60 protein-coding genes and 1 pseudogene are annotated in these 55,628 nt (G+C 60.0%); 21 read left to right on the top strand and 40 right to left on the bottom strand.

Going from position 1 to position 55,628, the window contains the following annotated elements; all coding sequences use genetic code 11:
• Nucleotides 1–77 precede the first annotated feature (77 nt).
• Nucleotides 78–2,690 (bottom strand): heavy metal translocating P-type ATPase, encoded by a 2,613-nt coding sequence (locus A9995_RS15210; RefSeq protein WP_067614559.1) that lies wholly within the window; start codon nt 2,688–2,690, stop codon nt 78–80.
• Nucleotides 2,691–2,841: 151 nt separating this feature from the next.
• Between A9995_RS15210 and A9995_RS15205 the strand changes: the two genes are divergently transcribed.
• Nucleotides 2,842–3,042: a heavy-metal-associated domain-containing protein gene (locus A9995_RS15205; RefSeq protein ID WP_067614557.1), complete on the top strand. Its 201-nt coding sequence runs from the start codon at nt 2,842–2,844 to the stop codon at nt 3,040–3,042.
• A 46-nt stretch (nt 3,043–3,088) separates the two neighbouring features.
• Here the strand turns inward: A9995_RS15205 and A9995_RS15200 are convergent, their stop codons facing one another.
• Entirely contained in the window at nt 3,089–4,135 is a 1,047-nt protein-coding gene (locus A9995_RS15200; protein ID WP_082992795.1) for a DMT family transporter, read from the bottom strand.
• 160 nt (nt 4,136–4,295) lie between these two features.
• Between A9995_RS15200 and A9995_RS15195 the strand changes: the two genes are divergently transcribed.
• Entirely contained in the window at nt 4,296–5,225 is a 930-nt protein-coding gene (locus A9995_RS15195; RefSeq protein ID WP_067614553.1) for a LysR family transcriptional regulator, read from the top strand.
• On the opposite strand, the gene A9995_RS15190 is transcribed toward A9995_RS15195, so the two are convergent.
• From A9995_RS15190 to trbB, 11 genes are read right to left on the bottom strand one after another with little or no spacing between them, the layout of a single operon-like run.
• On the bottom strand, nt 5,222–5,464 hold the full coding sequence (locus A9995_RS15190; protein WP_067614551.1) for a DUF2274 domain-containing protein: 243 nt from the start codon (nt 5,462–5,464) through the stop codon (nt 5,222–5,224). The two genes, A9995_RS15195 and A9995_RS15190, sit on opposite strands and share 4 nt — an antisense overlap.
• Nucleotides 5,464–6,663 carry a TrbI/VirB10 family protein gene (locus A9995_RS15185; protein ID WP_067614549.1) on the bottom strand — a complete coding sequence of 400 codons (1,200 nt, stop codon included), beginning with the start codon at nt 6,661–6,663 and terminating at the stop codon, nt 5,464–5,466. The genes A9995_RS15190 and A9995_RS15185 overlap by 1 nt, the downstream gene beginning before the upstream one ends.
• Nucleotides 6,653–7,639, bottom strand: coding sequence for a P-type conjugative transfer protein TrbG (gene trbG, locus A9995_RS15180; RefSeq protein ID WP_067614547.1), 987 nt, complete (start codon nt 7,637–7,639; stop codon nt 6,653–6,655). Before trbG ends, A9995_RS15185 begins: the two co-directional genes overlap by 11 nt.
• Nucleotides 7,636–8,319 carry a conjugal transfer protein TrbF gene (gene trbF, locus A9995_RS15175; protein ID WP_067614545.1) on the bottom strand — a complete coding sequence of 228 codons (684 nt, stop codon included), beginning with the start codon at nt 8,317–8,319 and terminating at the stop codon, nt 7,636–7,638. Before trbF ends, trbG begins: the two co-directional genes overlap by 4 nt.
• Nucleotides 8,319–9,635, bottom strand: a complete 1,317-nt coding sequence (gene trbL, locus A9995_RS15170) for a P-type conjugative transfer protein TrbL (protein WP_067614543.1) — start codon at nt 9,633–9,635, stop codon at nt 8,319–8,321. Before trbL ends, trbF begins: the two co-directional genes overlap by 1 nt.
• 3 nt (nt 9,636–9,638) lie before the next feature.
• The gene (trbK-alt, locus tag A9995_RS15165) at nt 9,639–9,920 is read right to left on the bottom strand and encodes a putative entry exclusion protein TrbK-alt (RefSeq protein ID WP_067614541.1); all 282 of its coding nucleotides are present in this window, start codon (nt 9,918–9,920) and stop codon (nt 9,639–9,641) included.
• A gap of 2 nt (nt 9,921–9,922) precedes the next feature.
• On the bottom strand, nt 9,923–10,687 hold the full coding sequence (gene trbJ, locus A9995_RS15160; protein WP_067614539.1) for a P-type conjugative transfer protein TrbJ: 765 nt from the start codon (nt 10,685–10,687) through the stop codon (nt 9,923–9,925).
• Nucleotides 10,684–13,206, bottom strand: a complete 2,523-nt coding sequence (gene trbE, locus A9995_RS15155; RefSeq protein WP_082992794.1) for a conjugal transfer protein TrbE — start codon at nt 13,204–13,206, stop codon at nt 10,684–10,686. Before trbE ends, trbJ begins: the two co-directional genes overlap by 4 nt.
• Before the next feature lie 7 nt (nt 13,207–13,213).
• Nucleotides 13,214–13,483 carry a VirB3 family type IV secretion system protein gene (locus A9995_RS15150; protein ID WP_067614537.1) on the bottom strand — a complete coding sequence of 90 codons (270 nt, stop codon included), beginning with the start codon at nt 13,481–13,483 and terminating at the stop codon, nt 13,214–13,216.
• Nucleotides 13,483–13,815 (bottom strand): TrbC/VirB2 family protein, encoded by a 333-nt coding sequence (locus A9995_RS15145; RefSeq protein ID WP_067614535.1) that lies wholly within the window; start codon nt 13,813–13,815, stop codon nt 13,483–13,485. Before A9995_RS15145 ends, A9995_RS15150 begins: the two co-directional genes overlap by 1 nt.
• Nucleotides 13,808–14,794 (bottom strand): P-type conjugative transfer ATPase TrbB, encoded by a 987-nt coding sequence (gene trbB, locus A9995_RS15140; protein WP_067614533.1) that lies wholly within the window; start codon nt 14,792–14,794, stop codon nt 13,808–13,810. The genes A9995_RS15145 and trbB overlap by 8 nt, the downstream gene beginning before the upstream one ends.
• A 293-nt stretch (nt 14,795–15,087) precedes the next feature.
• Here trbB and A9995_RS15135 point away from each other — a divergent pair, with 293 nt between their 5' ends.
• Complete coding sequence (locus A9995_RS15135) at nt 15,088–15,996, top strand: site-specific integrase (protein ID WP_067614530.1); 909 nt, start codon at nt 15,088–15,090, stop codon at nt 15,994–15,996.
• Between the two features lie 6 nt (nt 15,997–16,002).
• Nucleotides 16,003–17,196, top strand: coding sequence for an IS91 family transposase (locus tag A9995_RS15130; RefSeq protein ID WP_067614528.1), 1,194 nt, complete (start codon nt 16,003–16,005; stop codon nt 17,194–17,196).
• A 516-nt stretch (nt 17,197–17,712) separates the two neighbouring features.
• On the opposite strand, the gene A9995_RS16250 is transcribed toward A9995_RS15130, so the two are convergent.
• Entirely contained in the window at nt 17,713–18,348 is a 636-nt protein-coding gene (locus tag A9995_RS16250; RefSeq protein ID WP_082992793.1) for a TetR/AcrR family transcriptional regulator, read from the bottom strand.
• Between the two features lie 35 nt (nt 18,349–18,383).
• Between A9995_RS16250 and A9995_RS17135 the strand changes: the two genes are divergently transcribed.
• Genes A9995_RS17135 through A9995_RS15110 form a run of 4 tightly spaced genes read left to right on the top strand, consistent with a single transcriptional unit; the run spans nt 18,384 to nt 20,405 of the window.
• The gene (locus A9995_RS17135) at nt 18,384–18,782 is read left to right on the top strand and encodes a hypothetical protein (RefSeq protein WP_168157424.1); all 399 of its coding nucleotides are present in this window, start codon (nt 18,384–18,386) and stop codon (nt 18,780–18,782) included.
• Nucleotides 18,783–18,835: 53 nt separating this feature from the next.
• Nucleotides 18,836–19,465 (top strand): GNAT family N-acetyltransferase, encoded by a 630-nt coding sequence (locus tag A9995_RS17130; RefSeq protein WP_168157423.1) that lies wholly within the window; start codon nt 18,836–18,838, stop codon nt 19,463–19,465.
• The gene (locus tag A9995_RS15115; RefSeq protein WP_067614523.1) at nt 19,462–20,037 is read left to right on the top strand and encodes an NnrU family protein; all 576 of its coding nucleotides are present in this window, start codon (nt 19,462–19,464) and stop codon (nt 20,035–20,037) included. The genes A9995_RS17130 and A9995_RS15115 overlap by 4 nt, the downstream gene beginning before the upstream one ends.
• Nucleotides 19,938–20,405: a DUF6463 family protein gene (locus A9995_RS15110; RefSeq protein WP_369815864.1), complete on the top strand. Its 468-nt coding sequence runs from the start codon at nt 19,938–19,940 to the stop codon at nt 20,403–20,405. The genes A9995_RS15115 and A9995_RS15110 overlap by 100 nt, the downstream gene beginning before the upstream one ends.
• 123 nt (nt 20,406–20,528) lie before the next feature.
• Here the strand turns inward: A9995_RS15110 and A9995_RS17570 are convergent, their stop codons facing one another.
• Nucleotides 20,529–20,930 carry a helix-turn-helix domain-containing protein gene (locus A9995_RS17570; RefSeq protein WP_199797284.1) on the bottom strand — a complete coding sequence of 134 codons (402 nt, stop codon included), beginning with the start codon at nt 20,928–20,930 and terminating at the stop codon, nt 20,529–20,531.
• A gap of 124 nt (nt 20,931–21,054) precedes the next feature.
• On the opposite strand from A9995_RS17570, the gene A9995_RS15100 reads away from it, so the two are divergent.
• Both A9995_RS15100 and A9995_RS16240 read left to right on the top strand, forming a co-directional pair.
• Nucleotides 21,055–21,696: an NAD(P)H-dependent oxidoreductase gene (locus A9995_RS15100; protein WP_067614519.1), complete on the top strand. Its 642-nt coding sequence runs from the start codon at nt 21,055–21,057 to the stop codon at nt 21,694–21,696.
• Nucleotides 21,697–21,754: 58 nt separating this feature from the next.
• On the top strand, nt 21,755–22,618 hold the full coding sequence (locus A9995_RS16240; RefSeq protein WP_082992790.1) for a cytochrome b: 864 nt from the start codon (nt 21,755–21,757) through the stop codon (nt 22,616–22,618).
• 363 nt (nt 22,619–22,981) lie between these two features.
• Here the strand turns inward: A9995_RS16240 and A9995_RS15090 are convergent, their stop codons facing one another.
• From A9995_RS15090 to A9995_RS15080, 3 genes and pseudogenes are all read right to left on the bottom strand, one after another.
• Nucleotides 22,982–23,353: a YciI family protein gene (locus tag A9995_RS15090; protein ID WP_067614515.1), complete on the bottom strand. Its 372-nt coding sequence runs from the start codon at nt 23,351–23,353 to the stop codon at nt 22,982–22,984.
• A 52-nt stretch (nt 23,354–23,405) separates the two neighbouring features.
• Nucleotides 23,406–23,876: pseudogene (locus A9995_RS15085) on the bottom strand (VOC family protein).
• Nucleotides 23,876–24,226 carry a DUF1428 domain-containing protein gene (locus A9995_RS15080; protein ID WP_067614513.1) on the bottom strand — a complete coding sequence of 117 codons (351 nt, stop codon included), beginning with the start codon at nt 24,224–24,226 and terminating at the stop codon, nt 23,876–23,878. Before A9995_RS15080 ends, A9995_RS15085 begins: the two are co-directional and overlap by 1 nt.
• A gap of 94 nt (nt 24,227–24,320) precedes the next feature.
• Between A9995_RS15080 and A9995_RS15075 the strand changes: the two genes are divergently transcribed.
• Nucleotides 24,321–25,004 (top strand): helix-turn-helix domain-containing protein, encoded by a 684-nt coding sequence (locus A9995_RS15075; protein ID WP_067614511.1) that lies wholly within the window; start codon nt 24,321–24,323, stop codon nt 25,002–25,004.
• Between the two features lie 324 nt (nt 25,005–25,328).
• Here the strand turns inward: A9995_RS15075 and A9995_RS15070 are convergent, their stop codons facing one another.
• A complete protein-coding gene (locus tag A9995_RS15070) occupies nt 25,329–25,823 on the bottom strand; it encodes a helix-turn-helix domain-containing protein (protein ID WP_067614509.1) in 495 nt (164 codons plus the stop codon).
• Between the two features lie 81 nt (nt 25,824–25,904).
• On the opposite strand from A9995_RS15070, the gene A9995_RS15065 reads away from it, so the two are divergent.
• The 4 genes from A9995_RS15065 to A9995_RS15050 are packed head-to-tail and all read left to right on the top strand — an operon-like array spanning nt 25,905 to nt 28,234.
• Nucleotides 25,905–26,462, top strand: a complete 558-nt coding sequence (locus A9995_RS15065; RefSeq protein ID WP_168157422.1) for a tautomerase family protein — start codon at nt 25,905–25,907, stop codon at nt 26,460–26,462.
• A 13-nt stretch (nt 26,463–26,475) separates the two neighbouring features.
• Entirely contained in the window at nt 26,476–27,057 is a 582-nt protein-coding gene (locus A9995_RS15060) for a 2-hydroxychromene-2-carboxylate isomerase (RefSeq protein WP_067614505.1), read from the top strand.
• Entirely contained in the window at nt 27,054–27,758 is a 705-nt protein-coding gene (locus A9995_RS15055) for an SDR family NAD(P)-dependent oxidoreductase (RefSeq protein WP_067614503.1), read from the top strand. The genes A9995_RS15060 and A9995_RS15055 overlap by 4 nt, the downstream gene beginning before the upstream one ends.
• A gap of 50 nt (nt 27,759–27,808) precedes the next feature.
• Complete coding sequence (locus A9995_RS15050; RefSeq protein WP_168157421.1) at nt 27,809–28,234, top strand: PaaI family thioesterase; 426 nt, start codon at nt 27,809–27,811, stop codon at nt 28,232–28,234.
• A 328-nt stretch (nt 28,235–28,562) separates the two neighbouring features.
• Here the strand turns inward: A9995_RS15050 and A9995_RS15045 are convergent, their stop codons facing one another.
• The 21 genes from A9995_RS15045 to A9995_RS14945 all read right to left on the bottom strand — a co-directional run bounded on the left by A9995_RS15045 (nt 28,563) and on the right by A9995_RS14945 (nt 46,492).
• Entirely contained in the window at nt 28,563–28,982 is a 420-nt protein-coding gene (locus A9995_RS15045) for a CopG family transcriptional regulator (RefSeq protein WP_067614501.1), read from the bottom strand.
• Between the two features lie 10 nt (nt 28,983–28,992).
• Nucleotides 28,993–30,975 (bottom strand): conjugal transfer protein TraG, encoded by a 1,983-nt coding sequence (locus tag A9995_RS15040; protein ID WP_067614499.1) that lies wholly within the window; start codon nt 30,973–30,975, stop codon nt 28,993–28,995.
• Nucleotides 30,976–30,992: 17 nt separating this feature from the next.
• Nucleotides 30,993–32,732: a VirD2 family relaxase/mobilization nuclease gene (locus A9995_RS15035; RefSeq protein WP_067614497.1), complete on the bottom strand. Its 1,740-nt coding sequence runs from the start codon at nt 32,730–32,732 to the stop codon at nt 30,993–30,995.
• A 244-nt stretch (nt 32,733–32,976) separates the two neighbouring features.
• Nucleotides 32,977–33,714 (bottom strand): lytic transglycosylase domain-containing protein, encoded by a 738-nt coding sequence (locus A9995_RS15030; protein WP_369815863.1) that lies wholly within the window; start codon nt 33,712–33,714, stop codon nt 32,977–32,979.
• A 13-nt stretch (nt 33,715–33,727) separates the two neighbouring features.
• Nucleotides 33,728–34,078: a DUF736 domain-containing protein gene (locus tag A9995_RS15025; protein ID WP_067614493.1), complete on the bottom strand. Its 351-nt coding sequence runs from the start codon at nt 34,076–34,078 to the stop codon at nt 33,728–33,730.
• Nucleotides 34,079–34,136: 58 nt separating this feature from the next.
• Nucleotides 34,137–34,682: a S26 family signal peptidase gene (locus tag A9995_RS15020; RefSeq protein ID WP_067614491.1), complete on the bottom strand. Its 546-nt coding sequence runs from the start codon at nt 34,680–34,682 to the stop codon at nt 34,137–34,139.
• On the bottom strand, nt 34,679–35,143 hold the full coding sequence (locus tag A9995_RS15015) for a DUF2840 domain-containing protein (RefSeq protein ID WP_067614489.1): 465 nt from the start codon (nt 35,141–35,143) through the stop codon (nt 34,679–34,681). The genes A9995_RS15020 and A9995_RS15015 overlap by 4 nt, the downstream gene beginning before the upstream one ends.
• A gap of 53 nt (nt 35,144–35,196) precedes the next feature.
• A complete protein-coding gene (locus tag A9995_RS15010) occupies nt 35,197–35,451 on the bottom strand; it encodes a hypothetical protein (protein WP_067614487.1) in 255 nt (84 codons plus the stop codon).
• Nucleotides 35,448–36,086: a ParA family partition ATPase gene (parA, locus tag A9995_RS15005; protein WP_067614485.1), complete on the bottom strand. Its 639-nt coding sequence runs from the start codon at nt 36,084–36,086 to the stop codon at nt 35,448–35,450. Before parA ends, A9995_RS15010 begins: the two co-directional genes overlap by 4 nt.
• Entirely contained in the window at nt 36,083–37,207 is a 1,125-nt protein-coding gene (locus A9995_RS15000) for a replication initiator protein A (RefSeq protein WP_145917002.1), read from the bottom strand. Before A9995_RS15000 ends, parA begins: the two co-directional genes overlap by 4 nt.
• Nucleotides 37,208–37,227: 20 nt before the next feature.
• Nucleotides 37,228–37,509 (bottom strand): AlpA family transcriptional regulator, encoded by a 282-nt coding sequence (locus tag A9995_RS14995; RefSeq protein ID WP_067614565.1) that lies wholly within the window; start codon nt 37,507–37,509, stop codon nt 37,228–37,230.
• A gap of 177 nt (nt 37,510–37,686) precedes the next feature.
• Nucleotides 37,687–38,187: a DUF2285 domain-containing protein gene (locus tag A9995_RS14990; RefSeq protein WP_067614483.1), complete on the bottom strand. Its 501-nt coding sequence runs from the start codon at nt 38,185–38,187 to the stop codon at nt 37,687–37,689.
• Complete coding sequence (locus A9995_RS17260) at nt 38,129–38,536, bottom strand: transcriptional regulator domain-containing protein (protein WP_199797283.1); 408 nt, start codon at nt 38,534–38,536, stop codon at nt 38,129–38,131. The genes A9995_RS14990 and A9995_RS17260 overlap by 59 nt, the downstream gene beginning before the upstream one ends.
• A 30-nt stretch (nt 38,537–38,566) precedes the next feature.
• Nucleotides 38,567–38,836 (bottom strand): DNA -binding domain-containing protein, encoded by a 270-nt coding sequence (locus A9995_RS14980; protein WP_067614479.1) that lies wholly within the window; start codon nt 38,834–38,836, stop codon nt 38,567–38,569.
• A 126-nt stretch (nt 38,837–38,962) separates the two neighbouring features.
• Nucleotides 38,963–39,214, bottom strand: coding sequence for a helix-turn-helix transcriptional regulator (locus A9995_RS14975; protein ID WP_067614477.1), 252 nt, complete (start codon nt 39,212–39,214; stop codon nt 38,963–38,965).
• A 191-nt stretch (nt 39,215–39,405) separates the two neighbouring features.
• Nucleotides 39,406–39,729, bottom strand: a complete 324-nt coding sequence (locus A9995_RS14970; protein ID WP_067614475.1) for a DUF736 domain-containing protein — start codon at nt 39,727–39,729, stop codon at nt 39,406–39,408.
• Between the two features lie 585 nt (nt 39,730–40,314).
• Nucleotides 40,315–40,755, bottom strand: coding sequence for a hypothetical protein (locus tag A9995_RS14965; RefSeq protein WP_067614473.1), 441 nt, complete (start codon nt 40,753–40,755; stop codon nt 40,315–40,317).
• 156 nt (nt 40,756–40,911) lie between these two features.
• A complete protein-coding gene (locus A9995_RS14960) occupies nt 40,912–41,853 on the bottom strand; it encodes a DUF2493 domain-containing protein (protein ID WP_199797282.1) in 942 nt (313 codons plus the stop codon).
• Between the two features lie 299 nt (nt 41,854–42,152).
• On the bottom strand, nt 42,153–43,235 hold the full coding sequence (locus A9995_RS14955; RefSeq protein WP_067614469.1) for a toprim domain-containing protein: 1,083 nt from the start codon (nt 43,233–43,235) through the stop codon (nt 42,153–42,155).
• A 61-nt stretch (nt 43,236–43,296) separates the two neighbouring features.
• On the bottom strand, nt 43,297–45,390 hold the full coding sequence (locus A9995_RS14950; protein WP_067614467.1) for a ParB/RepB/Spo0J family partition protein: 2,094 nt from the start codon (nt 45,388–45,390) through the stop codon (nt 43,297–43,299).
• Nucleotides 45,391–45,538: 148 nt separating this feature from the next.
• Nucleotides 45,539–46,492 carry an ArdC family protein gene (locus A9995_RS14945; RefSeq protein WP_067614465.1) on the bottom strand — a complete coding sequence of 318 codons (954 nt, stop codon included), beginning with the start codon at nt 46,490–46,492 and terminating at the stop codon, nt 45,539–45,541.
• A gap of 632 nt (nt 46,493–47,124) precedes the next feature.
• Here A9995_RS14945 and A9995_RS14940 point away from each other — a divergent pair.
• From A9995_RS14940 to A9995_RS14915, 6 genes are all read left to right on the top strand, one after another.
• Nucleotides 47,125–47,511, top strand: a complete 387-nt coding sequence (locus A9995_RS14940) for a helix-turn-helix domain-containing protein (protein ID WP_067614463.1) — start codon at nt 47,125–47,127, stop codon at nt 47,509–47,511.
• Nucleotides 47,511–48,740, top strand: a complete 1,230-nt coding sequence (locus A9995_RS14935) for a type II toxin-antitoxin system HipA family toxin (RefSeq protein ID WP_067614461.1) — start codon at nt 47,511–47,513, stop codon at nt 48,738–48,740. The genes A9995_RS14940 and A9995_RS14935 overlap by 1 nt, the downstream gene beginning before the upstream one ends.
• Before the next feature lie 79 nt (nt 48,741–48,819).
• Nucleotides 48,820–51,027: an ATP-dependent endonuclease gene (locus A9995_RS14930; protein WP_067614459.1), complete on the top strand. Its 2,208-nt coding sequence runs from the start codon at nt 48,820–48,822 to the stop codon at nt 51,025–51,027.
• Complete coding sequence (locus A9995_RS14925; RefSeq protein ID WP_067614457.1) at nt 51,024–52,946, top strand: UvrD-helicase domain-containing protein; 1,923 nt, start codon at nt 51,024–51,026, stop codon at nt 52,944–52,946. The genes A9995_RS14930 and A9995_RS14925 overlap by 4 nt, the downstream gene beginning before the upstream one ends.
• A gap of 120 nt (nt 52,947–53,066) precedes the next feature.
• Nucleotides 53,067–54,179, top strand: coding sequence for a toll/interleukin-1 receptor domain-containing protein (locus tag A9995_RS14920; RefSeq protein ID WP_067614455.1), 1,113 nt, complete (start codon nt 53,067–53,069; stop codon nt 54,177–54,179).
• The gene (locus tag A9995_RS14915; RefSeq protein WP_233998249.1) at nt 54,179–55,516 is read left to right on the top strand and encodes a hypothetical protein; all 1,338 of its coding nucleotides are present in this window, start codon (nt 54,179–54,181) and stop codon (nt 55,514–55,516) included. The genes A9995_RS14920 and A9995_RS14915 overlap by 1 nt, the downstream gene beginning before the upstream one ends.
• Nucleotides 55,517–55,628: the final 112 nt, after the last annotated feature.

Below are 55,628 nucleotides of genomic sequence, written 5' to 3'. Positions count from 1 at the left end.
CACTTCTTCGGGGTGGGGGGTAATGAAGCTATCCGCATGGAGGTCTTCGGCTTTGCAACTGAACTTCTCCTTTCGTTTTATGCGGCCGTGACCGGATTTGGCTGCACGGAACCGGTTGTTGCATGGTCCAGACGGTCAGCGGTGTCTTCGTCGGCCGTAGCTTCGTCGCGGGTTCCGATGACCGGACGGAATCGCTTCAGCCGTAGGGCATTGGTAAGAACGAAGATGCTCGAGAAGGTCATCGCGCCTGCCGCGAGGATCGGCGATAGCAATATGCCGGTCGCCGGGTAGATCACGCCTGCGGCCACCGGGATCAGCGCGGCGTTGTAGGCGAACGCCCAGAACAGGTTCTGCTTGATGTTCTTGATCGTCGCCTTGGAAAGGGCGATTGCGTTCACGACGCCGCGCAGGTCACCCGACATCAACACGACATCGGCCGACTCGATCGCGATGTCGGTGCCGGTGCCGATCGCGAGACCGACATCGGACTCGGCGAGCGCCGGCGCATCATTGATACCGTCCCCGACGAATGCCACCCGGCGGCCACCCTGTCGTAGCGCATGGATCGCCTCGACTTTGCCGTCGGGAAGCACTTCGGGGATGACTTCGTCGATCCCGAGCTGGCGGGCGACGGCCTCGGCCGTAGCGCGATTGTCGCCGGTGATCATCGCCACCTGCAGGCCGAGCTCGTGGAGCGCGCGGATCGCTTCGGGCGTGGTGGGTTTGATCGGGTCGGCGACCGCGATGATCGCGGCCAATTTGCCGTCGATCGCCGCATAGAGCGGCGATTTGCCTTCATGGCCAAGACGCTCCGCCTCGGCTGCGAATTCCCGCACCTCATAGCCCAGCTTCGTCATGAAACGGTCCGCACCGACCTCCACCTGACGCTCGCCGACTTTGGCCGCTACGCCGTAGCCGGGCACTGCCTCGAAAGCTTGGGGAGCTCGTACGGCAAGGCCCTGCCCTTCGGCGGCCGCGACGATCGCTTCGGCGATCGGATGTTCGGACTTGGTCTCGACGCTGGCGACCAACGCCAACACCTCTTCACGGGAAAAGCCGGATGCAGGCGCGAGATCGGTCAGCTCCGGCCGGCCATTGGTGAGCGTGCCCGTCTTGTCGAGCGCGATCACTTCGACGTCGCGCAGCGATTGTAAGGCTTCGCCCTTGCGAAATAGCACACCTAGTTCCGCCGCACAGCCGGTTCCGACCATGATCGAGGTCGGCGTGGCGAGACCCATCGCACACGGGCAGGCGATGATGAGCACCGCAACGGCGTTGACGAGCGCAAAGGTAAGCGCGGGCGCTGGCCCGAAGACTAGCCAGATGAAGAAGGTCAGCGCGGCCGCGCCCATCACCGCCGGCACAAACCAAGCGGTGACCTTGTCGACCAAGGCCTGAATCGGCAGCTTCGAGCCCTGCGCCTGTTCGACCATGCGAATGATCTGGGCGAGCACCGTATCGCCGCCCACCTTGGTCGCGCGGAAGCTGAAGGCGCCGTTCTTGTTGATCGTGCCGCCGACCACTTCGGCGCCCTCGCTCTTGGAGACGGGAACCGGCTCACCGGTGATCATCGATTCGTCGACATAGGATGAGCCTTCGACCACTTCGCCATCGACCGGCACCTTCTCGCCGGGCCGGACCTGGACGATATCGCCCGCGCGCACTTCTGCAAGTGGCACCTCGACCGGCTTGCCGTCGCGCAGCACCCGGGCGGTCTTGGCCTGGAGGCCGACGAGGCGCTTGATCGCCTCCGAAGTGCGGCCCTTCGCCTTTCCTTCGAGATAGCGTCCGAGCAGGATGAGCGTCACGATCACCGCCGCCGCCTCGTAATAAATATTGGCGGTTCCAGCAGGCAGCACGCCAACCGCGAAGGTGGCGACCACCGAATAGCCCCAGGCGGCGCTGGTGCCGACGGTAACCAGCGAATTCATGTCTGGAGTGCCGCGAAGGAGCGCGGGAACGCCTTTTTTGAAGAAGCGCAGCCCAGGTCCAAACAGGACCATCGTTGTCAGCGCAAACTGAATTAGCCAGCTTGTCTGCATACCGATACCGGTCATCACGAAGTCATGCATGGCGGGGATGAGGTGCGAGCCCATCTCCAGCACAAAAACAGGGAATGTAAGCAGCGCGGCAAGAATCAGCGAACGGCGAAGGCTCACCATCTCACGCTCGCGGGCCTGCGCCTGACCGTCCTGCGCCGTGCTTCCGGTCTCGATCCGGCGCGGCGTGTAACCTGCACCGCGGATCGCCGCTTCGAGATTTTCAATCGAGATGTCGCTGCCGTCCGATCGGACGCTGACCCGCTCGGTCGCGAGATTGACGGTGGCGGACGCGACCCCCGAAACGCTCCGGACAGCCTTTTCGACATGGCCGACGCACGACACGCAGGTCATGCCTTCGACGCGTAATTCGAGAATTCCTGGCTCGGCGGGCGCGTCCGCAACGTCGTAGCCCGCGCTCTTGATGGCCTTGGCCACCCCTGCCTCGTCCGGTGCTCCGGAAAAGATTACATCGGCGCGTTCGGTGGCGAGATTCACATTGACCGATCTTACGCCGGGCACCTTAGCGACCGCTTTTTCGACATGCCCGACGCACGACGCGCAGGTCATGCCCAGGACCGGCACGCTGATCGTCATATTTTCGCTTGAGGAAGCGGTTTCGGACCGTTCCTCGTCAATAAGTAGAGCCATGATAACGTCTCCCGATCGGGTGATTTACCAAGCAAATGGGGCTTCCAATGATGGGAAGGTCAAGGGGTGAAAAGGAAAAAGCGCTGCGCTCTTGACCTTCCAACGATGGTAATCGCCACCTTGGGGTCAGTTCATACCCTTGGAGGCTTCCATGATCCGATTTCAAGTTTCTCAGATGACCTGCGGCGGTTGCGCCCGGTCGGTCACCAATGCCGTGAAGAGCGTCGATCCCGACGCGAAGGTCGAGGTCGATATTCCCGCCGGGACGGTAGCAATCGATGGCGATGCCAGCGAGCAGGAACTCGTCGCAGTCATCCGCGAGGCGGGATATGAACCTAGCCTCGCTCGGTAACCGATTTGTGGACTTATGGTCGTCAACGCCGCTGGTAGGGCGGCGTCTATTCGCCGTGCGCCTGCGAGTTGCCTTGCGCCTGCGAAACAGAAAAAGTGGTCGCGGAGCAGTTGGCGTTGACGCTGACTTTCGCTTCTCCGCTCTTCAGATCGTCACGGATGATCAGAATTACACCCGCGAAGACGACGGCGAAGCCGACCAGGTGGACCGCTTTGAAGGACTTGCCGAGGAGGAGATAGGACAGCAGCAGCGCGCTGACCGGCATGATGCCCATGAAGGCCGCGGCGATGCTGCCCTCGGTCTTCGAGACCCCGGCATACCAAAGCAGCGAACCGAGTCCCATCGTGCCCCCGCCCCACCAGAAAACTGCTATCCAAGCATCTGGCGATATCTCCGCCCACTTCACTTCCTGCCATTCATTCGCCGCAAAAGGCAAAAAGAGCGGCAGCGATAGAAGCCCGGCCCAAAAGGCGATCTTGAGAGGCGAAGCGCGTTTCGTGGCCAATTTGCCGAGCAACGTATAGGCGGCCTCACAACAGACCGCAGCGAACACCAGCGCCGAACCAAGCAATAAACTGCCGGCGGAGCCTGCCCCAGACTGCCCGCCTTGCAAATGCAGCACGAGAACACCCGCGACCGCCAGTGCGATCGCGGCCGCTTTCCTGAGGCCGAGCCTCTCCCGGAAAAACAGGAAGGCCGCCATCGCCGTGACGGCCGGCGTCACGCTCATAACGATCGACCCGATAAAGCCGGAGACAAGCGCCATGCCAAAGAGCATCAAGACGGAAAAGCCGAACATCCCGAAAAAGGCGATGAGCGCGAACAGCATCCAGTCCCGGGCCGCCGGACGCGCAGCTGCGAAACCGCCGGCAAGGAGAAACGGCGCTAATACCAGTACGCCGATCGCCACGCGCAGTCCCGCGCCGGTAAAGGGCGGAAAGTCATTCGCGACCAGCTTGGCGACCGGCGTCGCGCTTCGAACAGCGCCATGCCAAGCGCAAGCTGCCCGTAGGTCAGCCAGCGGCCGGACGTGCGCATGGAAGTCGACGAGTTCATCCAGGCACTTGGCGCCCTCCAACGCTGTCAAGGTCAACCATGTTCGTAGATATCGTTTGACCTTGCCACCATGGCAACCGGCATTTTCCGATCTCCGACACTGCAGGAGCGCGGGGTGATCGACGACATATTCGCGGCATCAGTACCAGGGACTCAAATGTTACTGCTCGGCATTGGCAGTCGGCAGACTTTGCACGATGGTGTCCCGGATCGCGGACAAGGTGTCGATTAAGATTCGCCATCTGCGCTATGTTACCGCCGCCGCCGAACATGGCAGCTTTCGGCGGGCAGCGGAGATGTTGGGTATCCACCAATCCGCCGTCAGTCGTAGGATTGCGGACTTGGAAGGTGAGATCGGGGTCGCGCTTTTCCTTCGTCATCATTCTGGCGTTACTCTCACCCATGCCGGTAAAAAATTCCTGGCTCGCTCGCGTAAAGCCCTCAGTGAGATAGATCATGCCGCGATGGATGCAGGGTCATTCGGACGCGGTGAAATCGGTACTATTCGCATCGGGATTTTCTCGTCGCTCGCATCGGGGTTCCTCGCGGAACTGCTTCACGTCTACGCGGCCGACAATCCCCGGATCACACTGGACCTCGTCGAGGGAAGTCCGATCAAACACGTAACAGCGATCCAAAGATACGATCTGGACGTCGCGTTCCTGACCGGCAATCTTTTCGAAAACGGATGCGATAGCGCGCAATTATGGATCGAGCGTGTCTTCTTGGCTCTCCCGAGTGGTCATGCGTTGACAAGGAACGATGAAATTCGCTGGCGAGATCTTCGGCAGCAACAATTTATCGTCAGCGAGGCCGGGCCCGGGCCCGAAATCTTCGATTTCCTCGTGAAACATCTGTCAGAACTGGGACACCGTCCCAATATCGATCGCCGCGATGTCGGACGGGACAATCTGATGCATCTGGTCGCCATCGGTCAGGGCCTGACCCTGACGAGCGAGGCGACTACGGCGACGGCATTTCCTGGCATCGTCTATCGTCCGCTCGCTGACGAAACCCTGCCGTTCAGTGCGATCTGGTCACCGCGCAACGACAACCCGGCGTTTCGCCGGTTCCTGAGTCTTGCCAAGTCCATGGCAAAGCGCGAACGAAGATTCTCAAGCGTTTAGGGAGCCGTGTTACCATGACCCTTCGGCGCGCGGCGCGCTTTCGCAAACCCGCGATCGGTCGCCATGAACCGTTCGACCATTGGCGCGATCAGCTTGGCTGGCTCCCTGACGGGCTGGCCGGTCTCCCGGCCCAGCACTTCGGCATAGACCACCAGATTGCTGTGCACGTCTGCTGGTAATTCGATAGTCACCTTGACCGGCTTGTCGTCGGCGAGCGGTCCGAGTTTGAGCTTGGTCATCAATAACCTCTCTGTGGTTCGAGGATGAGATCGCGCGTGACGATCACGCGCACCGGGAAGCCCGGCCGGATCGTCAGAGTCGGCTGGATACCGAGTTGGCGCTGCACGATCTGCTGGCCGGCATCGTTGACCATATCCTGCGCGCCGTCACGGATCGCACCGACCAGACGGTCGCCGTCGTCGGTGGCCAGTTCGGCGCCGATGCCGAGCAACGTCGAGAGCGCTGCAGCCTTGGCGAGATCCCACCAGTGATAATCGACCCCGTCTTCCAGGCCGGCATAGCCTGCGGCATCCGCGCCGGGCTGCCTTTCGAGCACGATCGAGCGGCCACCTGGTAAGATGATGCGGTTCCAGACCAAGAGCATCCGGCGCTGGCCGAAGCCGACGCCATTGTCATATTCACCAACCAGCCGAGCGCCCTGCGGAATGAGCAGATAGCGACCGGACGGGCTATCGTAGACATTCTCGGTCACCTGGGCTGTGATCTGGCCCGGCAGATCGGAGCGGATTCCGGTAACGAGCGCGGCGGGAATGATCGTTCCAGCCTGAAGCGTGTAGGGCGACGGTGGCGGCGCGACGCGATCGGCTGACACCGTGCGGCGATCGACGTCCGCGCCCAGGAATGCCGATTGCCGTTCTTGCGCGGACGAGGGCCGCTGCTCGCTGGGTAACGCTGCTGGCAAGCCCCCGCCAAGACCGATCCCGGTAGCGGCTGAAGCTGGTCGGTTTCCGCCGCTGGACGCGCTGAAAAACAGTTCGCTGGTGCGCGCCGCTTCCAGCTCGGCCAGTCGGCGTTGCTCTTCCGGATCGGGGCCGGGAACCACTGTGGCGGGCACCGGGCGGCCCTCTTCCTGCGCACGGAGAATCGGACGCCCGAGATCACCGGGAAGTGCCGGTCCCAGTTGCGGAATGCTGCCATAGTCGGACGGCAGGCGGCGAAGCTCGTCGGCGGCCGGCCGGTTTTCCGTGGTGAACAGCTCGTTCGGTCCCACACCATCGTTGCGGCCCTGAAGCGCGAAGATCAGCGCACCGCCGATACCCAGACACACGATGATGGCGAGTCCAGCAAGCACTTTTCGGGACAGACGCACGACGCGCGGTGGTGCGGCCCGCAAGCGAAACGCTTCGTTCGCGTCTTTTCTGTCCGGCGTGCCGGCGGGTTCCGTGGCGAGGTCTGCACCATCAGGACTATCGGTCATTGCTTCGATCCTCCGCTGTGGCCCTGGACGGGCTGCTCCTCACGCCGTCGGCGCGCACGATGCGAACCCGCTGTTGATCCTCCCCGCCAAGGCGCAGTTCGGCCGCCGCGAACAACCGGTCGACGATGAGGATGTTGCGATGGACGCGGGTGTTGACGAGCTGCGCCGCGCCATCGGACCCGATGACGAACAGCGGCGGCATCTCGCCCTGAACGATCCCGCGCGGGAAGACGACATAAACGCGTCTGCCATCGTCGAAGACGGTTTGTGGCCGCCAAGGGGGTGTGTCCCCCTCCAACCCATACCGATAGCGCCGCTGGGCCGCTGGCGGAATGACCGCCTCAGCCAGGGCGGGTGGCCCCGACGTAAATTGCTGCGGCGGATAGGCCCAGGCGACCGACGGCATATAGGACGCTTCGTTGGCGTGTAGTTCAACGAGATAGATCCGCCTGTCGGTGCTGATCACGAGATTGGTGGAGATGTCGGGCCGTGTCGGTTTCACGAGGATATGGACGCGCTGTTCTCGTCCGCTGCCGCTTGGCGTGTCGCCGATAATCCACCGCGCGGTATCGCCCGCGGCGATCGGTCCGTCGCCAATGAGGCGTTCCCCTGCTTCGAGCACAATCGTGGTGATCTGACCGGGGGCGGCATAGACTTGGTAGAGCGCTCCCTCACTGTACGGGAAGACCTGGATGGCATTGTAGTAGCCCTCGCGGCGAGGTTCGACGCGGGCGGCGGCGTTCGCATTGATGACGCGGGTATCCGGTGTGCGCGCATTCTCTCCGCCGCGCGAGGGCATCCAGGCGGGCGGTGTGTGCACGGGTACCGGCGCCTGCTCGACGACCGGTGGCGGTGGTGCCGGGAGTGGCGGCACATCGCTGTCATAGGTGATCTCCGGCGGCTTGTAGGTCGCGCACCCCGTTACGAGAAGTGCAATGGCCAAGGCGAGCGGGAGGGCGGAATATGAATGTCTCATTCCTGCAGCTCCCGCGACCAGTTAATGGCGTGGACATAGATGCCGAGCGGGTTTTTGCGCAGCCGCTCGGTGGTGCGCGGCGGTTGCACCGAGATGGTCAGGATCGCGGTCCAGCGTTCGGTCGAGGCGAGACTGCCGTCGCGATAGCGCCGTTCGGTCCAGGCGATCCGGAAACTGTCGGGCGAGGCACGGATAACACTGGATACATCGACCGATATCTGCATCTCGCCGACCCTGGCGAACGGGTCGTTGGCCCGCGCATAATCGTTGAGCGCCAGCGCCCCGCGATCGGTGGTGAAGTCATAGGCTCTGAGCCAGTTCTGGCGCACGATGATCGGATCGGCGGCAACCGAGCGGACCTGCTCGATGAAGCGCGCCAGATGGAACGCGATCTGCGGATCGGTCGGCCGGTAGTCGGCCGTGGCGGGCGCAACAGTCCGCGCCTCGCCCAGATTGTCGACTTCGACCACCCAGGGCTGAATCGTCCCGCGCGCCGATTGCCAGACGAGGCCGCCGGCAAGACCGCCCGCGAGCAGCAAAGAAGCAAAGGCCAACAAACGCCAGTTCTTGGCCTGGACACGGGCGGAGCCGATGCGCTCGTCCCAGACTTGCGCGGCCTTCTGATAGGGCGTTTCGGGTTCGGGGGTCTTGCCGTAGCGGAGGGAGGATCGTTTGAACATCAGCGGTCACTTTCGGAAAGATTGATGGAAGCACCGCCGCCTTGGCTGTCTCCGGAGCGGACTGCATGGGCGGCGGCGGTCGTGCCGTGTTGGAGGGATTGCGAGCGTTTCATGCGTTTCGCCCAAGCGGGCTGCGCGGACGGGGAAGCGGCGGATGCCGTATCAGCGGCTCCGCCCTTGAGCGTTCCGGCGCTCGCCTCGATCGCGGTGCGAGCTCCGCTGCGGGCGCTGTCGCGCATCGCGCCTGCGGCGCGTTTCAAGGGGCTTGCTGCAATACCGGCTCCGGCTCGGGCCACACCGCCCATGCCGCCCGCGACACCTGCCGCCCCGCTCTTTCCGGCCGAGCCGAGACTATAGGCGGCCGTCGTTCCGCCGGTCATGGCCGCACCGCCACGTGCGCCTGCGGCAGCTCCCTTTGCGACTGCACCTGCCGCCATCCCCGTTCCGGCTACAGCTGCACCGGTCACGCCGACGGCGGCAACGCCGGTTCCGATCGCGGCTCCTGCGCCAAGCTGCGGACCGCCCGAGATCAACCCATTGGCGATGCCGGGACCGAAGATGCCGAGGCCGAGCAAAGACAGCGCCGCGAGCACGATCGCCATGGCGTCCTCGATATTGGGCTGCTCACCGCCGAACCCGGTGGTGAACTCGGCGAACAGCGTCGAGCCTATGCCGATGATGACGGCGAGCACGAGCACCTTGATGCCGGAGGAGACGACATTGCCCAGCACGCGTTCGGCGAGGAAGGCGGTCTTGCCGAACAGCCCGAACGGGATGAGGATGAAGCCGGCGAGCGTGGTCAGCTTGAACTCGATCAGGGTGATGAAGAGCTGGATCGCGAGGACGAAGAAGGCGAGCAGCACCATCGCCCAGGCGAAGAGCAGCACCGCGATCTGGATGAAGTTCTCGAAGAAGGAGATATAGCCCAACAGTCCCGAGATCGATTCGAGGATCGGCCGCCCGGCATCGAGTCCGACCTGAGCGACCCTTCCGGGTCGCATAAGATCGGCGGCGGTGAACCCGGTGCCGGTGGCCTTGAGACCGAGGCCCGCGAAGCTCTCGAAGACGATGCGGGCGAGCGCGTTCCAGTTAGAGATAATATAGGCGAACATGCCGATAAAGAGCGTCTTCTTGACGAGACGTGCGAGGATGTCATCGTCGGCACCCCAGGCCCAGAACAGCGCCGCCAACGTCACATCGATGACGATCAATGTGGTCGCCAGGAACGCAACCTCGCCGCCGAGCAAACCAAAGCCGCTGTCGATATAGCGGGTGAAGACTTCGAGGAAGCGATCGATGACGCCGGTGCCGCCCATGTCCTATTCGTCCTCGGCTGTAGCAGAGTTCGTCGCCTCACCGGCGCTCAGGAAGCGGCGGCGGTTTTCGGCCCAGACGTCCAGGCACGCAAGGTCGCGCACCGCCGCTTCGCCGAGCGCCTGACAGCGTAGAAGCTCGCTGCCGAGCGGATCGGACGCAGCGCTCGCTGCAGGTCGAGACGCACGAGCCTCTTCCCCTTGCCGGCCAAGCTCGATGATCGCGACCACGATCGCGAGCAACAAGAACGCCGCGGCAGCGAGCCGGGCTAGAACCGTCCCGCCCATCGTCAGCCCCCGTCAGGGAACATCTCGGCATTGCCCGGCCGATAGCCCTCACCGGGTTCGAGAAAGCGGCGGCGCTGCTCGCGTGCCTGTTCCTGCGCGGCGGCGCGCTGAGCTGCTTCGAGGTTCTGCGCGCGGCCCTGCGCGGCGATGACGGCGGTGAGATCGGAGATCTGCTGCGCCTGCAAAGCGAGCAGCTGGTTGCCGGCCTGGGTCGCCTGGAGCGCGCCGGTCGCGGACTGGCTCGCACCGACCAGTGCCGACATCTGCGCGCGGTTGGTTTCGATATTACCGACGACACCGGCCTGTACGCGCATCGCGTCCTGCAATCCGGCGACTGTCGTTTGCCAGCGCTCCTTCGCGCCGTTGATCAACGCCCGGTCGGAGGTCGTGGTCGAGGCCGTGCCATAGGTGGTCTCGAAGGCCAGATCGATCTCGCGCACATCGTAGGCGATCCGCTGCGCTTCGCCGAGAAGTTGTTGCGTGCGCGCCACCGATTGCTGCAATTGCTGTAGCGAGGAATGCGGCAGGCTCACCAAGTTGCGCGCCTGATTGATCAGCATCTGCGCCTGATTCTGCAGCGAGGTGATCTGGTTATTGATCTGTTCGAGGGCGCGTGCGGCTTGTAGCACGTTCTGCGCATAGTTGGTCGGATCGTAGACGATCCCTCCGAACTGCGCCTGCGCAGGCGTCGTCAGGACCGGCGACAATAGCGGTGCGGTGAGCAACGCCGCCGCGAGACGGCGCACTCGAAGTCGTTTGGTAGTCATGGGGTCTTCTCCTTTTCAGCGGGGGTGGTCGGATCGGTGGTAAGGTCGGGTGCGATCTGGACGTCGGCATCTGCGGGCGCGGCGTCTCGATCGAGATTGGTGAGATCGGCAATCAGGTCCACCGCCCAACCGGCACCGCGCTCGGCGAGCCAGGCGGCCGCAAACCCGTCACGGTTATGTTCGGCGAGGATGCGAGCGATGGCGGCCTGATCGCTTTTCGATGATGTGGCGGTGAATGCGAGTGCCACCTCGCCAAGCCCGAGCTCGAACAGGCGGTTTCCGCGCCGGGACTGGCAATAATAGTCGCGCTTGGGCGTTGCACAGCTCAGAATCTCGATCTGCCGATCGTTCAGTCCAAAGCGGCGATAGATGGCCGTGATCTGCGGTTCGATCGCGCGTTCGTTGGGGAGGAACAGACGTGTCGGACAGCTCTCGATGATCGCGGGCGCGATCGGCGAGCCGTCGATGTCGGAGAGCGACTGGGTGGCAAAGACGACGCTGGCGTTCTTCTTCCTCAGCGTTTTCAGCCATTCGCGCAGCTGCCCGGCAAATCCCTCGTCGTCGAGCGCCAACCAGCCCTCGTCGATGATGAGGAGCGTCGGCGATCCCTCAAGCTGGCCTTCGATGCGATGAAACAGATAGGCGAGGACGGCCGGCGCGGCCCCTGTGCCGATCAGTCCCTCGGTCTCGAATGCCTGGACCGTCGTCTTGCCGAGCTGTTCAGCTTCGGCATCAAGCAGGCGCCCGAACGGCCCGCCGACGCAATAGGGTTGCAGCGCGCGCTTCAAATCCTGCGATTGCAGCAGTACCGACAATCCGGTCAGCGTCCTCTCACCGACAGGGGCGGAGGCGAGCGAGGACAGTGACGACCAGAGATGATCCTTCACTTCAGGGGTTACGGTGACACCCTCGCGCGCCAGGATGGCGGCGAGCCAACCCGCCGCCCAGCTTCGGGTCGCGGCGTCATCAATTCGTGCAAGCGGCTGAAGCGCGACCGGCTCCGACGCGTTATCCGACAGCGCCCCGCCAAGATCGTGCCAGTCGCCGCCCATGGCGAGCGCGGCGGCGCGGATAGAGCCGCCGAAATCGAACGCGAAGACCTGCGCGCCAGAATAGCGACGGAACTGCAAAGCCATCAAGGCGAGCAGCACCGACTTGCCCGCGCCGGTGGGACCAACCACCAGCGTATGCCCGACATCGCCGACATGAAGGGAAAACCGGAACGGGGTCGAGCCTTCGGTCTGGCCGAAGAGCAGTGGGGGAGCCGCAAAATGCTCGTCCCGTTCCGGCCCCGCCCACACCGCCGACAGCGGGATCATATGGGCGAGATTGAGTGTCGAGACCGGCGGCTGCCGGACATTGGCGTAGACATGGCCGGGCAGCGATCCGAGCCAGGCTTCGACCGCATTGACGGTTTCGGCAATGCAAGTGAAGTCACGGCCCTGAATGACTTTCTCGACGCTTCGGAGTTTCTCGTCAGCGATACGGGGGTCGGCGTCCCAGACCGTCACGGTCGCCGTCACATAGGCTTCGCCGATCAGGTCTGAGCCGAGTTCCTGCAGCGCCGCGTCGGCATCCATCGCCTTATTGTGGGCGTCGGTGTCGAGCAATGCCGACGCCTCGTTGGTCATGATCTCCTTGAGGATCGCGCCGATCGACTTGCGCTTGGCGAACCATTGCCGCCTGATTTTGGCGAGCAGCCGTGTCGCGTCGGTCTTGTCGAGCATCATGGCCCGCGTTGACCAGCGATAGGGAAAGGCGAGCCGATTGAGATCGTCGAGCAGGCCGGGCGTGGTCGCGCTCGGAAAACCGATAATCGTGAGGATGCGCAGATGCGCATCGCCTAGCATCGGCTCCAGCCCGGCGGTCAGCGGTTGATCGGCGAGCAGCGCGTCGAGATGCATCGGCACTTCGGGGACGCGGACGCGCTGAACCTTGGTCGAGATCGCCGAATGCAGATAGGTCAGCGTCTCGGCGTCATCGAGCCACGCGCATTCGGGCATGAAGCCCTCGATGAGCTGTAACACCCGGTTGGCGCGATCGACGAAACCGGCCAGAGTTTCACGGGCGTTAGCGCCGGTAGCGCGCTCACGGCCTTCATAGAGAAAGCGCTCGGCGCGCGCGGCCTCCTCAGCAGGCGGCAGAAACAGCAATGTCAGAAAATAGCGGGATTCGAAGTGAGCACCCTCTTCCTCGAACTGCGCCTTGCGTTCGGTATCGACCAGCGCTGACGCCGCATCGGGGAAACGGCTTGTCGGATAGGAGCTGGCGGGGACACGCTGCGCCTCGACGAACACCGCCCATCCCGAACCGAGACGGCGCAACGCATTGTTGATGCGGCCAGCGACCGCGACCAGTTCGGCGGGAACGGCGCTATCCAGATCGGGTCCGCGAAACCGCGCCGTGCGCTGGAACGAGCCATCCTTGTTGAGGACGACGCCGTCGCCCGCCAGCGCCGCCCAGGGCAGAAAGTCGGCCAGATAGCTCGATGTGCGGCGATACTCGGCGAGGTTCATCATGGCCGCCTCACACGCCCAGATGGCCGGGGATGCGCAAATGGCGCCGCACGACATCGACGAACAGCGGATCGCGCTTGGCCGCCCAGACCGCCGCGAAATGTCCGATCGCCCAGATGAGAATGCCGACCAGCCAGAGCCGCAGGCCAAGCCCGACAGCGGCCGCGAGCGTGCCGTTGAGGATGGCGATGGAGCGCGGCGCGCCGCCGAGCAGGATCGGTTCGGTCAGCGCGCGGTGGACGGGGATCGTGAATCCGGGAACGGGATCTGTGCTGTCCATCAGATCACCGCCCCGCCGCCGAACGAGAAGAAGGACAGGAAGAAGCTCGATGCGGCAAAGGCGATCGACAGACCGAAAACGATCTGGATCAGCCGCCGCGCACCGCCCGACGTATCACCGAAAGCGAGCGTCAGTCCGGTAATGATGATGATCATCACCGCGATGATTTTGGCCACCGGACCTTCGATCGATTCAAGGATCGATTGCAACGGTGCTTCCCATGGCATTGACGACCCGGCGGCGCGTGCCGTCGAGGCCATCGTCAGCGAGACAAGAGTGGCAAGGCAGAGCGCCTCGAACCGGTGACGAAGTGGAAGGGAAGTTTCAGTCATCAGGAATTCCTTCGCGATCTTGAGTTGCGTGGGTGAGGATGTAGTCGCCGGTCGGGCCGAGGCCGTCGACGCGAGCGAGTTCGGAAAGACGGCGGGCGTTGCCCCGGCCCGACAGAACAGCGATTAGATCGATAGTCTCGGCGATCAGCGCGCGCGGTACGGTGACGACGGCTTCCTGGATGAGCTGCTCCATACGGCGCAGGCTGCCGAGCGCAGTCCCTGCATGGATGGTGCCGATGCCGCCCGGATGACCGGTGCCCCAGGCTTTGAGGAGATCGAGCGCTTCGGACCCGCGCACCTCGCCGATCGGAATGCGGTCGGGGCGCAGGCGCAGCGATGAACGGACCAGATCGGAAAGCGAGGCGACATTGTCCTTGGTGCGCAGTGCCACCAGATTTTGCGCGGCGCATTGCAACTCACGCGTATCCTCGATCAGGACGACCCGATCATCGGTTTTGGCGACTTCGGCCAGCAACGCGTTGGTGAGTGTGGTCTTGCCGGTGGACGTCCCGCCGGCAACCAGGATGTTTCGACGCTCTGCGACCGCGGAGTACAGAGTCTCGGCCTGAGCCTCGGACATGATCTCGGCGGCGACGTAATCCTCGAGCGTAAAGACGGCGACGGCGGGTTTGCGGATCGCGAAGGTCGGGGCTGCCACGACAGGAGGTAGCAGCCCTTCGAAACGCTCCCCGGTCTCGGGAAGTTCGGCAGACACGCGAGGCGCGCCCGAATGAACCTCGGCTCCAACATGATGGGCGACCAATCGTATGATCCGCTCGCCATCGGCGGCGGAAAGTTGATCATCGGTTTCGCAAAGGCCCTCGGACAGCCGGTCGATCCAGAGCCGTCCGTCGGGATTGAGCATGACCTCGACGATTTGCGCATCGTCGAGATACCCAGCGATCGCCGGACCGAGCGCGGTGCGCAGCATGCGGCTCCCGCGTGAAACTGCCTCGGATTGCTGAAATGAAGTCGTCATGCTCGTCCCCGTCTGGTGGGACGTCAGATGACGGCCCTGGATCGGGGACGATTAAAAGAACTGGAAATGTGCCCGGCGCAACAGCCTCAAGGGCTTAGTAGTGCGCTGGCGTAGAAAGACAGGGAAACGGAGGGGTCTCCTGGCCTCAAAGGTGAACTACGAACGAAGCACGAACCGCTCCGCGGATTGGCGCTGTCGTTGAGGTAAGGCCGTCCAGCGAACGCCGGACCTGGATTGAACGTCAGCTGTCTTAGGCAGACCCTATCGGCTCCTTCAACCTGAGGAGTCGAACGATGAACGAGCTTATTTCGATCGGTACGGTTAGCCCGCTGCGCCAGCGGCTGATCGATGACATGACCATGCGGCGCTTTAGCCCCGAGACCCAGCGCAACTATCTGCGCGATGTCGGACGTTTCGCAACCTGGCTGGGGCGATCCCCTCATACCGCGAGTACAGAGGATATCCGCCGGTTCCAGATCGAGCAGCAACAGGCGGGCGTCCCGGCACCGACGATGAACAGCATCGTCGCGGCACTGCGGTTCTTCTTCACCCATACGCTCGACCGGCCCGATCTCGCGCGCAAGCTCGTCCGCACTGCCCACGCGCGCAAGATCCCGGTCGTTCTGACCATGGCCGAGATGAAGCGGCTGCTTGATGCAACACGCTGTCTCAAGCATCAGGCGGCCCTCTCGGTTGCCTATGGCGCAGGGCTGCGGGTCGCCGAGGTCTCCGCGCTCAAGGTAAGCGACGTCGACAGCAAGCGGAAGCTGCTGCGGATCGAGCGCGGTAAAGGCGGGCGCTACCGCAACGCCATGCTGCCCGAAGGCCTGCTCCTGCTGCTGCGCGACTGGTGGCGTGCCGGACGGCAGCAGGGCGTCCTGCTTCCCGATGGCTGGCTCTTCCCGGGACAGAATGCGAGGGTTCCGATCAGCACCCGGCAGCTGTACCGGGTCGTCGTCGAAGCGGCCGAAGCCGCGGATATCACCAAGCGGGTTGGACCGCACACCCTGCGCCACAGCTTCGCCACCCACCTGCTCGAAGACGGCGTGGATATCCGCGTCATCCAGGCACTGCTCGGCCACGCCAAGCTGGGCACCACCGCCTTCTATACGCAGGTTGCTACGAAGACGATGCGCGCGGTGACCAGTCCGCTCGACCGGCTGGCGCTCGCGCCGCCGCATGGGGAGCCGCCGGACGGCTGAGGCGGGATGCGCGCCTCACTCAAGGTCGCCGACATTTTCCGAGCTACAGGACCTGCGTACCGGGCCGCCAATGCCGGGCATCTGAGCCTGCATCAGCTCAAGATCATGTCGGCGATCGAGCATTGCCGCACCGCCGCTCTGGGCGGGCACGTCGAGGCCTGCACCGACTGCGGGCACTGGCGCATCGCCTACAACTCCTGCCGCAACCGGCATTGCCCCAGGTGCCAGGCCGCCGCCGCGCGCATCTGGCTCGAAGCGCGCGAGGCCGACCTGTTGCCGGTCGGCTATTTCCACGCCGTGTTCACGCTCCCCGCCGAGATCGCCGCCATCACCTTTACCAACAAGGCGCTGGTCTACGACCTGCTGTTCAAGGCTGCATCCGAGACGATGCTCACCATCGCCGCCGACCCCCGCCACCTGGGCGCCCGGATCGGCATCACCGCTGTCCTTCATACATGGGGGTCCGCGCTCACCCATCACCCGCACATCCACATGATCGTGCCGGGCGGCGGGATATCCTCTGACGGGACAAGGTGGATATCGGCGCGCCCGGCGTTCCTGCTGCCGGTGCGGGTCCTTGGCGCGCTGTTCCGCCGGCTGTTCCTGACCCGGCTGCTTGCGCTGCATGACGCCGGCAGGCTCGCCTTCTTCGGCAGCCTTGCTCATCTTGCCGACCGGCGTGCTTTCCTGCGGCACCTGTCGCCCGTCCGCAAGAAACGCTGGGTGGTCTACGCCAAGGCGCCCTTTGCCGGCCCCGAGGCGGTGCTTGCCTATCTGTCGCGCTACACCCACCGGGTGGCGATCTCGAACAGCCGCCTGATCTCGTTCGACGGGGCGAACGTCACCTTCCGCTACAAGGATTATCGCCGCAGCGGCGCCGACCGGCAGCAGGTCATGACACTCGCCGCCGACGAGTTCATCCGCCGCTTCCTTCTCCACGCCCTGCCGCGCGGGTTCCACCGTATCCGCCACTATGGCCTTCTTGCCAGCGCCAGGCGCAAGGCCCATCTCGAACGCGCTCGCCGCCTGCTCAACGTCGCGCCGCTGGTCGAGGACGATCCGCCCGCCGATCCGCCGGATGCCCGGCCGCCGTGCCCGTGCTGCGGCGGCCGCATGATCATCATCGAGACCTTCGAACGCCGCTATCAGCCCCGGGCACCGCCGCCATCGGTGCTCTCATCCGGGATACAGGCGCCGTGACCCGGTACGGTCTATCGCCCTCACCCTCCAGGAAAGCCATGCGCCTGGAAGAGGACCCGCTTGCGCCGGCCCTGTCCACAAGCGGACATCGCACTGCCAAATTCAGACTGTCTTCTTGTGGACAACCGCATTCTGGGCCGAAAATCAGCCGGTCTGCTTTCCGATCCGGCCACTTCTGGGCAGCAATCACCAGTTCCAGGAACGGCCCCAAACCGCTTTCTCCATAGCTCGGCCAGTGCGGCCCGCGGTTCGGGCACCGGCGACTTTCCGACGCCTTATGGCGTCCGAAACTCTTCACGATCTCAGTACGTCCGCTGTTGAGACTTTGAGGACGGTCTGCTTTTGGGCGGAAATAGCGAGAAGCCGCCACTGGCGCTTGCGGCGTGAATCGACCCAAAATTGGACATTAAGTGCCAAAAAACAGTCGCCCAAAAGCAGCCATTTCCTAAAGTAGCCGTAAGTTTGATCTCCCCCGGTCAAGTTTCGATCCAAAGTGGTTTAGATTTTGCAGATCAATCAATCCAATGCCTTTCCTAAGAGAGCGATTGCTGCTGCCAATCCTTCTAACGATCGCGATGCCGGTGGCAAATTGTTCAATGCGCCATCGGCAGCCAATGTTGCCAAACCATGAGTTGCCCCCCAGGCCAGTAGGGCAGTAGGCGGAAGTTCCTCTTTATTCGCTCGCTGTGTGCCGCCAAGAAGAAGCGATTCCAATCGGTTCATTGCTGTGCGGTAGTTCGGGTCATCGGTATCGAGCAATGCATCCCGGAAAACTGCCTGAAACGCACCCGGTCGTTCAAGAGCGAAACGTAAATAGCCGAGGCCGACCTGATAGAATGCGGTTCGTGGATCTACCGCATCTTTTGCTTCCCGCGCCATGTACTCGGCGAGTTGGTTAGCGCATCGCGTAGCAAAGGCGGTGAGCAGCGCCTGCTTATCGGCGAAATGACGGAACGCCGCCGCGTGCGAAACGCCGATAGCTTTTGCGGCAGCCCTGATCGTAACCGTTTCAATACCGTCTTCACGAACGATGTCTTCCACCGCGTTGAGCAGTGACGCACGTGCATCACCATGATGATAAGGTTTTTTTCCAACATCTTTTTTCATGTAGACACGAGTAACATTTTTCTTGACGAGCTTATACCCTTTCATGTTACAGCAGGTAACATACTTTTGGGAGAGGTTTCTTGGAACCGTCACTGGCCGGATTAAGGTTGATGTATCTTGTCGCTGTCATCGCAGCAGGAGTGGCCGGAGCAATTACACTGATGGCTCCTGCCATGGCAGGACGATACGTCTTCGGCGGAGATATCGACGTAGACGTGTTCATTCGAATACTCGGTGCGCTATGGCTGGCGATCGGGATCGTAGCGATTGCTGGCTTCATCGATCCAGTCCGCTACCTTCCGGTTCTGCTCATCCAGCTGCTTTACAAGATGGGTTGGCTGATCTTCGCAGCTTATCCCGCATTGCTATCGGGAAAGTCGTCGATCGGATTGGTGGTATTGACTGTCCTGTTCACCATTTGGGTGTTGGCGTTGATGGTGCTCGTCCCTTTCCGGCTTTTGCTGTTGGGCGGAGCATGAGCGCTGAGCTTCTAGCACGGGCTTTCGCCAATGACCCGCTAATGCGGTATGTATTGGATCATATCGAAGACCGGCATCGCAATTTGGTCGCCATTTTCGCCTGTGCGATCCGTGCATGCCAAATCCGAGGTGACATCGCCAGAGTTCACGGTGCGAATGGACAGATCGCCGCCGCAACATGGCTTCCGGTCACAGGCATCCCTGTGGAGGTCATCAACATGATCCGTTCGGGTATGATCTGGATGCCTTTCGCCGTCGGCCCGTCCGCCATGGTCCGAATGCAGCGACACGAAGCACCTTGCGAACGGCTGATACGACGCAGGCTTCCCGAAACATCAGGTTACCTATGGAGCGTGGGCGTCGAGCCATCCGCTATGGGCCAAGGGGCGGGTCGGGAAGTCATAGCGATTGCCTGCGCACAGATGATGGAGGGTGGTCTAACCCATTGTGTGCTGAAGACCGAGAACGAGGCCAATGTGACTTTTTACGAACATCTCAATTTCAGGACGTGCGAAACAATATCCGATCCGCGCTCCAATTTGAGGAGCTGGGTCATGGTGAAGCCTCTCGAACTGGAACCTTCTGTTGCGACGCGACAGGCTCTTGGGCGGACGCATAAGGATAAAACTGGCAACTGCCCGGCTGTCGATAATGCAAGCGGTGCAGAAGGAACGATACGATGATCCTGTTCCTCAGTGGGCTGATCATTTTCTTCGGTGTGCATTTCTACTCAACGTTTCGCTCGCGCGAGGCTGATGCGACCATCGTCGTTCGGCTCGGCTACTCTACCTACATGACTGGCTATAGTCTGCTGTCTGCTGCGGGATTGACCTTCATTGTGCTTGGCTATTTCGGCATGCCCGGTAGCGACCCGATTTATAAGGTGCCATTCGAAGCTCGCACTTTAACGATCATATGTATGGGGCTTGCATCCATTCTGATCGCCGCCGCTTATGTGCCATCGAACCATATTGCGCGCGCACTCAGGCACCCTATGTTAATCGGCGTCTCGCTTTGGGCCGGTTCCCATCTATTGTCTCGTTCCGAAGCGCGCGACCTGCTGCTGTTCGGCAGCTTTCTGATCTTTGCCATCGTCGATATACTGGTCGTAAACCGGAGGAACATGGGCAAACAGGCGCAAGTCGTAAAACCGACATGGCGAGGCAACGCTCTCGCTATCGCCATCGGGTTGTCCGTCTTCTCTATCTTCGCTTTCTGGCTACACGTGGCGATGTTCGGGGTCGCGATATGGTAATGCTAGCAGGAACAGTGTTGGCCGTGATGGGCGTGATCCATGCGATCATCGGTCTGATTCTTTTTTCAGACCAGTTTCAGTCGATATGGAAGCTGGGCTTAGGCAATGGCCTGGACTGGGGGTACGGCGAACTCGCTGCATTCTGGTTCATTATTTTTGGTTGGCTGATGACGATGACTGGAATGCTGATACGCGCCGTGGCCGGGTGTGAAACAGGAGCCGACACGCTTCGGATCGTCGCCCTGTCGTTGATCGTGATGCCAGTTCTATCGGGGTTATTTCTTCCGATATCTGGGCTCTGGCTTATGATGATTCCTGGATTGATGGTCATTGTCGGGCAGCGAAGCGCGAAAGAGCGCATTCATTGAAGGAGCGAATTTCAATGTCAGCTTTCAACAACTAGTGGTGAAAGTCTGACATTTGGTGCCGCACGGTCTTCGACGAGTTTCGACCCAATTGCGGACATTTAGCTGATGCGCCGTCGACGGTCTCTATTCGGCTTTGTCGACATCATAGCTGGCCCGCGCCGCGTCGATTTTGCTGAGGTTGTCGAGCGCCCATATCCCCAAAGCGTTGACAGGCTCCCGAAACGATTCCCCCATCTTTGTTAGGCTGTATTCAACCTTGGGCGGGATCGTGGGGTATTGGTTGCGATGGACCAAGCCGTCGCGCACCAATTCACGCAAGGTGAGGCTGAGCATACGCTGAGAGATGCCAAGATTCCGCTTCAACTCGTTGAACCTTAAGGTCCCATATTGGGCGAGTGAGATGATTACCAACACGCTCCAGCGGTCGCCCACTCTGGTCAGAACCTCGTTGATGCGCTGACAATCAGGGCACTGATCTGAGTTTTTTGCGGAACTGGAAAGCGTCAGTTTCGAGCAATCTGCCATCATGGTTCCCTTGGTGTGACTGGGTCTCATTCTTGTGCCTTCTTGCAACGAGAATCAGTTCCGAATAGTTATCTAGTCACAATTTTATACCGATCTATACGGTTTGAGGCAATAAGGACCGATTATGACCGATAAGAGACTGCTCAATCTTCTGAACTGGCGATATGCCACAAAGAAAATGGATCCGGCTAAAACCGTCCCACAAGCAAAAGTCGATGCAATCATCGAGGCGATCCGGATGGCGCCGACATCCAGCGGCACCCAGCCGTTCGAACTAGTCTTGGTCACCAACCCAGACGTTCTGGCCAAAATTCAGGCGGTAGCAGGCGGTCAAACGCCGATTACAGAGGGCTCGCATCTGCTGGTTTTTGCAGCCTGGGACAATTACACAGCGGAGCGGATCGACGAGGTCACCAGTCTCAACATTGAGGCGCGTGGTGATATCCCGCTGATCCACGACTACTATGGCAATCTGAAATCCAATTATGTGCCGCGCGATGCAGAGGTCAATTATGCCCACGCAGCCCGCCAAGCCTATATCGCATTGGGCGTTGGCTTGGTCGCAGCAGCTGAGCAAGAAGTCGACAGCACGCCGATGGAAGGTTTTGACCCTGCCGCCGTGGACACAATACTCGGTTTGAAAGAACGCGGCTTGCGTTCGGTCGTCCTCTTGCCATTGGGATATCGCGATCCAACAGGTGATTGGTTGCTGCCAATGGCCAAGGTGCGCAAGTCGCGTGAAACCATCGTAACTCAAGTCAGCTAACTGGCTATCCAGCGGTAGAATCTTTCGCAAAAGACCGAATGACCTACGGGAAGAATTAATGGCAATATCCAATGGGGAAAGCTGGATCGCACTTGCGATTGTAGTTGTCTCGATTTTGACGGCATGGCTGATGAATACGCGGGCACCCAAGGTGCGAGCATTCGGGACATTGCTTGCGGCCTTTGGTTGCCTTGCGGTTGTTACTTGGTTTGCCGGAGCCCTTGGAACCGGAGTTTTGGAAAATCCAAAGCCAAACCAAACGCCGATGGATTCTGCCAAGCCAGCGCTCTTATGGGCTCAGGCGAGTGCGGCATTAGTAGCTGGGCTGATGCTATTATGGGTATCTACCAAGCAGTTCAACAGCACTAAAGAGCTTGTTTTGCCAGCTGAAAACGAAGCTGATCGTTTTGGGTTTAATTCACGGATGCTCCATTGGACCATGGCGATAATGTTCCTCTCTATGATCCCGATGGGCATGTTCGCCTCCATGATCCCGCAGGATGCTTGGTTCCGGAACCATTACTATGTGGTGCATAAGACAATTGGTGTTTTGATCTTCTCGCTGCTCTTGGTCCGACTGATCTGGAACCGCCGTTCCAAACGCCCTGAGCTAGACGCTTCGCTAAAACCTGCAGAACGAAAATGGGCGCACCGTGTCCACATCTTGCTGTATGTTTTGCTACTGGCGATGCCCGTTACCGGCTTTGTGATGACCAGCTATCACGGCTATCCAACCTTCTTCTTTGCTTGGGAACTCCAACCGCTTTGGGGTGAGAGCGATGCCTATATAATCTGGGGCACCTTCCACAAATACATCCTGCCTTACCTGATTTACATCATCCTCGGTGCGCATATTCTTGGGGCGCTGAAGCACCATTTCATTGACCGGCACACCACGGCATTGAAGAGGATGGTTGGCTGAGAATACTGCCCACATGCAACCGCCTTTTCCCCATTCGCATCTTAACGGCCAAGTGCTCAGTCGCCTGTGCTTGATCCCCGGATGACCCTTATCACTTAGATAGCTAATCCAATGTCCGCTAGCCACCCCTTGCCGCCGTTCGGCCGCTGCGTCATCGGGTACCAAATGTCAGATTTTGACCACTAGAATTCGACAAGCCGCCATTCTGCTCCCCACCCAGTTCAAACCTCTTCCGATGGTCTTCCCCGACCCCAAGACCTGTCAGGCAACTTCAGCACAAATTCCGACGTAAGCCAAATTTCTCGTGACGACCCAACTCCAGTCGTAAAGGGTAGCCTCGTAATATCCCAAAAGCAGACCTAATCATCCTGCGGTGTATTCGAAATCTTCCATGTCGTAGAATGGGCGAATTTCGAGTTCGCTGGGAGTTGGCATTGGGTTCGGACAGCGCCTCGCCCAGACTATTGCTTCATCCATATCTTTGACCTGCCAGATCCAATACCCGGAGACGATCTCTCGGGTTTCAGAAAAGGGGCCACCTACTATCGTCCGGTCAGACTCGTCAAAAACGATCCTCTTGGCCTGTGATGTAGGTTTGAGCCCCCCTCCATCAATCATAATGCCAGCTTCGGTGAGCTCATCATTGTATTTGCCCATTGCTGCTAGCAATTCAGGCGTCGGCAGAATGCCCTGTTCACTCGACATCGTCGCTTTTACGAACACCATCCCGCGCATAGCTTGCTTCCCTTCGTCAATTCCCAACACTGACCAGCAGGTTGGCGGTTACTCATTTTCTAGAGAACGCAATTTCCAGTTCGAAAATGTCGATCTTCGCCATTTTCATTATCGCTTTGCGCGCCCTCATGGCTGCGTCCTTGTCATCAGCATCCATCATTCTGGGCAGGGCCTTAGGGATGATCTGCCATGACACTCCGAACCGGTCGACCAACCACCCGCACCGACTTTCCGCGCCGCCGTTTTCCAGGAGTTTCGGCCACAGATCGTCAGTTTCGGCTTGATCTTCCGTCAGCACGGAAATCGAAGCGGCCATACTGTGTTAAAATTCTGGGCCAGCATTCAGAACCATGTAAGGCGCGCCGGCAAGCATAAATTCTATGGCCAACGGAGCGCCGTCAGGGTCAGGATATGATTGCGTCTCAATGAAGCTACCGGGAAGCAGCGACACATAGAATTCCGCAGCTTCCGCCCCGTCTCCATTAATGCCGAGGCAAGTGCGAACTTTGGGTTCGCTACTCATCACAATGCTTCCACAAGCAGTTCGAAACCGCCGAAGATCATGCGGCTGCCGTCGAACGGCATGTCCATCTTCTCCATCTCGGGATTAGACATGATTTTCTCCCAAGCAGCATCGCGGGCGGTTTTCGAGGGCCAACGGATGTAGGACATCACAATAGTTTCGTCCGCCTTGCGGTCGACCGCTGTATGGAGCGAGTTGACCTTGCCCTCCGGCACATCGTCGCCCCAGCATTCGATCATCGATTCCGCCCCTTGCTCCTTGAACATCGGGAATGCTTCCTTCGCGTGCTTGCGATAGGCTTCCTTGTTCGCAGTGGGCACCGCGCAAACGACACAATCCATATAAGCCATACTACCATCCTCTCATCTGATTCGTTGCTTATCATGACAGCATGATTGCTAAAAACAATTGGTAACTTCGATAAAAGGATACTAACTGCCTTTCATGCCCCGTAAGAAACCATATGACGATGGCTGTGCGACCGCCCATGCGCTCGATTTGTTTGGGGAGCGGTGGGCGCTTCTCATCATACGGGAGCTGATCCCCGGACCGCAGAGGTTCAGTGATCTTAAGGCTGCGTTGCCCGGTATCAGTTCCAATATCCTCACTGTTCGGCTCGGTGAGTTGGAGCGATCATATATTGCCGTTCGACGGCAATTACCGCCACCGGCTCCCGCCATGGTCTACGAACTGACTGAGTGGGGAGCGGAACTTGAGCCGATCATTAAATCGATTGGCAAATGGGCCGCCAAATCACCGACCATGGCGCAAGGCATGCCGATGAGTGCTGCGTCGGTCATGCTCTCGTTCCGCACGATGTTCGATGCCGACCGGGCGGCCGGTTTAGACCTGAATTTTGATCTCATTCTGGACAGGCGGGCTCACAGCGTAAGCGTGAGTAATGGAGAACTGACGATCGAACCAAACCAGCTTGCGAACGCCAAGACGACAGTTGCTGGCAATCCTGATCTTGTCGCAGGTGTGGTATATGGTGGCCTGTCGCTTGACGACGCGCAGCAGGCCGGTCTCGCTATTCAGGGCGATCCGGCAATGTTCGAAGCATTTGCGAGGCTATTCCCTCTACCAGCGAAGGCAGAAGGTTCGAAAGGCTCAAATGCGCGCCACTAGCAGCCATTCGGCTTGCCACCCAGCTTAAGCCGTTCCCGCTGGCCGTCCACGATCCCGAGACCGGTCAGGCAGCTCCAGACGGCATTCCGCCGGAAGCCGAACGTCAGCTGCCGACCCAATTCTGTTGAAAAAGTCGGCTCTCTGGAACGTCGCGAAATTTTCGAACTATGAGTGCTTGCGGAGCGACGTTTTAATTCGTTGCACGGCGCATACGGTCCAATTCGTACTCCTCGATGTAGCAAAAATACGTGCTTCGAGTTTTTCAACATAATAGACCCAACAGCAGCCGTCGGACTATCTGATCCAGTTCACCACAAGCAGCCCTTACAAAGCCTTTCGGGCCACTTTTTCGAACTCCGATATCGTAGCCGAACTTGCATTGGGGCCTGGTTCGAAACCGACGTTCTGCAGAGCCAATGGCTCTCCCCCGACACAGACTGTCAGAGCGTCCAGCACCTGCTGGCTGCCTTTGTCGAACAATCGGATTGGAGGGCCGTCTGTGCTGTGTATGTGATCGTCACCCCACTGCATGATTGCAACGACAATGGGGAACATCGCACGTCCAGAAGCAGTGAGCCGATATTCCTCGCGAGACGATGTGTCGTCCAGCAAATGCTTATCAAGCAATCCCCGCTTAACCATCTGCGCGAGGCGGGATGATAAAATGCCTTGCGTCACCCCAAGGCGGCGTTTGAATTCGCTAAACCGCCGAACCCCGTAAAACGCATCGCGAAGGATCATAAGCGACCAACGATCGCCTATGATGTCGACCGTTCGCGCAAAGCTACAATTGTGATGATCGAGAGAGGTGCGGGTCATTCCCTTACAGATAATCGGCATAAGGTATCTTTACAATACCAATCGAATCGGTATCCTTAAGCTACCATAAGGAGAATGATTATGCCGATGATGACAGTGCAACATCCACCAGAAGCACTCAGCCAAGCAAAAAAGGACAAACTTGCTGAGGATCTGACAAAAGTGATCCTCGCAATCGAAGGTGGCGCCGATACGCCTGAAGGCCGTTCAATAGCCTGGGTTCGCTTCCAACCTATTGAAACCAAGGACTGGTATCTGGGCGGACGAAGTGACAGCACATTCGAGGCAGTCGCTGGCCGATGGCTGATCGAACTGAACGTCCCTGAAGGGTCGATGGATCAGGACCGCAAGTCCGAATGCCACCGCGCTATTACCAAAGCCATCCTCAAAATTACCGGTAAAGAAGGTATCGAAGGCGCGTCCCGTTCGATCTGGATACAGCTGTTTGAGTGGCCGGAAGGTCATCTGGCGACCAGTGGCCGAACGTCTAGTTTGCTAGGCATCGCACAGCTTGCGAAGATACCTGCCGATCATCCGTTGCTTGCATTCCCGCGCGCATATTTCGCGGCGAAAGACCGTTTATACGATCTCGCCGAATTCCCCGAGAAAACGGCCGGTCGCGCCCTTGTTCGCTATTGAAGGAGTATTGACGATGAGCGAGCCTATCAAACTCTACTATGATTTCGTTAGCCCATATTCCTACTTCGCATTCGGACAACGTGCCGATATCGAGCAGCGAACTGGTCGCAGAGTGGAATTGCTACCGGTAGCTGTTGGCATGGTGATGGAGAAGGTCGGCAATGTTCCAACATCTCTCACCTGCAAAGCCAAGCGAACTTACTCGGGACAAGATGTCGCCCGTTGGGTTGCGAGGTTGGGTGTGCCATTTGCAGTTCATCCTGCGTTTGGGACATTCTCAACTGCACCCTTACTCCAAGCTGCGCTTGTGGCTGGGGACGATGTAGAAGCCTTTTCCAAGGCGGCGTTTGCTGCAGTATGGGCCGAACAGGCACCGATCGGCGACGACGAAAAAATGCGGGACTTCTTTGCCGCAAAGAACGAGCGCTTTGTGCGTTATTGGACTACTCGCGATGATGCAAAAAATGCGTTGGATAAGCGAGTAGATAAAGCGGTTTCGGATGGGGTGTTTGGAGTTCCATTCTTTCACACCGACAATGGCAACTTCTTTGGAAATGACCGGCTCGACTTTTTGGTGGAGGCCATGACAGCATGAAGGATAAGCCAAGGGTGTGTCTGATAACTGGCGTCGGGCCAGGCACTGGATCGGCGATCGCACGGCGGTTTGCGGGCGATGGCTACCGATTGCTGTTGAATGCCCGCAACAAGGAAAGACTTGCCGAGTTAGAAGACGAGCTAGGCAACGCCGTGTCGATCTGTGCCGACCTTGCCGATCCTAAGGAGCGCTTAAATTTTATCGAGGCGGTTTTGCGTGAAGGCGTGCCCGATATAGTCGTCAACAATGCGGTCGGAGGCACGTTCGGCAACTATCTCAATATCGATCCTGCCGATCTAACCCGGAATTTCACTATCAATGTCGAAGCTTTGCTGGACATCGCGCGAGCACTGATACCTAGAATGATCGATAGCGGAGGCGGTGCTTTCCTCGCGACCGGCAACACGTCGGCCTATCGGGGCAAGGCAAATTTTGCAGGTTTTGCTCCAACTAAGGCTGCCCAGCGCATCCTATTGGAGAGCATTGCGCGGGAAGTCGGGCCGAAGGGTGTTCATTGCGCCTACATTGCAATCGACGCGGTGATCGACCTGGCTTGGACACGAAAAATGGCGCCGGACAAACCTGATGATTTCTTTGCGCAGCCTAATGACATTGCGGACGAGGTCTACAGACTAGCGCATCAGCTAAAATCAGCATGGTCTTTCGACAGCGTGATCAGACCATTTGGCGAACCGTGGTGACGATCCGATATGGCATAGCCGATCCGCAAATAGCTGCCGGTATGTCAGGAATGGAATTCCTGACCGCCATGAAAGATGGCAAATTGCCACAACCTCCAATCGGACAGCGCATACCGCTTCAAATGTACCATCATGAGCGTGGCAAAATTGTCCTTCGTATCACTGCTGATGATAGCTTCCTTAATCCGGGCGGCATCGTCCATGGCGGCTTGGCGCTTACGGCCCTCGATACGGCGATGGGGCTGGCCGTCCTTAGCACCCTTAGTAAAGGCAAAGGCTTCGCGTCGCTGGACACTTCCGTTCGCTTCATTCGCGCATTGCCGGGCGGGCAGCAGCATGAACTCGAAATCATGGGCACTCTCGTTTCAGGTGGCCGAACGGTTGCCACTGCGCATGGCGAAATGCGCAAACTTGATGGAAAGCTGATCGCTACTGGAACCAGCGCATGTATTATTCAACAAATGACCGAGATGTAAGGCACCATTTTGCCAAAAGCCGTCTGACCGCTTCCCACCCTATTGTGTTGAAAAAGTCGGCTCTCTGGAACATCGCGAAATTTTTGAACGTTGAGGACTTGCGGAGTAAAATTTTGATTCGTCGAACGGCGCATACTGATTCAATTCGCACTCAGCGACGCAGCAAAATTACGTGCTTCGAGTTTTTCAACAGAATACACCCAGTTGTTGCCGCTCCCGGCCTCCAACATAGCGCGCGGAAATGTCCGCTATCAGGCTGCGCCGATTTGCCAAGGAACGACCAACTCTGGGTCGACAGCGGGCATACGATAATGTGAAGTAACCAGCACTATCGACCCGAAACATCCTCCGAAATCTCCTGCCGCAGCTTCGGTCCTTGCGCGATCCGTCTTCCAAGAGCTGCAACGAATGCATCATAGCGCGTGCCGGCCTGAGCTTTGGCGGCAACCTGTTGAGGTTCCGGCAAGGGTGGTGTCGTCGCCAACCAAAATCGGATGAAAACCGCTAGCGTTTCAACCGATATGCCGACGTCGCGCTCCACCCGGGTCATACGGCGGTCGATCTGATCGAGACGTTTGGTGGTCGCGGCCTCCTGCCGCTCCGCCGCATCGGGTGACAGGAACGACGCGATCGCGGCCTCGGCAACCAAGGACCGTGAGTGATCTCGCCGCGCCGCATAGTCGGCGAGCGCCGTCATGATCTCCGGATCGAGATAGACGGACAGGCGTTGCTTTTTCCGTTGCTTCATTGCCGCGCCCTCACATATCGACGCCATCGTCCGGATCGAGCGAAGCCTGCCGCGCGACCTGACTTGCCTGCTGGTCGAACAAGCGCAGTTGCGCGGCACGGTCAGTCGGCGGTTTTTTCAGATCGGGTTCGAATTCGTTGTCCATTGGCTTGGACTCCTCCGTCATTTGCGCCTGATCGAGCTCAGCTTGCTTGCGATTTTCGTGCTGCGTCCCGCCTGCTTCGTCGTGATCGGATTGAGACTCCGGATCGGCGATATCCGGTCGCGCCGGTAGTGGTAGCGCGCTCCAATCGTCAGCTCGGGCCGCTGCCTTCTCGGGCGCAGATGGTGTCAGAATGCGTGCCTGGAACTGGGCGTCTTCAAAGTAGCGCGCCTTCTTCGCCCGGATCGGAGGCGTGCCCGCCACCATGACGATCTCGTCGGACGGCGGAAGCTGCATCACCTCGCCGGGAGTCAGAAGCGGGCGTGCGGTCTCCTGGCGGCTCACCATCAAGTGACCGAGCCACGGTGACAGACGATGCCCGGCATAGTTCTTCATCGCGCGTAGTTCAGTTGCCGTACCGAGCGCATCGGACACACGCTTGGCTGTGCGCTCGTCATTGGTGGCGAAGCTCACCCGGACATGGCAGTTGTCGAGGATCGAGTTGTTCGGACCGTAGGCTTTCTCGATCTGGTTGAGCGACTGCGCGATCAGGAAGCTTTTGAGGCCGTAGCCCGCCATGAAGGCGAGCGCGCTCTCGAAGAAGTCGAGTCGACCCAATGCGGGGAACTCATCCAGCATCAGGAGCAGACGGTGGCGCCGGTCATGGCCAGCCAGGTCTTCCGTCAACCGGCGACCGATCTGATTCAGGATCAGGCGGATCAGCGGTTTGGTGCGGTTGATGTCGGAGGGCGGCACGACGAGGTAGAGCGTGACCGGGTCCGGGCTTTCGACCAGATCTGCGATGCGCCAGTCGCTGCGACGCGTTACCTTGGCAACGACGGGATCGCGGTAGAGACCGAGAAACGACATCGCGGTCGAGAGAACGCCGGAGCGTTCGTTGCCGGATTTGTTCAAAAGCTCTCGTGCGGCGCTGGCGATCACGGGATGTGGACCCGCTTCACCCAGATGCGCGGTAACCATCATCGCTTTGAGCGTCAGCTCGATGCCGCGTTTGGGATCGGACAGAAAATTGGCGACGCCGGCGAGCGTCTTGTCGGCTTCGGCATAAAGGACATGCAGGATCGCACCAACCAGCAGTGCATGGCTGGTCTTTTCCCAGTGATTGCGTTTCTCCAGCGAGCCTTCCGGATCGACCAGGATGTCGGCGATGTTCTGGACGTCGCGCACCTCCCATTCGCCGCGGCGGACTTCCAGCAACGGATTGTAGGCGGACGAGTTCGCATTGGTCGGATCGAACAGCAGCACCCGGCCATGCTCGGCGCGGAAGCCCGACGTGAGTTGCCAGTTCTCGCCCTTGATGTCGTGGACGATGACCGATCCCGGCCAGGTCAGCAGCGAGGGGATGACAAGCCCGACGCCCTTGCCCGACCGGGTCGGCGCGAAACACAGTACATGTTCGGGTCCGTCATGGCGGAGATAGTGGTGATCGAGTTTTCCGAGGACCACGCCGTCTGGATCGAACAGCCCGGCGCTCCTGACGTCTCGTGGTTCCGCCCAACGCGCCGATCCATAGGTATCGACGTTCTGCGATTCTCTCGCGCGTAATACGGACATGAAGATCGCGACGGCTACGGCCATGAACCCGCCCGATGCCGCGATAATCGCGCCCTCAATAAAGATCGGCGGTGCATAGGCGTCATAGGCATACCACCACCAGAAGAACGCCGGCGGGAAGTAGACTGGCCATCCGAGCAGCTCGAACCACGGCGTTCCAAGCTGCGGCTGGAACCCCAGCCGCCAGGCTGTCCACTGCGTCGCCGCCCATGACGTGCCGAGCACGATCATCGATACGAAGACGATCTGGCCCCAGAGTATTTTCGTCGCGTTCATCGCTTTTCCTTTCCGAGCTAAATTCCGATCCCGCGCTTGCGGCCGAAATCCCAATCGACGCCGCCATTGCCACGCGCGATGCCGGAGATGTGTTTGCCGAGATGTTTCTCGATCGAGGGTGTCCAGGGCACGAGCTGGAAGCCGAGCCCGTCGTCGATCATCGCAAAGCGGCCGGAGGCGAGCGCGATGCGGCGCTGATAGGTGCCGGCGACATATTCCCCGGTCGCCGATGGCGTGTGCGGACGGCCGATGTCGTCTGCGAGCTTCTCTCCTGTGGCTTCCAATTCACGCTTGCGCAGCGTGTTCAGCAGGTCACGATTAAAGATCACGCGCTGGCCCTGCCGTTTCGCTAGACCTTTCTCGATCAGATGATCGGCGCGCCGCTCCAGCGCTTCGCTGACTTCAGCGCCGAACCCGCCCCCGCCCAGCGGTTTGGGTTCGCGGGTAATGGCCTGCCGGTCGAGCCAGGTCGCGCCGATCGCCGTCACCTGCCGCTCGATCGGCAGATCGGAACGGACGGCGAGCGCGACACGGTGACGTCCTTTCGCGTCCTCGAACTTGCGCAGCTCGACAATCGATCCGGGCGCGCTGTCTCCGGCGGCGTCGATATGGGGCAGTCGGATATGATGGGTGCGGCCGTCGACGCCGTCGACCACGGCATAGGCGGTGCCCTTCAACTCATCATCGAGACCGCGATCGACCAATCGTCCGATGACGGGATCGCCGATACTTTCGCCGGCCAGCACATAGTTCGATGCGCCCCGCTCGATGCCGCGCTCGGTAAGCCCGCGATGGATGCGCTTGATGATGTCGCCGCGCTCGCCGAGTTCGCGCAGGGTTGTCTCGGCGCTATCGTCCATCACCCATTGGCCCGGTCCGATCTGATCGGCGAGGCCGAGCGATTCGAGCTTGCGCAGACGACCGACTTTCGGGGTATGGAATTCGTTCGGCTGACGTCCCAGCTGCGGCGCGAGATCGATGACGCCGGTGCGATACCCGTCGCGCGCAAGTTGGCGATCGAGACTGGTCCAGCGCTCGGCGTCGATCTGGCGTTCGAGCGTATTGTGGATGTCCCGGTCGGTGCGATAGCCAAGCTCTAGCGTGATCAGATCTTGAGCACGGGCGCGCATCCCTTCCTTGATGTAGTCGCGGGCGATGACGAGGTCCTCGCCGTCATCGGCGCGGCCGCGTGCGATCACGTGGATATGCGGATGCTCGGTATTCCAATGATCGACACCGACCCAGTCGAGCTTTGTGCCCAGATCCTTTTCCGCCTGACGCATCAGATCGCGGGTGAAGGATTTGAGGTCCGTCATCTCGACGGCATCCTCGGGCGACACGATGAAACGGAAATGATGGCGGTCGTCCTCGCAACGCTCGGCGAAATCTTTTGGATCGATCTCGTCGGACTCCGGTCCGAACAGTCGCGCCTTCACGCCGTCGCGAGTGACGCCTTCGCGGCGCAGGTAGGAGAGATGGGTAGCGAGCGGGGCGCTGCGATGCCCATGTCGGACGACGCGGGTCTTGATGACAGCGTTGCGCGATCTGCTGGTCAGCCAGCGATTGGCCTGAACACTGGCACGCTTGCCGCGCCCGAAATAAGAGCGGGTGCCGGACGTGATCTTCCCGGAGCGTGAGATGTTGCCGCCGGCGCGCTGTGCTGCCGCAAGCGCCTGCGCGATGAAAGGCCGCGCGCGCTGGCTGGACGATGACCGAATGCGGCCGGGGCGGATGCGGAAATCATCGTCGTTGCTCATGGTGCGAAACCCGCACATCGCGCAAACGCGTTGAAATCACTCGGAAAGCAGGAAGGTTGCAGGCCGTGCCGTTCAGGCGCACCTCGCGAATTCAAAGCATAAAACCTTGAAAACACTCCCCACAACCGAGGCGCACATCGCGCCCTTTTATCTCGCCATCCCCTCTCTCCATTGCTGACCTTCCCCCTCAACATACGCCACACTGCGCTGCTGTATCCGGGAGTGCGAAATGCGATTGCGGTCGTCATGGTGTCCTCTCATCGCGCGATTGCACGAGGACTGCGCCATCCGGCTGTTCGCTTCGCGCGCCGTCGGTGCGCACAGGCGTCGTCAGGGAACCGTCAGTAGTTCTGCGTTTTTCTTGCACGGACGCTGCAGTCGAATTGCCGTTCGAGCGTTCGACAAACAGTGGGGCTTCTCGCCAGTCGGGCGGCGGAGCGGCGACGGTGGCGGTACTGTCACGCGGCGCCAAACCGATCATCGGCAACAGCATCGCCATGTACGCGCGCGTCTCGCGCGGCAGCGGCCGACCGGTCGCGAGATGCTCTTCGTAGCGACCCGGACCGGCATTATAGGCCGCGAGGAAACCGGGCGAACCGAACCGGTCATACATCTCGCGCAGGTACGCTGTGCCGCCGAGAATGTTGTCGCGCGGGTCGAAGGGATCGCGGCCAAGGCGGTGGCGAAGGCGCAGCCCTGCCCAGGTATCGGGCATGATTTGCATCAGGCCCATCGCGCCCGCACTGGAGACAGCACGCACGCGTCCTGCGCTTTCGACCTGCATGACGGCACGAACCCAAGTCTCGGGAATGCGAAACCGCTGCGATGCTTCGGTGACATGCGCGGAATAGGGAGCGGTGGTTGGTCGCTCGACCGCTGCGCGCTGCGCGACCGTGATGGGCGGCATTGCTGCACCGAAAAGCAGGCCGGAAAGGAGAAGGAGGGCCACGAACCGAACGGTCTGATACCGTCCGGCAGTCACGCGGAGACGAGGGCTACGCACCGTCCTTCCCCTGTTCACGGCGCTTCGGCGGCCGGTTCCAGGTCAGAAGGAAAGCGCCTTCCTCGCTCGTGGAGTGGAACAGATTGGCATGGATGGGATGCGGCATCGCCGGGTCGTCGATCACCAGCGAGACATAGTCGCCGGCTTTTTCGCCCGTGCGCTTCCAGCCCGCACCGATCTCGAGGCTTTGGTCGTCTTCGCCGACATGAACGCGGTAGTCGGGCGCGTTCTCGCTGTCGGATTGTTCGGCAGGAATTAGGATCAGCTCGGCGTCGAGCGTGAGGGTTTTAAGGTGGCCGCGATAGCCATCTCTGGTGCGGGTGAAGTGTCCGATATGTGCCATTTGTCTGTCCTTTCAGGCGGTGGTTGAGGGAGGTTCGGCGTGCCGGGGATCGGGCCGATCAGGGAGATCGCGCGCGCCATCGGTAGCGGCCCGTGCCGTCTTCATCGGTCCACAAAGGGACCGCCAAACCGGTGATCGAACTGGATGGAATCGGCCCAAAATAGCGCCCATCGAGACTGTTCTCGACGTCGCTGTTCATGAGGAAGAGTTCGTCCGCCGCGATGCGTTCGCAGCCTTCCCAGACCGGCATCGGACGCCCGAAACTGTCATTGTTCTGAGCGGTGCCCATCACCGCCCCATCAACCGTGATGATGGGGCCGATCCGGCAGACGGTCTGCCCCGGCACCCCGACGACGTGCTTCAGGAGCGGGACATTGGGCGGCAGATATCCGCGTTCGGCGAGGAGAGCTTTCACTGTTTCGGGGGCCTCCAGCGCGACCAGATCGGACACGGCAAGCTGCGTCACTGGATGCAGCTGGTAGAGGCCCAGAGGGGCGGACGGTGTCACGTTCCAGATCAGGCGGTCGGGCGTTTCGACGAACGCCGGAACCGCAATGCCGACGATCGCGGCAGCACCGATGAACGACCAGATTCGGCGTTTCATCGGCCCACCCTCCGCCGTTTGATCCATGCGGTATGGCGGGCTTGCGTGTAGGCGCGGGGCGACTGGCGTGCAGCCATCCGGTTATGGACATGACACCAATGGTCGGGTGCCACATTGGCGGGATCGATGCCCAGAGCCTCAATCGTGTCGACGATCTGCAGCACCCGTTCGACCTTGGGCCATCCTTTTACTGTCAACAGAATGTCGCCGCCGGGGCGCACGGAAGGGAGTGTTTGGTGCGCTTCACCGGGTTTCACGGCGCGCACGATGTCGATGCGGGAGAGTATCGTGCCGTAGTCGTTCGCCGCCCAGCGGACGAACCCGAAGATTTGTCCAGGCGCGAAAGCGACGATGCGCTGACGACGATTGATGATCCGCTCGCCGGTCGCCCGTCCGAACCGGATCCAGTGTTCAATCCGCTTCTCGACCCAGATCACTTTGACATGCGTGAGCGTGCCCAAATCCCGATCTGCGGTCGTGGACGGCGTGTCGGACAAAGGCGAAGCCGAGTACCTCATTTCGCTTCTCCGTCGCGGTCGGAGAACTCTTCCACGAGAAGCGCGCGCAGCATGTCGGCTACGGTGACGCCGCGCTGGAAGGCTTCAATCTTAATCCGGCCGCGGAGTTCCGGTGTGATGTCGACGGTCAACCGGGCGGTGTAAGCCGTCGCCGCACGATCGCGCTCAGCTGATCTATTCGAGTCCCTGACCCATTCGTCCGGCGTCGCGGGACGGGCGGCAAAGCGTTGTTTCGAGCGGTCCCGCGTCATCGTGCGAGCCCCCGCACTTCGTCCGCGAAGGCGGTGATTTCTGCGGCGGCGCGGTCGTTCCCTCCGGCTTCAAAGACGAGCCTGCCGGATTGAGCGCTGGCGGCATAGGCGATGCGCTGACCGATGCTCGCCGACAGTCTCGGCGGTTCGGTTTCGGCTAGATGGTCGGCGGTGTCGCGCCCGATGATCGTGCGCGCGGCGCAGCGATTGAGGACGAACCGGGCCGCGAGATCGGTACGATAGACGCGCGCCTCGCCAAGGAGCGTCAGCATCTCGGCGGACGCCCAGCCATCGAACGGAGACGGCTGCACGGGGATCAAAGCAAGGTCGGCGGCGAGCAGCGCCGAGCGCATCAGCGCCGCCACGCGCGGTGGTCCGTCGATGATCACATGATCTGCATCGCGGGCGAGCTCGGGGGCCTCGCGGTGCAGCGTATCGCGCGCCAAGCCGATAGTTCCGAACAGTCTCGGCAGTCCTTCACGGGCGCGCTGCTGTGACCAATCGAGCGCCGAGCCTTGCGGATCAGCGTCAATCAGAGTGACGCGCAATCCCTGCCTAGCCCATTCGCCGGCGAGATGCAGGGCGAGCGTCGTCTTGCCGACACCGCCCTTTTGGTTGAGCAAAGCGACGATCACCGCTTCGCTCCTTTTCCGGAAACAGGAACGCTGCCAGCCGCCTTTGAATCGGACTTGCGATGCGACGTGTTGGACGTGAATCCAGTGGTGTCTGCGCCGCCGCCAGAGCCGTTCTCCACAGTCGCGCGCGCTCTACAAGAGTTAGATTCTGGGTTAGACTCTAAGTTAAGGGCGGCTTTTTCGTTTTGATCTTCGTAGCTTAGGCGCGATTTCGGTTCCTGATAGCACGACAGTCCGGTTCCTAATGGCACGATAGGCCGGGTTCCTATTGGCACGAGGCCGTCCACGGCCTTTCCACAGGTCGAAGGCTCGAACGCAAGCAGCGTCTTGCCGCCAATCTCGACCTCGATCGACAGGACATATCCGGGAAGCGGTTGGCGGCGGACAATGTCGCGCAGCTCGAAGGCGAAGCGCTTGAACGGCGAGAGGCTGCCAGATTTGAGATAGAGATGCCGGAACTCGAACCGCCACCCGTTCCGCTGCCGCCCACCATGCTTGCGCACGACCCGGTAAAGCCAGCGGTCGAAGCCGCCCGTGAGGGAAAAATAGGCGCTGTCAATCGTGAGGATGAGCGCGTCGTCCAGCACGGCGCTGTAGAACCAGTCGGGAACGATCAGCTCGATCCCGGCGGGGCGCCCCTGATTATCGGTGCGCTCGACCCATTCATTGATCCAGGAGAAGCGGTGGCGCCGCCCAACTGCGGGCTGCCGGATGGTCGTCGCCACGGTGGTCGACTGCAGTCGGTCGAGCGCGGCCTTGAGGCGCTGATAATCGCGCGAACTGACGCCGCGTCCGATGAAGGTGAGGATCTCGTAAGGCGTCGCCGCCATGAGGCGGGATGTCCGCAACCCGGCATCGCGCGCCTCGACCAGGTGGCTCGCGGCCCAAATCAGGATGTCCGCATCCCAAATCGTCGCCATACCGTGTTCGGGGACCGCTTCGACACGGATCACCACGTCGGCCACCGCATAGTCGATCGGGCGGGTGCGGTGCTTCTTTGAGAGGCTGAAGAAGGGATAGGCCATCAAGTCCTGCGCATCGCGCGGGGCCGGATCGCTGCTGGTCGCATAGAACAGATCCAATTGGGCGCGCTCGGACGGGGTTTGGGGTTTCCGCAACATTGCAGTGTGCGCTCGACCGCTTAGCGCGGGTCGCCGCCGGACGGCGCAAGGGCTGCATCGTCCTGGCGTTTGGCGGGGAGGACCGATCCGCGCGGATCGGAGGTCGACGTGACCGCGCCGCGGTCCGCCCAAGCCTGGAGGTCCTCCACGGAATAGACGACGCGACCGCCAAGTTTGCGGTAGTCGGGACCGGTGCCATACGTGCGGTGCTTTTCGAGCGTGCGGCCGGAGAGACCGAGGAAATGGGCCGCTTCGGGCGTCCTGAGATAGCGTGGGGGGAGCTGGGCGGCGTTTGCGGACATGATCGGGCCTCCGTGGGTTCCAGGCGTGCTGCCGATGATCGGCGGCGATTGGAGGCCACGATGGCGAAGCGCCCCCGGCATGCGCAGGTGCGAAGAAGGCAGACGCTATTTTGCACAGCGTCGAAGCGCGCGGCAGTGTCGGGTCGATTGGAGTGGGTGTGTGAGCCCTAGTGGCGTCTAAGGTCTGCGACGATGGCGCAGAAGATCGCGGTAGCCGTGGTCAATTATCGCCCGACCATCCCGCACGAGGCGGATCGTGGCGTAGCGAAGCGACGACTCGGCCCATAATTCTGCAGCGACCCGGCGTTTCCCAAACAACCCTTCTGCGATCTGTCGCCGCGAGGCGCGGACAGCGTCGCCATCGGCGGCACGGATCATCAGCACCAGCCTGCTTCGGCGCTGATTGCTCAAACGGGTGTCGGGCGCATGTAAGCCGTTTGCGATCCGCCAGAAACGCTCGGCACCGGCAAGACGATCCGGACTGAGGGCGTCAATGGGGATAAGCGCTGATACGGAATGGGTTGGATCGACCTCGCCGAGCAACACGGCATAGACTGATGATCGCCCGGATCCGTGGCAGGTGTAGAGACCGTCGGGCGCCAGGCGCGATCTTACCGACTCAAGTTTGAGCGGTGCTGTCTCGTATGATCCGGGCAGCCCCGAGCTCGGGGTCAGCATAACGAGCGCGGTATCGACTTCCGGTGCCCAGAATATCGTTTCGTCTCTTGCAGAATGCCCCGGGTTCGTAGCGAAATCGCAACCCCCATTGCTGTCGGATCACATCGTCGATTGCGTTGGGTTCGATGGCGGCGGCGGCATAGTCTTTCCGATAGCCGGAATTTCGGCGCAAGCATTCCCAGGCCAGGCCCTCTGCATCGAGGTGGTCGAGATAATCATACGCGGCGTTCTTGCGCCATTGTGTTCGGTCGAGCGCCATCCTCTCCTCCAGCGTCTGCAGGCCATGGTGGGCGTTGAAGTCGCCATGATTACAAGACGATGCGGTCTTGAGAAGCCGGAGTTTGAACAAGGGGCGATGCCGTAGCGGCATCACCGCCCATCAGTGACGGCCCTCGCGGAGGAGATCACGATAGCCGTGCTCGGTCATCCAGCGCGCGCGGGCGAGGTGAGCGTCATGGATGTGGCGCGCGCGGACCGGATCGGCATTCGGATCGATGTCGAACAGTACCCGCACCACTTCCCGCCAGTCGGCATTGTCCAACTCGGCGTCTAGCAAACGCAGATAGAGTTTAAGGTGGGTCCGATCGTAGTCTGTCAGTTCCGTATAATCGGGGGGCTGGTTCTCGAATCTGTCGGCGCTCACCACCATCCTCCCTCGATAGCGATCAAATCATCGGTTGTTAACCATATCGGGGTTGTTGATCTGAGGAAGTGGCGGCGGTGGCAACAGGCGGTGCGCACGCGACATCGCGGTTCATGCCTGCGACTGCTACTACTACGCGCCCGGGCTCTCGTCTTTGGCGTGAACAATCATCACTCCTTCCCCTTGGCCGGAATTGAGGAAGACAATGCCGGCGCCTTCGAGCGCGCGGCGGACCTGGTCCAGGGTCGTCTCGAAGACCTTCAAGTCGTTTGCCGACTCGAGGCGCTTCAAAGCGGTCAGTGATACCAGGGCTTTTTCAGCGAGCGTCTCCTGCGTCCATCCAAGCAACGCGCGCGCAGCCCGCGTTTGTCGGGCGGTGATCATGCATGATCACCTCCTACAGACACATATACGCACGCCAGAACTACGACTATAATAGTCGCTCTTGACTGTGCTGGCGAGTAAAAAGTTTAGGAATGGCAGCTGTTTGTATGATCGAGTGCAATCTGATTCGGTCGTTTCAGCGCGCGAATGGCCCCGCCCGGAATGACCGGGCGGGGCGTCGCATCGGAGGCTCAGTCGCCGTTGCGGCGGTTGGGGCGGCTCCAGATGAGGCTGAAACCTTCGCCGTCTTCGTCGTCGAACAGGTTGGCGTAGATCGGAGCGGTGAAGCTCGGATCGTCCAGCTTGAGGCCGAGATATTCGCGGCCCTCGTTGGACTGCTTCGACCAGGCGGCTCCGATTTCGGCGCGGCCCACCAAGACGCGGTGGCTGGGGGCGTTCTCGCTGGTCTGGCTGGTTTCGGGAACGATGCGGACGTTCTTGGCCTGCACGTTGAGGGTGACGATCTCGCCGGTGTAGTCGTTGCCGGATTTCTTGAAGGTGCCGATGGTTGCCATGATATTTCTCCGTTTGCTTTGTTTTCGAGCCCGCACCATTGCGGCCTCGATGACGATCGGCGGGCCGGAGGCGACCGACGGCTCACCCGCAGGGCCGAAACTCAGTGGAGGACGGAGACGGGAGACTTTCTTGTTTCGCGAGGAATGGCGGCGCAGCCGACAGGGGAAGAAAGTGGACCGGCACCGTTGAGGCATAGGCGGTCGAGGCGAAGCCGGCCTTTGGTCAGATCAGTCCATTGAAGAGGCTGTTTGGAGCGGTCGACCCCAACAGAGATGCTTACGGAGAATTTGGAAACCAAGTGTCACCGAGGAAGTCCGGCTCCGCGAAATGATTGCCGGCATCCGTCACTCAAGTGTGCAATGGCCAGTCGCTCCATCACCCATCCGGCCAGACCAGCGAGAATGTAGCCACCACGTATCCAGAGAGCCCGCGCTTTCGCGATGCTGTCTCGGAGCATTCTGACGAAAAGGTCGCACTACGGATGAAACTGGACATCCGAGCGCGCCTCCATTCCGCCGCCAAAGAACGCGCCGGACGGACATGGGAGAAGCCCGCCTCTTTCCCGTTCCGGCATCGTCTCGTGATTAAGCCCCCGTTGCACGCTCCACGCCCGGCTCGGGCGGGGCCGTGCCCGCCATTCGAAACAAGGCGGTGATACCTACCGCGATTGCGCCGACGATCGAAAACGCCATCTGCCGTCCTTCGGACGGCATGAGGTGCTTCGCGATCCCATGCGTTGCAGCGTAACCGGCAACCGCAGCCGGTCCCGCGAAGAGGGCCGCGACGATGAGGCGAACCCAGAGCGGGCGGGCGAAAGCGAAGACCAATTGCCCGACAATGGCGACGGCGCCCGCAGCGAGGACACCGATGGCGAGACCGCCGACAATGCCTGCGCCGCTGTCATGCGCCCATATACCGGCCGTCACGCCGATGAAGAGCGGCAATGCATAGACGGCGAGCGTGAAGACGAGCCAGCACAGGAAGCTGATCACGCCGAAAAGAAGGAGGATGTTGAGAAAGATCATGGTGAGGTCTCCGTGCTAGTACGGTCGCGCCAGCCACCACCACCTCGGTGCATCTTGCTTATAGCAGAAGACGCGAAAATTGGGAGGGATCTGCAGGCGGGATCGATGCAACCGTCCGGTATTGCGGTTGCTTGATCGTAAAAGGTGAAACGGCGCTTACGCGCCGTCCTTCTTGCGAAAGTCATAGGCTTTGATGCCGAGCTTCCGCGCCTTGTCGGCGAAATTGTCCTGAATACCGGTACCGGGAAAGAGGATGACCCCGATCGGCAGGACGTCCAGGATTGCATCGTTGCGTTTGAACGGTGCGGCCTTGGCGTGTTTCGTCCAGTCGGGCTTGAAGGCGACCTGCACGACCTTGCGGGTTTCAGCCCATTTTGCCGCGATCAGTTCGGCGCCCTTTGGCGATCCGCCATGCAGCAAGACCATGTCGGTATGCTTGGCGTAGACCTTGTCGAGCGTATCCCAGATCAGCCGGTGATCGTTGAAATCCATCCCGCCGGAGAAGGCGATCTTGGTGCCTGCAGGCAGATGCACTTCAGTATCGGCGCGCTTCTTTGCGGCCAGAAAGTCCCTGCTATCGATCATCGCCGATGTCAGGTTGCGATGGTTCACCCGTGATCCGGACCGTGCGGACCAGGCAGAACCGGTCAGTCGGAGATAGTGATCGGCGGCGTTGTCGCGAAAGACTTCCATGCAGTCGCGGCGTTCGAGCAGCGATTGACCAACCGATATCAGGTGTTCGAGTTGGACGGCGGCAACTTCCGAACCGTCCTGTTCGCGCTGGCCGCGTTTCTGCGCCTGTTCGTTGTCGTCGAGCTTGCGCTCGATCCGGCCGGTAGCGCGGTGAAAAATGTTGACGCTCGACCAGAGCAATTCGTCGAGATCGCTATCGAGACTGGTGTCCGCCATCGTTGCGACGAGGGCACCGAAGATATCTGCGACCGCGCCTTCGATCCGGGTGTCCTCGGGCACTTCGCGCGGATCGGGATCGTTTTGGGAATGGCGGTAGCCGTGCAATTGCAATTCGGTGCAGATCGTGTCGGTGGGGGATGCGCTGTGATGGGGTTCGTCATCGGTGTCGTGGGGATCGGTGAACATGGGATGCTCCTTAATCGGGTGGACCGCGACCGCCGCGGCCTTCATGGCGACGAAAGACGGCGGGCGGGGCGGACCTGCACCCGGAGCCCTTGCGGAGGGCCGAAGCGCAGCGGAGGATAGCGAAGGCCGGTTCTTTTGCCTCGCGATGGAAAGGCGGCTTAGCCGCCGCCGGAAAAGAACCGGGCGCAGCCATTGCCGGTCCGCCCCGTTTGCCGTCCGTTCGCCCTCTCAGAAGGCCAAGGTCGCGGCTCTCACGGATGATGGTGCGCGCGTCCCGTTGCCGGTCCCGACATGATTGGTCAGACCCGTTCCGCCTCGCTTCCGGCGACGCTTGCGACGTTCATGAAGCGCGCGACATCATCCGGTGCGATCTGGATGCGGATGGAACTGCGCAAGGCATCGATCCCGAGAAGGCGCAGATCCTCGTTGAAGTCCCCGCGGTGCGGCGACAGCGTGATGGCCTCGATATCGGCCTTTTGCGCCCGGTCGATCAGGGTTTCCATTGCGCCATCCCCAGCCGGGTCGTCATCACGCGCGATATAGAGCCGGCGCAGTTTTGTCGGAAACAGGATAGCAGCCAAGTGTGTTGCCGACAGGGCAGCTGTCATCGGCATTCCGGGCAGGACCATCCTCAGCGACAGCATGGTCTCGATGCCTTCTCCCGCCACGATCACATTCCGCGGCACCCCAAACCGGACGGCATGGCCGAGCAAATTACCCATCGCGCGGCGCGGCGTGTCGATCGGGGCTTTGCCAAGATTGGCGTCCGTAAATCCTTCGGGATTAAGCCAAGTTCGGTGTGCGCCGGTGATTGTGCCTTCGAGATCGGTGACGGCGGCAACGATCGCGGGCCATGTCTCAGTCTCGGAATGGCGGTCGGGCCGGTAGTAGCAGCGCGGGTGAAAGCGCAGGTTTCCGGTTTCGTGCAGAGCCGTAATGCCGCGTCTGCGCAAATACGTTTCTGCGAGCGTGCCAGAAATCGGCTGTGCCATCGCATACAGCCGTCGGGCCGCGTCTGGTGATCCGGAACGTGCCGATGACGGCCGTGCTTTCGTGTCGGTATTCATCTCCGGCTGCGGTAAACTGAGGAACCGACGTGCCTCGTTGGCGACATCGGCAAAGTCGATCAGCCCGCAGCTCTCGCGGATGATGTCGAGCAAATCGCCATGTTCGCCGGTGGCGGCATCGGTCCATTTTCCGGCCGCACCTTCGCCGGATTCCGGCCCCTTCAGTCGGACGAACATGGACTGGCCAGGCGTGCCGCGCACATCGCCGATCATCCAGTAGCGACCTTCGCGGCGACCATTGGGAAGATAATGCCGACAGACCGTCTCTGCGTTGCGAGCTAGCGCTTCGGTTAGATCGATGATCGAACGGGACATGACAGTTCCTCCAAAAGAAAAAGGGCCCGCCTTGCGGCGGACCCAGTGGGGAATGCTGTCGTCATTCCGCGGCTTCGAGTTCTTCTTCCTGCTCCTTCTCGTCATCGTCGACGGGTCCAGTGTTTTCGTCCATGACCGTTTCGCCGTCGTTCGCCGCCGATTGCTCTTCGCCGTCTTCGGCGACATCGACCTCGAGATGGTCGGTGCCGCTTTCGGCCGCGGGGGTCCGCAGTGGTTCCGGCAGCCAACCGGTCCCGGCGAGCAGGTCCTCGGCCCGTTCGACCATCGCATCCTTCTTCAGACTTTCGATGTCGGACGCGGCTTTGTCGCCCTTCGCCTCGGCCACCGCCGCAGCGATGCGCGTCTTGGTCACCCGTCCGAGATAGGCGTCGCCGGTCGGCTTCCAGCCCGCTTCGGTCATGTCGAGCCCCAGCGTCACCGCCAGCCTGTCGGCATGGGCAATCGCGCGCGGTCTCCGATTGTACGCTTCGACCGTGGCGTTGGCGGTGAGCGCGATGCAATGCGCGAACAGTTCCTTGCGCATGGCATCCGACAGGTCGCCGAGCGCGTCCCATAGTTGCTCGGGATCGTTCGGTAGAGCGCCCGCAAACGCCTCATGCCGCTCGGTAAGCGCCGTCGCATAGGGCGTTTCGCCCAAGCCCGGTGCCTGCGATCCGTAATAGACGCAGGTTGCTGACAGCTCGAGGCAACTGTCCTGCGCGTAGCTGTAGAACGTGTCGAGCACGAGCTTGTGCAAACACGCGTGAAATGCCGTGTCGAACGAGCCGCTGAGCGCGAGGCGAAGCGCGACCGTGCGATGCGCAGTCAGTTCGGTCACCAGCCGGTCGGGAATCGGCTTCAGACCTTCATCCTCCTCCGGTTCGTCTGCGGGGTCGACGGATTGCGCACCATTGCTCTTGGTCTCACCGGCGCCAGACGTTTCCGTCTCATCGACTTCCGGTTCCACGGGCAGTTCATCCTCAGGACGCACGAACCCGCGCTCGACATGCAGTCTGCCACCCGGGCTGACGCTGAGGAACGCGCCCGCGCGTGAGACGTCGTCGGTATCGTAGATCATCGGACGGTCGTCGATGGCCTCGATGGCGGTTTCGATCTCGCCAAGCCGCTCGTCGATCTCGTCGGGCAGTTCCGGCAGATCGGCATATTCGGCTTCGAGCTTGTCGAGTTCGGCCTGCAGCGCCTCGCGGCTGGCGTCCTGCTCGTCGGTCAGCGGTTCCTGTTCGCCGAACACGCGGCGTAATCCGTAGGTATGGCCATAAGGGAAATCGAGACCGACCTCGATCCACTTCCAGCCTTCGGCGCGGATGGCTTCCGCTTCCTCGTTGAGCTTCTCGGTGACGAGCATGTCGACCAGGCCGATATTTTCCAGCCAGCCGCCATCGTCGCTTTCGAACAGATCGCGCATGACGGCACCACCCGCTTCGACATAGGCGTCGATCCCGATGAACAGCGCCCGCTTGTCCGACGCCCGCACCGCATCTTCGGTAAGCATGCGGCGGATCTGGTAGGGCTGCGCGGAGTATGAGTCCTTGATCGCTTCCCATACTTGGGCCTGCCGTTCATGGTCGGGATTGACCGTGAAAGCCATTAACTGATCGAGCGTCAATTCATCCTCGGCATAGGCTTCGAGCAACGTTTCGCTGACGGCAGCCAGACGAAGTCGCTGTTTGACGACGTTGACAGAGACGAAGAACGCCGCAGCGATCTCCTCCTCGCCCATCCCTTTCTCGCGCATCGACTGGAACGCGCGGAACTGGTCGAGCGGATGCAGCGGTGCGCGCTGGACGTTCTCGGCCAGACTGTCCTCCTCGGCGAGACCCTCGGTGCGGATCACGCACGGCACCGGCGCGGTCTTGTTCAGGCGCTTCTGTTTCACGAGCAGTTCGAGCGCGCGAAAGCGGCGGCCACCGGCGGGCACTTCGAACATGCCGGTCTCATTGCCGTCTTCATCGGTCACCGCCCGCACGGTCAGGCTCTGCAGAAGCGTGCGCCGGGCGATGTCCGCGGCCAGTTCCTCGATCGCGACGCCTGCCTTGATCCGCCGGACGTTCGACTGGGACAGAACCAGCTTGTTGAAGGGAATGTCACGCGACACACTGAGCGCGACTTTCGACTTGGTTTTTGCATTGGTCATGGGTTTTCTCCGCGACGGGCGGCCGGGAGACTCTCTCTCGACCTCCAACCCGTCACGAAAACACCCTCCCTCCTCTCCCTCTCAAAGCACCGCCGTCCGTAAAACCTAAAAGGCTGGTTTCCGGCTTTACGGTTCGGCGTAGAAGCGGTCATGCTTCGGTCCGCGCCGGGGTCGCCGCGCCCGCCGTCTCGCGTTCCGGCAGAAATCCAAGCAGATAGTCGGCCGCTTTGCTGGCCTTCGACGCGGCGCGGACGATGGCGCGGTTGTCCTCTTTCAGAACCTCCAGCCAGGAACCGATATAGGCGGCATGCCGCACGGTCGGCACGATGCCGAGCGAGGCGCAGCAGAAGGCGGCGTTCATCTCGGCGACCAATTCCTCGAAGGCGTATTTCTTCGACCCGAACGAACCGGACATGTCGCGGTCGAGCCGCGACGGATGACCAGATGCGTGCCCGAGCTCATGGAGCGCTGTGCGGTGCCAGTTGATCGGCTCGAAATAGGCCTGCGGCGGCGGAACCTGCACATAGTCATGGGCGGGCGCGTAGAAGGCGCGATTGCCGCCGATGCGGAAGTCGATGGACGTGGCTTCGATCAGGGTTTCGACCCTCGGTTCGATCAATCCCGGTTCCGGCGGAGGAGCGGCGACGGCCACTTCATCGGGCAGGTTCTCGCATTGCGCCGCATTGAAGACGGTGAAGCGCTTCAGGAACGGGATCGCCTGCGGATCGTCACCGGTTTCGCGGGCGCGTTTCTTCTCATCGTCGGGCACGAAGCGGTCGGCATAAACGACGGTGGTGCCGCGTTCGCCCTTGCGGACATTGCCACCAAGCGACAGCGCTTGGCGAAAGGTGAGCCAGCTCTGGCCGGGAAAGCCGTGGTCGATAACAGCACCCCAAAGGATGAGAATGTTGATGCCCGAATAGCCGCGACCGGTCGCGGCATTGTTCGGCATGGCGAGCGGCGCTTTCGCCGCCGCCGTCCCCCAGGGCTGGACCCAGGGGACACGCCCGGCCTCCAGTTCGCCGATGATCTTGTTGGTAATGTCGTCATAAAGGTTGGTCCGGTCGCGCTTGGCGCCGGCAGTGCGCTTGTATCTGGACATAGCGGTTCTCCGCGACGGGCGCCGGAAGCTCTCTCCCGGCTCTCAACCCGTCACGAAAACCCGCCCGCACTCTCACTCTCAAAAGGGGGCGTTGCGGGGGAATCTCCTCGCTCGAAGGGGTCGGACGAGACTACAGGCTCGACAGCAGGGGAAGGCCTTCCCCTCATGGATTTCGGAAGTTCCAGTTCCGATCATCAGGACGCCCACTTCCAATTATCATGCTCATTCAAAGCCGATTGTTTGGTCGATTAACACGGTCACTTTGTCTCTGGCTGATTTCGTCGCCCCACAGGCGACAAAATTCATTCCCACCAAAGTGGATAGGCACCGAGCTTTGAAATTATGTCATTAAGTCGCGATGGCGATGGAAGAGAAGCCAAGCTGAAGTGAGTTCTCGACCAGTTGCTGAATCCTCGGCATAAACATCGAGTAAAGCCGCGCCGAGCACTGCCGGTTACAATCGCTGTTTGATGACATCGATGAAGAACGCAGCGGCGATCTGCTCCTCGTCCGTGCCTTCCTCGTGCATAGCCTGGAAGTGGGATCATATGGATTCTCGAGAATAGTTGCGCCCACGCCTTTTTTCCACTAACAGTCATATTTGACGGATAATAAGGAAAAGAGCGTCAGATATGGCAGTTAAGGTAAGTTCACTGAACGCACGATGGGCGCTTACGGCTTTGGGCGCGAACATCAAGACGGCGCGCTTGAAGCGGCGCATCTCCGTCAAGGGGTTCGCCGAGCGGGTCGGCGTGTCCGAAAGCACCGTTACCCGCCTGGAGAAAGGCGACGACGGTGTCAGCATCGGCACGCTGGCGATGGCCTGCCTCGTCCTTGGCGAGATCGAGCGCATTTCCGACTTCCTTGATGCCGGGTCTGACGATACCGGGCTGCTTCTCGATCGGGAAGCGCTCCCCAAACGGATCGACAAAAAGCGAAAACCCGGATCGCCGCCATCCGGCAAAGGCCAATCAGCCCCCTTGTCCGATGCGGATGATGAAGAAGGGGTCGGTTTCTGATGCCAGAAGCGATCGTCGCCCTTGGAGAAGGCAAGCGTGTCGTCGGCCGTCTGCGCTTTGAGAGTGACGGCCGCCGCCAGCATTCGCAGTTTGAGTACGCCGACGAATGGCTGGCCGCATCCGACCATTTCGCGCTGTCGCCCGGATTACCCCTGCGCGAAGGCAGCCATTTCAGCACCGGCAAGGAGGACAAGCGTTCGGCACTGTCCGGATGCTTTGCCGACGCCGCACCGGATTCCTGGGGGCGGGCTTTGATGACCAAGGCGCTCGGCGGCGGTCTCAGCGAGTTCGACTATCTCGTGCTGTCCGACGATCGCACACGGCAGGGCGCGTTACGGTTTCTCGGCGAAGACATGGAGCCGCTGTCCGACCTGACGCCGCCGATCCCGCGTCTGGTCGAACTTGAACGGTTGCGCGGGCTTACCCAGCGGTTCGAGCGCGATCCTGGTGGCGCGGAGGAAGAGGCGCGTGATCTGGCCGGCATTGCTGGCTCGCTCGGCGGCGCGCGCCCGAAGGCCAATGTGGAAGGCGATGGCCACCTCTGGATTGCAAAGTTCACATCGGCGCAGGACACCAAACCGGTCGAACGCGCAGAGGTCGCCACGCTGAAACTCGCGGCCATGTGCGGATTGCGGGTCGCCGAGGCGAAGCTGGAGTTACGGGACAGCGACAGTCCGATCGCGCTCATCCGCCGATTCGACCGCCGCGGCGAGACGCGCATCCCCTATATTTCAGCGAGAACCGCGCTGGACTGGCAGGGGGACGAAGGGGGCTACTACACGGATATCGCCGATGTGATCCGGCAGATTTCCAGTAAGCCTGTCGATGATCTGCACGAGCTTTGGCGGCGGATCGTCTTCACGATCCTCGTATCCAACAAGGACGATCATCTGAAGAACCACGGCTTCATCTATGCCGGCGGGGATCGGTGGCGGCTGTCGCCGGCCTTCGATATCAATCCCTCGCCGTCGCGTCACAGGATTTTGGAAACGGGTATCGTTAAGGGCGGATCGTTCGATGCCTCACTCGATATTGCGCTTGAAGCATGTGAGTTTTTCGATCTTGAACCAACTGCGGCTAGGCAAGGAGCATTTGAGATGGCTGAAATGATAACAAAGCAATGGAAACAGGCCTTGCGCGATGAAGGTGCATCACCTGGAGAAGTGCGGACATATGGTGATGCATTCGAACACACAGAAAGCGAGAAAGCTCTGAATTTGACTGACTAGACGTAAGATCTGAACAGTCGAGCATGGGGTAAGGGTCGCTTCGTAGCCATCGTTCAGATGAGTAAAAGGAACAAAAACAATGCACATCGATACTTTGCGAATTCGAAACTTTCGACGTCTTAAAGATGTGCAGATTAACTTGGCGTCTGATCTCTCTATTTTCGTTGGCGCAAATAACAGCGGAAAGACGTCGGCTTCGGCCGCCCTCCAACTCTTTATGGCTGCCTCTCGTGAACGGTTCTCGGTCCATGACTTCAACGCTGAATCATGGGTGGAGATGAACGCCTTCGGCGAGTGTGTGGAGGGTGCAAATCTCCCAACCATATCGCTCGATCTTTGGTTCCATGTTCAAGCTCAAGATCTCCATCGCGTTGTCAATCTGTTGCCAAGTCTAGCTTGGGAAGGAAACCTTGTAGGCATCCGCGTCGAGTTTGCGCCAATCGATGGAGCCTCACTCCTTGCTAATTTCAGCGAGGCCAGAGAAAGAGCGCGTGCCAACATTCGGCCTGGTGCGAACGGCGAGGCCGACTATCATCCAGAACCGAGAACGCTGCATGACTATTTGGCGGCCAATCTGAAACAGGAATATGAGCTAAGGTATTATGTCTTGGATCATGCGCAATTTGATGCGGAATTCAATGAAGCCGCCGGTTACACGCCGCTCCTGTTGACTTCTGACAAGGGGCGAAGCGGGAAGGACATTTTGAGTTCGCTACTGCGTGTCGATTTTTTGCATGCACAACGCCATCTTGCAGATGCCGCGGCAGGCAGTCGCGTGGAAGACCTCTCGCGATGCCTGAGCCGGTTTTACGACAGAAATCTGGAGAAGCGCGGCGACGACTTTGATGCGATTCGTGCACTGGCGGACTCTGAAGCGATGCTCAATGACCATCTTCAACGCGTGTTCGAACCAACATTGAGCCGACTCAGTACCCTTGGATATCCTGGACTTTCCAACCCACGGCTGTTGATTAAGTCGGCGCTTAACCCAGCGACGATTATGAGCAGTCACGATGGCGCGCGCGTTCACTACGCACTCGGCGATCCTGAAGAAGGCATTGATCCTCCGACACTTCCAGACCGCTACAATGGGCTGGGTTTCAAGAATCTTATCTACATGGTGGTCGAACTCCTCGATCTTCATGCACAATGGATGGACATCGAAGAAAATAGGCCTCCGCTTCATCTCGTTTTCGTGGAAGAACCGGAAGCGCATCTTCATGCGCAACTTCAGCAGGTGTTTATCCGCAAGGTCTTCGATATTCTTGCCGTGGAAGGCGAGGAGCGCGAAAACCATTCAAGCCAGCTCGTAGTCACCACACATTCGCCGCACATCCTTTATGAGCGCGGATTTCGACCGATCCGTTATTTTCGGCGAAGCACAACGGCGGCGGGTCAATCTTCAGATGTACTCAATTTGTCAGCGTTTTATGATCAGACAGCCAATCCAACTCGAGACTTTCTAGAGAGATATCTGAAGCTTACGCACTGTGATTTGTTTTTCGCAGATGCCGCAGTGTTGGTGGAAGGCAATGTGGAGCGGCTGTTGTTGCCACAGATGATCGAAATGGCTGAGCCGCGTCTCCAGTCCGCTTATCTGAGCATACTAGAAATTGGCGGAGCCTTCGGTCATCGGTTTCGCACGTTGATCGAGTTTCTGGGCATAACCGCGCTCATCGTCACGGATATCGACAGTGTAAGAGCAGGCATCGATGATGCGGCGGTTGAAGACGAAGGGCCGCATGATGATCAGGAAGAAGGTAGTCCGGGAAGCACCTGTATGGTGCATGTTGCAGATGCGGTAACGTCCAACCAGACGCTTATCCAATGGTTGCCTGCACGCACAACGATTGCAGAATTATTGGAAGCCACAGACGACCAAAGGACCCAGTCCCGTGCTGAGAACGATAATGCTTTGGTGCGCGTAACATATCAGACCGTTGTTGACGTTAACTGGGCCGCCGAACACCAGTTGATGGCGGGTCGCACACTTGAAGAGGCGTTCGCGCTTGAAAATTTGGTTTGGTGTCAGGATGTAGCGCGCGCCGACCTCAAGTTGCGCATACGTGGAGGTGACGGTCTAACGATCGACCAACTCGCTGAGCGCTTGCACAAGCGGATCAAGGGATCCGGCTTCAACAAGACTGACTTCGCGCTGGCGCTGCTCGCGCAGGACCCTCAAACGTGGGTGGTGCCACGTTATATAGCCGCAGGGCTTCATTGGCTTGCGGACGAAATCACGCCAACTTTGCCGCAAGTTGAGGGCGAAGAAGGAGTGGCTGCATGACCAATCGTATCGGGCAGCCGGATACGGATGCCGACCGGGAGCTGCGCGAATGCCTCGATCAGCAACCGTTGACGAACTTCGTGATGGTGGCAGGAGCGGGCTCTGGGAAGACGACGTCTCTCGTGAAGGCGCTTGCTCACCTTTCAACGACCCGCGCAGCCGAATTGCGAAGACGAGGCCAACAGATCGCTTGCATAACTTATACGGACATTGCGGTTGGCGAAATATGGGGTGACGTGGGCAATGACAGCCTGTTCCACGTCTCGACAATTCACAGCTTTCTCTGGACGATTGTAAGTCCGTTTCAGCAAGATCTGAAGCTTTGGGTGGAAGGGCGTATTGAAGAAAAGATTGCCAAGGCACAGGAGCGCTTGGACAATCCGAGGACGCGCGCCAACACTCGCGAAAACTTGGCTCGGGATATGGAACGCTATCAACGTCAGAGTCAGGCGCTCGTGGGCGTAAGCCGGTTTAAGTACGGCACCGGCAGCGATTATGGCAATGGCCTATTGGGTCATGACGATATCCTGAAGATTGGCCCGGCATTGATCGAAGAACGGCCCCTACTGCGAACACTCATTGCCAATCGGTTTCCGTTCATTTTCGTTGACGAGAGCCAGGACACTAATCCGATCTTCGTCGCGGCCCTAAGGCAGGTAGCTGAAACTGTGGGTGCGCGCTTTTGCTTGGGTTTCTTCGGCGATCCGATGCAGAAAATCTATACAACTGGTGCTGGACCGATTGAGTTGGCTGATGGCTGGAATGAGATAACAAAGCCAGAAAATTTCCGGTGCCCTACAAGTGTCCTTACGTTGATTAACAAAATTCGTGCTGAAGACGACAGACTTCAGCAAACTCGCGGCCGAATGATTGAACGAAATGGGAATCTTGAAGCGGTCGAAGGCTCAGCTCGCCTGTTCATTCTTCCATCTGATGATCACAGAACCGAGCGTCTAGCGCAGGTGCGGCAATGGCTTGCGACGGCAAACGACGATCCGCTTTGGCAAAGTGACGATGTTGATGCCGATGTGCGGGTCCTTGTGCTTGTTCACCGCATGGCTGCAAAACGTCTCGGTTTCCCCAATCTTTACTCGGCACTCAATGATCAGGCACCAGCCAATCTGAAAGATGGGCTACTGGATGGTACCGCATGGGTTTTGAGGCCATTCATGACGTTCACGCTCCCATTAGTCAGCGCTGCGAAAGAAAAAACGGATTTTGAGGTCATCTCCTTGTTGCGCAAGTACTGCCCGCTACTCGGCAAGGACCGTATTGCGGATCAGGACATCCCCGAGCTGATCAATAGATTACGTCAAGACGTGCCGCGCTTAATCGAAATGCTTCATCCGGGAAGTGACGTCACCATCCGGCAGGTACTTGCATTCTTGAATGAGCATAGTTTGTTAAACCTCGATGATCGGTTTGCTGCTTATCTCGAAGATGGGGAAGTTGGCATGGATGGCGAGGAAGCGGGCAAAGAAGAAGTATCGGTGAACGCGTTCCTCGATTGTGCAGCTTCAGAGCTTTGGGGCTATCGCCAATACATCGAAGATCAATCTCCGTTTGCCACGCAGCAGGGGATCAAGGGTGCGGAGTTCGAACGTGTATTGGTGATCCTTGATGACGAAGAGGGTGACTACAACCTGTTTTCTTACGGAAAATATTTCGATATCACGCCACTTTCCGGCACCGACAGCAAGCACCTACAAGATGGAACTGACTCTGTGTTGGGAAGAACGCGACGATTGTTCTATGTGTGTTGTTCACGTGCAGTGAAGGATTTGGCAGTTGTGCTGTTCGTTCCTGATGTCGCTGCGGCCAAGGAGGCCATAGAGGCTAGAGAAATATTTCCAGCCGCTGAAATTTATGAACTTGCTGCATTGGCAGATCAAAGGGTCGCGGCTGAGATGAATGGCTGAGCGGCTCGCGCCGCGTTGCGCATTAGCCGGTATCGAGATTGCGCGTGTCGATAGCCGAAGCAACGTCATGTACGTGAAGCCAGAGAGGACTGCAGAAAAGGTGACGGAAGGGAATAGCGGATGAGGAGAGTACTGACGGTTGGGGTGAACTATACTGGCGATGCTATTGACGGGGTGGAAATCGATAACCTGGGGCTATGCCGTCCCGAGGTCGATCGAGAGAGGGCCGCATATCCGCTCTACGAGTATGACACGATCATCATCAACCCAGAGAGCTATACGCATTTCCTGTTCGGGAGTGAGGGCGAATTCTCCGACGAAGATAATGAACTGGGTAAGTTGAAGCGGCAGAAGGACAGCTATGACATCGACTCCGCTTTCGACGCCGAGGACCGGCAAAAGGAGATGGAGGCCGCGATTGCGGACGGAGCGACTACCGTTTGGTGCCTGTCCGCACCGAAGAGGATGAACTTCTTCGGTTATCGCGAAACGCATTTGGGATACGTGGCCCCTAAAGTGGCAAAATTCGTGAAACGCTCGGACCTTCTCGTGAAGAAGGGCCGCAGGATGGGTGGAGTTGATCCGGATAGTCCATTTGCGCGCTATTTCGAGGTGATATCGCAGACGGGCGGCTGGACATTGTGCTTGTCTGATCCCGGCGAGGGCTTTGCTTCAATCGCCACGACGCCGGAAGGCTACAGTCTAGGCGGACACATATCGATTGGAGCGACAACTGGCTGGCTGCTAACTGCTCCAACATCGCAAGAGGCTCAGAACCAGCTCGTCCGCGATAGCCTGGCGCTGGAGAAAGCAAACCCGGCGCATGAGAAATACCACGGCATCTTCCTGAGTCACACCAGCGTCGACAAACCGTTCGCGCGCCAATTGCGCAAGGATCTCCTTGCCTATGGGGTGGAGCACGTTTGGCTGGACGAGGCCGAAATTGACATCGGGGACTCGCTGATCGCCAAAATCGAAGAGGGCATGAAGCTCAGCCGCTTCATCGCCGTCGTCTTGTCGAAAAAATCGATCGGCGCGCCTTGGGTGAAGAAAGAATTGGACGTGGCGATGAACCGCGAGATCTCCAGCGGCGAGGTCGTCGTTCTGCCGCTGCTCTATGAAGAGTGCGAGCTTCCAGAGTTCCTGAAGGGGAAGCTCTACGCCGACTTCTCGAAGCCCGAAGACTATGAAACGGTCCTCGGCAAGCTCCTGCGTCGCCTCCGGATCGCCTGATGAGTAAAGCTGGGACGGGTCCGAGCAATGCGATGATCTCCGCGATGTCGGATCTGTGGCGGTTGCGCTCGCCAGGACCGGATAATATCCTCGCGCATCCAGCGTTCGAGCAGCTACGCGAAGCGTGTCGTGACGGCTACCCGAATGCAGGCAAGAAGGGACCGGCCTTCGCATTGTCGACCGCTTTGCGGTCTCTGGGGCTTCCCTGCGGCCTGCAAAGGCAGACTGCTCATCTGGCGTTGCCCGTTGAAGCGGCGGCGATGGGCCTGGATGCGGCGATGCAGGCGACCCACACCAAACGCGTCCATCTCGTGCCGCTCGATCTGGCTGCTGACCTTCCGTCAGTAACTTTTGGCCCGGCGAAAGTGGGCCGGCTCACGGCGGATGAACTGCGGTCCTTGGTCGATGAAACCAGGATGAAGCGGATTCATCCGCGACAGGACTTCGACGCCGAGCGCTTCTCCGAGTTTCACTGGCTGATTGTTGAGGAGACCGTTGCGATCGAACAGGAGCCGGAGGCCCGTGCCATCCCAGTGCTGTTCATGGACTTGAGTAGGGACCTAGGACAGATAGAGCCACACAAAGGCCGGTTTCCTAGCGCTGTTGAGGACGCGCTGTTCTTTCTGCTGTTGGCACCGTGGGAAAGCTGGTCGACGATGGCGGAGGTCGACTGGCGCGGTTTTCGCGTCCCGTGGGTCTACACCGTCGACAGCGACATCTTCGCTCGTCTCAATACGCCGCCGTCCCCAGATACACTGAGTTGGGAGCCTCGAATCTATGACGACGGCTATGGCGGGACCGTGGAGGAGGAGCGGCCAGTCGAGTTGCGCATGGAGGACAGCGTTTCGACGGAGATGCCGGTCTGGGACCAGAGCCGTTGGGCGATCGTTGAGAAGGCGAAGCAATCTGTTCTGTTCGAAACGCCGATCACTCACTTCCTAGTCCGCGCATTCTTGGTGGACGGCATCGACGAATTCTTAGCGCATATCACAACGATCGAAGCGGCGCTGGGCCTGCGCGCCGATTACCAAAAGGGCTTTCGGGTCGCGCCGGACCGCCACAAGCGGTTGAGCGCATCAAGAAAGATGCGTGGTCGCGTGGCTGGTCTACTCGGTGATCGCTGTTATGCGGACCGGTATGAGCAGCTCTTCGGTGTGAGAAGCGCGTTTCTACACGGGCGCACGATGTCGGCTATTTCAACCCAAGAGCGGGTGATGGCGCGTTCTCTGGCTCGTGAGGTTGTTGAGGCGCTGTTGCTCGCGACGCAGGCCGGGCCGATCGTTTCGCGAGAGCACTTCCTCGATGACCTCCTCGATAAAGGGGTGACCAAAGTCTAGTGTTGTAGCGGCTAGACCGCCGGCTCGGCAGAACACCTACCAGCTGTGTCCGGGCCCGCGCGCCTTTGTAATTGCTTCGTATTAGAGCGGTTTCCACACGAACTGACTCGAA

The organism is Erythrobacter sp. QSSC1-22B (assembly GCF_001678665.1).
Lineage (GTDB): Bacteria > Pseudomonadota > Alphaproteobacteria > Sphingomonadales > Sphingomonadaceae > Qipengyuania.
This window is presented reverse-complemented; position numbering and strand designations above follow the sequence as displayed.

Bases quoted from the DNA above. Each gene is read 5' to 3' on its own strand.
- A9995_RS15210 (WP_067614559.1), bottom strand. From the start codon at position 2,690: ATGGCTCTACTTATTGACGAGGAACGGTCCGAAACCGCTTCCTCAAGC.
- A9995_RS15205 (WP_067614557.1), top strand. From the start codon at position 2,842: ATGATCCGATTTCAAGTTTCTCAGATGACCTGCGGCGGTTGCGCCCGG.
- A9995_RS15195 (WP_067614553.1), top strand. From the start codon at position 4,296: ATGGTGTCCCGGATCGCGGACAAGGTGTCGATTAAGATTCGCCATCTG.
- A9995_RS15190 (WP_067614551.1), bottom strand. From the start codon at position 5,464: ATGACCAAGCTCAAACTCGGACCGCTCGCCGACGACAAGCCGGTCAAG.
- A9995_RS15185 (WP_067614549.1), bottom strand. From the start codon at position 6,663: ATGACCGATAGTCCTGATGGTGCAGACCTCGCCACGGAACCCGCCGGC.
- trbG (WP_067614547.1), bottom strand. From the start codon at position 7,639: ATGAGACATTCATATTCCGCCCTCCCGCTCGCCTTGGCCATTGCACTT.
- trbF (WP_067614545.1), bottom strand. From the start codon at position 8,319: ATGTTCAAACGATCCTCCCTCCGCTACGGCAAGACCCCCGAACCCGAA.
- trbL (WP_067614543.1), bottom strand. From the start codon at position 9,635: ATGGGCGGCACCGGCGTCATCGATCGCTTCCTCGAAGTCTTCACCCGC.
- trbK-alt (WP_067614541.1), bottom strand. From the start codon at position 9,920: ATGGGCGGGACGGTTCTAGCCCGGCTCGCTGCCGCGGCGTTCTTGTTG.
- trbJ (WP_067614539.1), bottom strand. From the start codon at position 10,687: ATGACTACCAAACGACTTCGAGTGCGCCGTCTCGCGGCGGCGTTGCTC.
- trbE (WP_082992794.1), bottom strand. From the start codon at position 13,206: ATGATGAACCTCGCCGAGTATCGCCGCACATCGAGCTATCTGGCCGAC.
- A9995_RS15150 (WP_067614537.1), bottom strand. From the start codon at position 13,483: ATGGACAGCACAGATCCCGTTCCCGGATTCACGATCCCCGTCCACCGC.
- A9995_RS15145 (WP_067614535.1), bottom strand. From the start codon at position 13,815: ATGACTGAAACTTCCCTTCCACTTCGTCACCGGTTCGAGGCGCTCTGC.
- trbB (WP_067614533.1), bottom strand. From the start codon at position 14,794: ATGACGACTTCATTTCAGCAATCCGAGGCAGTTTCACGCGGGAGCCGC.
- A9995_RS15135 (WP_067614530.1), top strand. From the start codon at position 15,088: ATGAACGAGCTTATTTCGATCGGTACGGTTAGCCCGCTGCGCCAGCGG.
- A9995_RS15130 (WP_067614528.1), top strand. From the start codon at position 16,003: ATGCGCGCCTCACTCAAGGTCGCCGACATTTTCCGAGCTACAGGACCT.
- A9995_RS16250 (WP_082992793.1), bottom strand. From the start codon at position 18,348: ATGAAAGGGTATAAGCTCGTCAAGAAAAATGTTACTCGTGTCTACATG.
- A9995_RS15115 (WP_067614523.1), top strand. From the start codon at position 19,462: ATGATCCTGTTCCTCAGTGGGCTGATCATTTTCTTCGGTGTGCATTTC.
- A9995_RS15110 (WP_369815864.1), top strand. From the start codon at position 19,938: ATGGCGAGGCAACGCTCTCGCTATCGCCATCGGGTTGTCCGTCTTCTC.
- A9995_RS17570 (WP_199797284.1), bottom strand. From the start codon at position 20,930: ATGGCAGATTGCTCGAAACTGACGCTTTCCAGTTCCGCAAAAAACTCA.
- A9995_RS15100 (WP_067614519.1), top strand. From the start codon at position 21,055: ATGACCGATAAGAGACTGCTCAATCTTCTGAACTGGCGATATGCCACA.
- A9995_RS16240 (WP_082992790.1), top strand. From the start codon at position 21,755: ATGGCAATATCCAATGGGGAAAGCTGGATCGCACTTGCGATTGTAGTT.
- A9995_RS15090 (WP_067614515.1), bottom strand. From the start codon at position 23,353: ATGCGCGGGATGGTGTTCGTAAAAGCGACGATGTCGAGTGAACAGGGC.
- A9995_RS15080 (WP_067614513.1), bottom strand. From the start codon at position 24,226: ATGGCTTATATGGATTGTGTCGTTTGCGCGGTGCCCACTGCGAACAAG.
- A9995_RS15075 (WP_067614511.1), top strand. From the start codon at position 24,321: ATGCCCCGTAAGAAACCATATGACGATGGCTGTGCGACCGCCCATGCG.
- A9995_RS15070 (WP_067614509.1), bottom strand. From the start codon at position 25,823: ATGACCCGCACCTCTCTCGATCATCACAATTGTAGCTTTGCGCGAACG.
- A9995_RS15065 (WP_168157422.1), top strand. From the start codon at position 25,905: ATGCCGATGATGACAGTGCAACATCCACCAGAAGCACTCAGCCAAGCA.
- A9995_RS15060 (WP_067614505.1), top strand. From the start codon at position 26,476: ATGAGCGAGCCTATCAAACTCTACTATGATTTCGTTAGCCCATATTCC.
- A9995_RS15055 (WP_067614503.1), top strand. From the start codon at position 27,054: ATGAAGGATAAGCCAAGGGTGTGTCTGATAACTGGCGTCGGGCCAGGC.
- A9995_RS15050 (WP_168157421.1), top strand. From the start codon at position 27,809: ATGGAATTCCTGACCGCCATGAAAGATGGCAAATTGCCACAACCTCCA.
- A9995_RS15045 (WP_067614501.1), bottom strand. From the start codon at position 28,982: ATGAAGCAACGGAAAAAGCAACGCCTGTCCGTCTATCTCGATCCGGAG.
- A9995_RS15040 (WP_067614499.1), bottom strand. From the start codon at position 30,975: ATGAACGCGACGAAAATACTCTGGGGCCAGATCGTCTTCGTATCGATG.
- A9995_RS15035 (WP_067614497.1), bottom strand. From the start codon at position 32,732: ATGAGCAACGACGATGATTTCCGCATCCGCCCCGGCCGCATTCGGTCA.
- A9995_RS15025 (WP_067614493.1), bottom strand. From the start codon at position 34,078: ATGGCACATATCGGACACTTCACCCGCACCAGAGATGGCTATCGCGGC.
- A9995_RS15020 (WP_067614491.1), bottom strand. From the start codon at position 34,682: ATGAAACGCCGAATCTGGTCGTTCATCGGTGCTGCCGCGATCGTCGGC.
- A9995_RS15010 (WP_067614487.1), bottom strand. From the start codon at position 35,451: ATGACGCGGGACCGCTCGAAACAACGCTTTGCCGCCCGTCCCGCGACG.
- A9995_RS15000 (WP_145917002.1), bottom strand. From the start codon at position 37,207: ATGTTGCGGAAACCCCAAACCCCGTCCGAGCGCGCCCAATTGGATCTG.
- A9995_RS14995 (WP_067614565.1), bottom strand. From the start codon at position 37,509: ATGTCCGCAAACGCCGCCCAGCTCCCCCCACGCTATCTCAGGACGCCC.
- A9995_RS14990 (WP_067614483.1), bottom strand. From the start codon at position 38,187: ATGCTGACCCCGAGCTCGGGGCTGCCCGGATCATACGAGACAGCACCG.
- A9995_RS14980 (WP_067614479.1), bottom strand. From the start codon at position 38,836: ATGGTGGTGAGCGCCGACAGATTCGAGAACCAGCCCCCCGATTATACG.
- A9995_RS14975 (WP_067614477.1), bottom strand. From the start codon at position 39,214: ATGATCACCGCCCGACAAACGCGGGCTGCGCGCGCGTTGCTTGGATGG.
- A9995_RS14970 (WP_067614475.1), bottom strand. From the start codon at position 39,729: ATGGCAACCATCGGCACCTTCAAGAAATCCGGCAACGACTACACCGGC.
- A9995_RS14965 (WP_067614473.1), bottom strand. From the start codon at position 40,755: ATGATCTTTCTCAACATCCTCCTTCTTTTCGGCGTGATCAGCTTCCTG.
- A9995_RS14960 (WP_199797282.1), bottom strand. From the start codon at position 41,853: ATGTTCACCGATCCCCACGACACCGATGACGAACCCCATCACAGCGCA.
- A9995_RS14955 (WP_067614469.1), bottom strand. From the start codon at position 43,235: ATGTCCCGTTCGATCATCGATCTAACCGAAGCGCTAGCTCGCAACGCA.
- A9995_RS14950 (WP_067614467.1), bottom strand. From the start codon at position 45,390: ATGACCAATGCAAAAACCAAGTCGAAAGTCGCGCTCAGTGTGTCGCGT.
- A9995_RS14945 (WP_067614465.1), bottom strand. From the start codon at position 46,492: ATGTCCAGATACAAGCGCACTGCCGGCGCCAAGCGCGACCGGACCAAC.
- A9995_RS14940 (WP_067614463.1), top strand. From the start codon at position 47,125: ATGGCAGTTAAGGTAAGTTCACTGAACGCACGATGGGCGCTTACGGCT.
- A9995_RS14935 (WP_067614461.1), top strand. From the start codon at position 47,511: ATGCCAGAAGCGATCGTCGCCCTTGGAGAAGGCAAGCGTGTCGTCGGC.
- A9995_RS14930 (WP_067614459.1), top strand. From the start codon at position 48,820: ATGCACATCGATACTTTGCGAATTCGAAACTTTCGACGTCTTAAAGAT.
- A9995_RS14925 (WP_067614457.1), top strand. From the start codon at position 51,024: ATGACCAATCGTATCGGGCAGCCGGATACGGATGCCGACCGGGAGCTG.
- A9995_RS14920 (WP_067614455.1), top strand. From the start codon at position 53,067: ATGAGGAGAGTACTGACGGTTGGGGTGAACTATACTGGCGATGCTATT.
- A9995_RS14915 (WP_233998249.1), top strand. From the start codon at position 54,179: ATGAGTAAAGCTGGGACGGGTCCGAGCAATGCGATGATCTCCGCGATG.